Here is a 57,671-nt window from a genome sequence, read left to right as displayed (position 1 = left end):
CTCGGCTTCGGTGCTCCACCGGCCGAGCGACAGGCGCAGCGCGGACAGCGCTCGCCGTTCCGGCAGGCCCATCGCCGTCAGCACGGGGGAGGGGCGGTCGATGCCTTCGTGGCAGGCCGACCCGGTGGAGGCGGCGATCCCGGGCACGGCGGCCAGCAGGTCACGCCCGCGGACGCCCTCGATGCTGACGTTCAGCGTGCCGGGCAGGCGTTCGGCGGGATGGCCGTTGAGCCGCACGCGGCCCGGCAGCAGCCTCTCCAGCTCGCCGTGCAGCAGGTCGCGCAGCCCGGCCAGGCGGGCGGCGCTGCCGGGCAGCTCCCCGGAGGCGAGCTCGGCGGCGTGGCCGAGCGCGGCGATGAAGGCGACGTTCTCCGTGCCGGCGCGCAGGCCGCCCTCCTGGCCGCCGCCGTGGATGATCGGCAGCAGCGGGGTGCCGGTGCGCACGTACAGGGCGCCGACGCCCTTGGGGGCGTACATCTTGTGGCCGACCACGGTCAGCAGGTCCACGTCCAGGGCGGCCACGTCCAGGGGCAGCTTGCCGCAGGCCTGGGCGGCGTCGGTGTGGAACAGCGCCCCGGCGGCGTGCGCGAGCGCGGCCAGCTCGGTGATCGGTTGCAGGGTGCCGGTCTCGCTGTTGCCGCAGGCGATCGACACCAGCGCGGTCGGCTGCTCGGCGAGCGCCTCCCGCAGGTCCGCCGGGCGTACGCGGCCGTGGTGGTCCACCGGCAGCAGCCGGACGGTGAAGCCGTCGCGGCGCAGGCCGCGGCAGGACTCCAGCACGGCGGGATGCTCGGTGGCCAGGCTGACGACCTGGCGCCGACCCGGGTCCGGGACGGCGAGCGCGGCTCCGCGCACGGCGAGCGTGTCGGCCTCCGAGCCGCCGCCGGTGAAGACGATCTCGCCGGGGGAGGCGCCGAGCAGGCCGGCGACCTGGCGGCGGGCCAGGTCGAGGGCCTGGCGGGGTGCGCGGGCGTAGTGGTGGCCGCTGGAGGGGTTGCCGAAATGCGAGCCCAGGTACGGGAGCGCCGCCTGCGCCACGGCGGGATCGACCGGGGTGGTGGCGTTGTAGTCCAGGTAGATCGGGCCGTCGGCGAGGGCGGGATGCGTCATGGGTGTGCTTCTATCAGGGTTTCGCGTACGGCGCGGTGGCGTTCGGAGGCCGGCCCGCGTGCTCGCCCGCCACGCGGGCCGGCCGCTCCCGGCTCAGGCGACGGGGCGGATCTCCACGACCGGGCAGGCCGGCCACGAGCGGGCGATCTTCAGCGCCTCGTCCAGATCGGCCACCTCGACCTCGGCGAACCCGCTCACCACCTCCTTGCCCTCGACGAACGGCCCGTCGGTGACGACCGGCTCGCCCTGCCCCAGGCGCACCGTGGTGGCGGTGTGCACCGGAGCCAGGTGCGTGTGATGGGTGATCCGGTCGGCGTGGTCGGCGAACCACCGCGTCACGGCCGCGTAGGCGGCCTGCTGCTCCAGCTCGCCCATCGCCTCCAGCTTCTGGGCGAACTCCTCGGTCTCGACGAACATCATCACGTATCTCACGTCGTTCTCCCTGCTTGAGGTCGTGGTGGGCGGGGCGTACAGGCCGATGCCGTTCCCGTACGGGCCGGCCACCGTGGCGTAAGGCCTCCCCCGGAACGCGTCGAACGGCCCGGTCGCCGGGGTGCTCCTTATCCCAGAGACGATCGGCCGGGCCTCCGGCACGACATGCGCGCCGAAATCTTCCCTGGTTCGTCCGGCGGGGGGCGATGACCGCTCCGGTCATGAGCTCCCGGTGGCCGTCAGGCCGTTCAGGAGGAGGCCGAGGCCGGCGACGAACCGGTCGCGCAGGCCGGCGGTGACGCGGCTCGTCACGGGTGGGCCGGGAGGCGCGACGGACGAGGCGGCGTCGCGTCCTACGCCTCGCTCGGGATCCCCGCCGGCCGGGACCGCGCGAGGCAGACGATGGCGGGGATCGGGAAGAGCATGAGGTAGAGGTTCGGCAGCCACCAGGCCGGCGAGAAGTCGCCCCGCAACGTCCAGAACGCGATCGCCATCAAGCCGGACGCCATCGTCAGCACCAGCGAGATCAGCATCAGCCCCGGCCCCGACGCCGACCTCCGGCGCAGGAGGTGCAAACTGGCCAGCCCGGTGGCGCTGGCGGCCAGGTCGATCCAGAGGAACGACCAGTTCCAGTCGGCCATCACCGGGTCGGAGTAGCCGTTGAACGCCCATTCGGGCGGGATCAGCCCCAGCCCCGTGACGGTGAAGTAGGCGACGAACGCCACGTCCGTGATCAGCATCAGCACCTTAGTGACGGGCAGCACGGCCGATCTCCTCCATCAGGTAACGCCTGGTCCGTTCGTGCAGCTCCGGGTCCGGCTCGCCGAGCCCGAGGAGCCGGGCCGACCACCAGCCGTCGATGGCCAGCCGTACCGCCGTCGCCACGGCAGGGTCGATGCCGTCGTCGGCCAGCCTGGCCTGCCAGGCGGCGAATCGTTCTCGCAGCGGCGCCAGCCCGGCCGGGTCCACGAGCACCGCGGCCAGCAGGGCGGCGGTCGCCCGGTCGGCGGGAGTCCTGGCCGTGGTGTGACGTTCGGGGATCGTCGCGTTCAGGTAGGCGCGCAGGAAGTCGCCCGGCTCGGCGCCCGTCGCGGCCAGGGCCTGGTCGAAGGCTCCGGTCAGCCGGTCGACCATGGCGGCGACCAGGGCCTGTTTGGTGGGGAAGTGGTAGAACAGGCCGCCCTTCGACACGCCCGCGCGCCGGGCCACCGCTTCCAGAGTGAGGGCTTCGGCCCCGTCGGACAGCAGGACCTCGGCCGCGGCGTCGAGCAGTCGTTCCTTCGAACTGGGTCGTGGCATGAACAAACTGTACCGGCTGACCGGTACAGTTTGCCTTGCCGGACAGGTCAGAGCCTGACCAGCATCTTCCCGACGTTGCCGCCGCGCATCATGTCCAGGAACGCGGCGGGCGCCCGCTCGATCCCCTCGGCGACTGTCACCTCCGTGTGCAGGGAGCCGTCCGCCAGCCAGCCGGCCGCCTTGGCGATCCACTCGGGAAAGAGGTGGAAGTAGGAGTTGACCAGCATGCCGCGCAGCGTGGCGTCCTTGGCGGCCAGAGCGAACAGGTTGCCCGGGCCGGGGACGGGCTCGGTGGCGTTGTAGGAGCTGATCGCGCCCACCATCGCGATCCTGCCGCCGTGACGCAGCGCGTCGATGGCCGCCACCAGGTGGTCGCCGCCGACGTGGTCGACGTAGACGTCGATGCCCTCCGGAGCGGCCGAGGCCAGTTGCCCGGCCACCGAGCCGGCCCGGTAGTCGATCGCGGCGTCGTAGCCGAAGTCCTGCACGAGCTTCTTCGCCTTCAGCGGCCCGCCCGCCGAGCCGATCACGCGGGAGGCGCCGAGCTTGCGGGCGAGCTGCCCGGCGACGGTGCCGACCGCCCCGGCCGCCGCCGAGACGAAGACGACGTCGCCCTCCCGTACGGGCGCGACCTGCGTCAGCGCCGCGTAGGCGGTCAGCCCGGTGGTGCCCAGCACGCCCAGCCACGCCTGCGCGGGCGCCAGGCCGAGATCGGCGACGGTCGCGGCCTCGGCGTCCACGACGGCGTACTCGCGCCAGCCCAGGAAGTGCACGACGGCCGTGCCCACCGGGATCCCGGCCGCCCGCGAGGCCACGACCTCGCCGATCGCCGAGCCGTCCAGGGGCGCGCCGAGCCGGAACGGCGGCAGGTAGGACTCGGCGTCGTGCATCCGCTCACGCATGTAGGGATCGACCGACATCCAGGTGTTGCGCACCAGGACCTGGCCCTCGGCCAGGTCGGGCAGCGCGGTGGTGACCAGCGTGAAGTCGTCCGCGCCGGGCTCGCCGACGGGGCGGGCGGCCAGGTGGATCTCACGGTTCACGGTCATGGTGGTGCTCCTTGCTCGTGGTGTGCTGTCTGCTCGGGCTCCACGGTGGACCGGGGTGCGCATGATCCGCTGGGGGTTCGCTGCGGGTACGGTGACCTGGTGCGATTCGGTGTACTTGGCCCCCTTTCCGTGTGGGCCGGCGACGGGCGGCTCGTACGGGTCCCCGAGGTGAAGGTCCGGGCGCTGCTGGCCGACCTGCTGGCCCACGAGGGACGTCCCGTGTCGCCCGACCGCCTGGCCCAGGACCTGTGGGGGGACGACCCGCCGGGCAACCCCGTCAACACGCTGCAGACCAAGGTGTCCCAGCTGCGCCGCTCCCTGGAGCAGGCGGAGCCGGGAGGCCGCGAGCTGGTGGCCTTCCAGGCGGCGGGCTACGTCCTGCGCGCCGCCGACGTGGACGCCGCGCGTTTCGCCGGGCTGCTCGACCGGGCCCGCGCCGCCGCCGACCCGCGGGCGAAGGCCGGGCTGCTGTCGGACGCCCTGGCGTTGTGGCGCGGCCCGGCCTACGCCGACTTCGCGGACGAGGAGTTCGCCCGCGTCGCGGCCACCCGGCTGGAGGAGCAGCGCCTGACCGCGCTGGAGGAGCAGGCGGAGGTACGGCTGGAGCTGGGCGAGCACAGCCCGATGGCCGACGAGCTGGGCGAGCTGGTGGCCGCGCACCCGCTGCGCGAACGCCTGCGCGCCGCCCACCTGCGCGCGCTCTACCGGTCCGGACGGCAGGCGGAGGCGCTGGCCGGGTACGACGACCTGCGGCGCCGGCTGGCCGACGAGCTGGGCCTCGACCCCGGGCCCGAGCTGGCCGGCCTCCACCGGGCGATGCTGCGCCAGGACCCCTCGCTGGCGCCCCCGCGCCCGCGGACGAACCTGCCCGCCCCCCTCACCGAGCTGATCGGCCGTGAGGAGGCCGTGGCCGAGGTCGGCGCCCTGCTCGGCGCGGCCCGGCTGGTCACGCTGACCGGTCCGGGAGGGGTCGGCAAGACCAGGCTCGCCCTGGCGGTCGCCGGCCTGGCCGCCGACGCCTTCCCCGACGGGGTGTGGCTGGTCGAGCTGGCGGGAGTCTCGGGTGAGACGGCGACCGTGGCCGAGGTGGTGGCCGCGGGGCTGGAGGTGCGCGACGACACGGCGACCGGTGCGCGTCCCGGCGTGCGCCCGGCCGGCCTGGCGCAGCGGCTCGCCGACGCCCTGCGCGGCCGGCGGCTGCTGCTCGTGCTGGACAACTGCGAGCACGTGGTCGGACCGGTCGCCGACCTGGTGGACCTGCTTCTGCGGGCCGCACCCGGCCTGCGCGTGCTGGCCACCAGCCAGGAGTCGCTGGCGATCCCCGGCGAGACGCTGTACGCGGTCCCGCCGCTCGCGCTGCCGGTGCCCGGAGAGGACCCGGCGCGGGCCGCGTCCGTGCGGCTGTTCGTGGCCCGTGCCGCGGCCACCGCGCCCGGGTTCGTGCTGGACGAGGCCGGCGCGCCCTCGGTGGCGGCGATCTGCCGCAGGCTGGACGGCCTGCCGCTGGCGCTGGAACTGGCCGCCGCCCGGGTGCGCACGCTGGGCGTCCGCGGCGTGGCCGACCGGCTGGACGACCGCTTCCACCTGCTCACCGTCTCGGGCCGGGGACGGCCCGCCCGCCAGCAGACGCTGCGCGCGGTGATCGACTGGAGCTGGGAGCAGCTCACCGAGCAGCAGCGGCTGATCCTGCTCCGGCTCGCCGTCCACCCGGGAGGCTGCACGCTGGAGGCGGCCGAGGCGGTGTGCGGGGAGCCCGGTGCGGACGTCGCCGACCTGCTGGACCAGCTGGTGGCCAGGTCGATGGTCGAGTCCTCCGGAGGGATCCGCTTCCGGCTGCTGGAGTCGATCGCCGCGTACTGCCTCGACCGGCTCGCCGGCGACGACCCGGCCTTCCAGCGCCGCGACCTGTACTACACCGAGCTGGCCGAACGGGCCGCGCCTCACCTGCACGGCCCCGCACAGCGCCAGTGGCTGGACCGCCTCGACACCGAGGCGCCCAACCTGCGGGCCACCCTGGAGCACACCACCGACCCCGCGCAGGCCCTGCGCCTGGTCGACGCCCTGGCGTGGTACTGGTACCTGCGCGGCCGGCACCGCGAGGCCCGCGCCTGTCTCGCCGCGGCCCTGGCGCTGCCCGGCGCGGAGTCCTCCAGGACGGCGGCGTGGGAGGCCGGGTTCGCCATGCTGACCGGCGACGGCACCGACCTGCTGCGGCGCAGCCGTACCGCGGCGCGGGCGCTGGAGACCTCCGACGCGCGGTCACGCTGGTTCCTCGCGCTCGCCCACCTGAGCTTCGGGGACGCCGCCACCGCCGAGGGCCTGCTGACGGAGGCGCTGGCCGGGTTCCGCGCCGCCGACGACCGCTGGGGCGAGGCGGCGGCGCTGGCGAGCCGCGCCAAGCAGGCGATGTTCCAGGGCGACCACGCCCTGGCCGAGCGGGCCGGCGCCCGGAGCCTGGCGAGCTTCGACGAGCTGGGCGACGGCTGGGGACGGCTGCAGGCCTCCGACATGCTCGGCTACCTCGCCGAGATCAACGGCGACTACGACCGGGCAGGACGGCTGCACCGGGAGGGCCTGCGCGTCGCGGAGGACCTGAGGTTGTGGACCGACGCGTCCTACCGGCTGTCCAGCCTCGGCCGGCTCGCCCTGCTGACCGGGGATCTGGACGGGTCCCGGGAGCTGCACGAGCGGGGGATGCGCCTGGCGGCCGAGCAGTCCAGCGGCTTCGCCGAGGAGTTCGCCCGGGTCGGCCTCGGCCTCGTGGCCCGCCGCGCCGGCGACCTCGACACCGCGCAGCGGCTTTTCGAGCAGTCGCTGGCCTGGAACCGCCGCCTGGAAGAAGACTACGGCCTGCCCTTCTACGGGGTGACGCTGCTGCTGGCCGAGCTCGGCTTCATCGCCGAGCAGCGCGGCGACCCCGCCGCGGCCAGGTCGCTGCACGAGGAGGGACTGGCCGCGGCCCGCGAGGTCGGCGACCCGCGCGCCATCGCCCTGGCCAGGGAAGGTCTGGCCGGGGTCGCGGCGGCCGAGGGGGCCCACGAGGAGGCGGCGGCCCTGCTGGGGGAGGCCGCCGCGCTCAGGGAGTCGGTCGGCGCGCCCCTGCCGCCCGCCGAACGCGGCGACGTCGACCGGATCGCCGCCGCCGTACGCGCCGCGCTGGGGGAGAAGGCGCCGCCCTTGCCCTGACCTCAGGGGCAGGAAGGACCTGCGGCGACCTCGCCGGCCTGCCGGCGGCCGGGAGCTGGACGCGCATGTCGGCCGGAGACGGCGGCTCCTGCGATTCAACAACCTCAGGACACCGTTTGTTGACAGAATGACGGGCGGGACCGGCGCCCTTCAGCCCGCCGACCCGGCCGACAGCAACCAGAGGTGATCCGATGGCAGGTGCACCACGGGCCCAGCGGCGAGGGCGCCTGGTCATCGTCGCGTTGGGCCCGATGGCCGGCGTGGCGGCCGGAGGGCTCACCAACCTGCTCACCATGACGTGGAACTGGTGGCTGTTCGGAGGGCTGGCGCTGACGACCAGCCTGCTGAGCGCCGGCACGCTGATCGCCCTGCCGCGCGGCCACCCGCCGCACCCCGCGACGCTCCAGGCGGAGGACGCGCAGGCCGGTTCGGTGCTGCGGCCTCCGTCCGGCACCCGGGTCTTCGTCGGCCGCGGCAAGGACCTGCGCCGCCTGACGGCCCCGGCTCCCGAGGGGGACCGGCCCGGACCTCTCGTCATGGTCATCACCGGCATGCCCGGGACCGGCAAGACGGAGCTGGCCATCTGCGCCGCCCGGGCGCTGGCCGCACGCTACCCCGACGGACTGTTCTGGCTGGGCCTGCGCACCTACACCGCGACCGAGTCCCAGATGACCAGCACCGAAGCCCTGCGCACCCTGCTCAACGCCCTCGACGTGCCCTCCGACCCGAACGCCACCGGAGTCACGGCGCTCAGCCGCACCTGGCAGGCCGCCACCACAGGCAAGAAGATGCTGATCGTCCTGGACGACGCCGACACCGCCGGGCAGATCCGCCCGCTGCTGCCCGCGGCCGAAGGATCGGCGATCCTGGTCACCACCCGCCACGTGCTGGTCGGCCTCGACCCCGACCACAGCATCACCCTGCAACCGTTGACGCGCGGCCAGGCCGCCCAGCTGGCCAGAGCCGTCCTGCGCCGTGCCGGGCTGAACGACCCGCAGGCCGTGGCCGCGATCGCCGACGCCTTCCGGCTCCCGCTCGCCATCCGTCAGATGAGCGACCTGAAGGCGGCCAATCCCGCCCACGACCTCCTCGCCGCCCCGGTGGGGACGGCCGGCGACGAGACCTCCGCCGCGTTCGCCCGTTCGCTGGCCGCTCTGGCCAAGCCCGCTCGCCTCGTGCTCCGCCGCGCCGCCCACTACCCCGGCTCGCTGATCACCGCGCCGATCGCGGCCGTACTCGCCGGCCAGCCGGTCGACGAGGCCGCCACCATGCTGGCCACCCTCTACCAGCGCGGTCTGCTCATTCCGGACAACCGCGCCAGCGGCGGCTATCGCATGCACGACGCCGTCCGCACAGCCGCCTTGCTCGAGTCCGACCGGCACGACAGCGCCAGGCACCTGGCCGCCGCCGACGAACGACTCTTCCGGTACACGAACAGCACCATCGACGCCGCGGTTCTCTCGATCGACTCCAGCGCCTCCGTCACCTGCCTGAGCACGGGCGGGGACGACGGCCGGGTGCCGCCTCCCCGGCACGAGTCCGATGTCGCCGCGCTGCGATGGCTCGACCGGCATCACACAGATCTGCTCGCCGTGGCCCGCCGGTGCCTTTCCGCACGCTCGCCCCAGACCTGGCGCCTGGTCCACAACCTGCAGCCCTACCAGCGGATGCGCGGCTTCTACACCGAGATCATCGAGCTGAACAGCCAGGCGCTCGGCTTGGCCCAGAACGCCGGCGACCTGCTCGGCCAGGCCGCCATGCACCAGAACCTCGGCCTGGTCGACATGCGTACGAGCGACCACCTCACCGCGCTCGCCCGCTTCCGGATCTCACTCGAGCTGTACGCCCAGGCCGGCAACCAGGCCGGCCAGCGGATGATCCACCACGAGCTCTGCAACGTCCACAAGTGGCTCGGCGACTTCGCCCGGGCCCGGGCGCACGCCACCTTCTGCTTCGAAGCCGCCTCCTCGGGAGAGGACCTCACCGAACAGGCATTCGCCCATTCCAGCCTCGGCACCCTCGACCGCCTGGAAGGCCGCTACACCGCCGCCCGCGAACACCTCACCCGCTCGATGGAGCTGTTCGAGCAGGCCGGGCAACGCCGTGGCCTCGGCATCTGCCATCGGCAGCTCGGCATGCTGGAGGAGCACCTGGGCCGCCACCACGACGCGCGAGCCCACCTGGACCAGGCCCTCTCCCTGTTCGAGAAGCTGGGAGATCTCATGAACCAGGCCGACACCCACCACAACCTGGCCGTCGTCCATCGCGGGCTGGGCTCTCCCGCCACGGCTCACGAGCACGCCGTCACCGCCCTCACCCTCGCCTGCCAGATCAGCCACTTCCAGGGACAAGCCGACGCGCACGCCGAACTCGCCCGCCTGGCCCGATCCGCCGGCGACCACCCGGCCGCGCACGTCCACCTTCGCCACGCCCACGACCTCAACCGGCGCTTCCGGCACGCACGCGAATCCGGACGGCCCGGCCCCCCGGCGCCGCTGGAACCTCGCTAGCCCGAGCTCCCTCGCGGATCAGCCGGGCAGGGCCGCCGCCGCGCCGCTGCCGTCCGGCCCGGCACGGCGTGCTCACGCCGATCGACATGCCTCTGAGGTATGCGCACATACGCGATCGGTGTTCGCCTCAGCGGAACGGCGTCTCGCAGACTTCAGGTGCCGATCGCCCACCAGCAGGGGAGCGCCCCGTCCATGAGCGCCGCCGGTTTCCCGAACGCCGTCACCCTGCCGTCCACCGGCGACCTCCTCACCGGGTACGACCCGCGCTACTTCCTGCCCGCCGACTGCGCCGGCGAGGTCGCCTCCATGCCCGCCATCGCCACCGGGCTGACGCGGGACACGCCCCTGGCGGCCATGCCGCTGCTCGTCGTGACGGCACGCACGACGCGGCGCTGCTGCCCGAGTTCGCCCAGGCCGGGGAGTCCGGGCTGTGGACGGCGCACCTCGGCGTCATCCTCGTCTGCCTCCTGTGCGCCGCCATCCCCGGACTCCCCGGCCTGGCCGCCCTCTCCGTGGCCGAGGACCTGCGCACCGGCGGGAGGCGTGGCCGCGGCGACGCGAGGCCCGCCGTTCGTCATCCACCCCGGCAAGGCCGGCTTCCAGGCCGACCCGATCTTCCTGGGGGCCGACGAGGAGCACGTCGTGGACGTTCACCGCGGCTGGACCACCCAGGGCGACGGCGAGGTGGACACCCTGTGGGCGCTGGTGTGGCACTTCGACGCCGGCGGCAGGGCCGACCGGGTGGTCAACCTCTCCGCCGACCAGCACCGGATGGACGCCTTCATGTGGGCCGACTACCGCCTGGCCCCGACCCCGGAGGGGCTCGCGTGAGGCAGGGCCGCGCCGCCGATGGGGTTCGCCGAGTTCGTGGCCCGCCCACCATGGGTAGGGCTGAGAGAGCTTGTGACCGTCGGGGGAGGTCACGATGGAGGTCGCAGATCGCGGGGGCGGCAATCTCTCGTTCGAGATGCTGGACCGGGCGCCGGTGGGGATGGCGGCGACGCGGGGGCCGGAGCACCGGCTGATCTACAGCAACGCCATGTACCGGTCGCAGGTGAGCGATCCCCGCGGCGGGATGCCGGTGGAGGAGGCGTTCGCGACCTTCGTGCTGCCGCACTACCGTGCCGGCTTCGACCGGGTGTACGCCACGGGGGAGCCGGTCGTCAGGTCCGCCGAGGAGGCGTTGCCGATTCCCGGCGCCCGGGCGCCGGGGGAGCACTTCTTCACCTTCAGCCTGTCGCGGGTGGCCTTCGGCGGCGGCGAGTACGGCGTGCTCGTGATGGTGATGGACGTGACCGAGCAGTGCACCACCGCGCGCCAGATGACGGCCGTCGCCGAGGAGCGCCGCCGCATCCTGCGGCGCTACGAGAGCCTGATGCGCCTGAGCGTGGACATCTTCTGGGTGACCAGCGGCGACGGGTACGTGTCCGAGCCGAGCCCGAGCTGGGAACGGGTGACCGGGCAGGAGTGGGAGGAGTACCGCGGGCAGCGCTGGCTGCGCACGGTCCACCCCGACGACCGGCCCGCCACGATCACCTCCTGGTCGCACGCCGTCAGCAACGCCGCCACCGAGATGTGGGAGCACGTCTACCGGCTGCGCACCCGTGACGGCTACCGGCACTTCCAGCTCCGCGCGGTGCCGATCTGCCAGGACGGCCAGGTGGTGGAGTGGGTGGGCAGCTCCGTCGACATCGAGCAGCAGTGGCGGGACCAGCGGCGCCAGCGCCTGCTCGACCGCGCCGCCACCGCCACGGCGCAGTTGCGGAGCCTGGAGGAGATGCTCGGCGCGCTGGCCGACGTGATCGTGCCGGAGCTGGCCGACGGCTGCGGCGTCTACCTCGTCACCGACCTGACCGGCGAACGGCACGGCGGCGCCCCCTTCATCATCGAGCGGGTGGCCACCGCCGCACGTCCCGGCGTCAGGCGGCTGCCGCCCTACAGCGAGGAGCAGCTCCCCGCCGGCAACGCCTTCGTACAGGCCGTGCGGTGCCGCCGGCCCCTGCTGATGACGTTCCCCGTCGGCTCGCCCCCGTCGCAGGTCGCCCCCGCGGGCACCCTCCCGTGGTTGCGGGCGAACGACGCCAACAGCGCCCTGATCCTCCCGGTCGTGGTCGACGGCGGCGTTCCCGCGGTGGGCTGCGCGGTGACGTGCGGCGACCGCCCGGCGATCGGCCGGGACGACATCACCCTGCTGACCCGCATGTTCGATCACGCCCACGACGCTCTGAGCAGGGCCATCCGCTTCCAGCGCGCGCAGCAGATCGCGCTGGCCCTGCAGTACAGCCTGCTCGCCGATCCGCCGCGCCTGCCCGACCTGCGGATCGTCGCCCGCTACCGGGCCAGCCCGTCGGCGGCGGACGTGGGCGGCGACTGGTACGACTCCTTCGTCCTGCCCGACGGCGTCCCGGCGCTGGTCATCGGGGACGTGTCCGGCCACGACCTGAGCGCCGCCGTCGCGATGAGCCAGCTGCGCAACATGCTCCGCGCGCTGGCGATGGACCGCCGCGAACCGCCGGGCGACATCCTGACCAGGCTCAACGTGGCGATGGAGTCGCTGTCGGGCGACGTCACCGCCACCTGCGTGTACGCCCGCGTGGAGGAGCTCGACGGCGGCTACCGCCTGCGGTACGCCTCGGCCGGGCATCCGCCGCCCCTGCTGGTCACGCCCGACGGCCGGGGCCGCTTCCTGGAGGGCGGCGTCAGCCCGCTGCTCGGCTTCCCCGACGCCGGGCCGCGCGGCTCGCAGGTCGAGCCGTTGCCGCCGGGCAGCACGCTGCTGCTGTACACCGACGGTCTCGTCGAGCGGCCCGGCGAACATCTCGACGAGGGGCTGGGGCGGCTGCGCCGCCTGGCCGAGTCGGTCGCCGGCGAGCCGGTGGACAGGTTCTGCGACTCGGTGGTCAGCGGGCTTCCGACGAGCGGGCTGGACGACATCGCCGTGATGGCACTCCGACTGCCCGGGAAGCCTTCGTCCTTGTGCACCCATGACTGAACACATAGCGTGTCTTCACCAGTACTCGTAGTAGTGAAGAACGGCGGTGGAGAGATGCGGCACTCCGGCGGCCCGGAGCGGCGGGCGCTGCTCGCGGGAGCACTGTCCGTGGCGGCGGCCTGCCTGGCAGGCTGTTCCTCGTCGGATCCGGCGGACGGCGCGCGCCAGGAGGGCCCGCCGCGCACGCCGGAGGCCGCCTACGATCGGCTGATGGCGGGCAACGGCCGCTGGGTGAGCAACGAGCTGCGGCACCCCGATCGCGACCCCACCCGCCGGCAACTGCTGGCCACCAGCCAGCAGCCGTACGGCGCGGTGCTGTCCTGCATCGATTCGCGGGTGCCGCCCGAGCTCGTCTTCGACACCGGCCTGGGCGACCTGTTCGTCATGCGCAGCGGCGGGGCGGCGCTGGGGCCCGTGATCACCGGCTCCGTCGAGTACGGGCCGATGACCAGCGGGACCCCGCTGATCGTGGTCCTCGGGCACCAGCGGTGCGGCGCGGTCTCGGCCGCCTACCAGGCCCTGCGGGACGGCCGGTCGCTGCCGGGCAACCTCCAGGCGATCACACAGGCCCTGCGCCCGGCGTACGAGCAGGTCGCGGGGGAGCGCCACGCCGACCCCGCCGATGCGATGGCCAGGGCGCAGGTGAAGCTGACGGCCGACGCCCTGCGCGGCAACCAGGACCTCGCGCCGCTGGTGGCCAAGGGGGCGCTGGCCGTGGTCGGCGCGTACTACTCCCTCGACACCGGCGAGGTCGAGACCCTGAACGGCGCGCCCGCGTGAACCGGCCCCCGGCTCATCCGTACAGCCCGGCGATCTCGTCGAGCAGCCGGTCACGCGCCACCTGGGGCTCGACGACGCCGGTGAGAACGTAGGCGGCCAGCCCCTCGGCCAGGGCCACCAGGGCCAGGGCCGTGTCATCGGCCCGCACGTCGCCGCGGACGCGCCCGGCCTCCTGGTCCCTGCGGATGAGCTGCGCCATCTGGTGGTGGAAGCCGGCGTACAGGACGCGCAGCCGGGCCGCGATGCTCTCCTCGGCGAAGCCGAGAGCGTGGAAGGACTGGCGTACGCGCATGTGGGCCTCGGTGGCGGCGTCGTACGGGATGAGCTCGGTCAGCACGGTGGTGAGCACCAGGCGGGGGTCGGCGGAATCGGGGTCGGAGCCGGTCTTCCGCCTGATGCGCACGCCGGACAGCTCGTTGCCGCGCTCGAAGGCGGCCTCGATGAGCTGGCGCTTGGCGGGGAAGTAGTGCTGCACCCGGCCCGGTGAGATGCCGGCCTGGCCGGCGACGGTGGTCAGCGACACGGCGGCCAGGCCGCGCTCGGCGACGATCGCGAGCACGGCGTCGGCGATCTCGTCACGCCGCTGCTCGTGGTGCGCCCCTTGGCCCCGGGTACGTCTGCCGGCCACGTGACCGCCTTCTCGATGTGCTCACACTGGATTGACGCGTTCAGTGTAGCGAGGGTCTGCCCGGGCGACGTCGGCTGAGGGAGTGCCCGAGTCTGTTCTTTCCCAGCGGCTGGCGTGTCCCGCCCGGACGGGCGCCGATCGCGGCGATCATGCTTGCTGTGTTGAGCAGGAGGTCATTCCTGGCGGCGGGGCTCTACTCGGGCGTGCCGTCGCTGATCCCGTCGCTGACGCCGCCGGCGTCCTTCGGCGAGCCGTTCACGCTGGGCGTCGCCAGCGGCGACCCGGACCCGGGCGGGTTCGTGCTGTGGACCCGCCTGGCGCCCGCGCCGCTGGCCGAGGACGGGCTCGGCGGCATGCCGGAGGCTCCCGTGCCGGTGCACTGGCAGGTCTCCACCGACCCCGCGGGCAAGAACGTCGTGCGCCGCGGCACGCAGGAGGCGGTGCGGGAGTGGGCGCACACCGTCCACGTCGAGGTCACGGGGCTGCGGCCGGGCAGGCCGTACTGGTACCGCTTCAAGGCGGGCACGCACCTGTCGCCGACCGGGCGCGCGCTGACCACGCCCGCGCCCGGCACGACGGCGCGCCCGCTGCGCATGGCCGTCTGCTCCTGCGCCAACTACCAGCACGGCTACTTCACCGCCTACGCCGCGATCGCGTCCGAGCGACCGGATCTCGTCCTCAACCTCGGTGACTACATCTACGAGCAGGGCAGCGACCAGCAGCTCGCGCCGGGCGGCAACGTCCGCGACCACCAGGGCGCGCAGGCCGTGACCCTGGCGGACTACCGGCGCAGGCACGCCCTGTACAAGACCGACCCCGACCTGCGGGCCGCCCACGCCGCCGCGCCGTGGGTGGTCGTCCTGGACGACCACGAGGTGCTCAACAACTGGACCAGCCTCATCCCGGCCGAGCGCCGCCGCGCCGCCTTCCGCGCCTACTACGAGCACATGCCGCTGCGGAGCGGCGCCCGGGCCGGCGGCGCGGCCGTCCAGCTCTACCGGCGCCTGCGCTGGGGCGACCTCGCCGCCCTGCACGTGCTCGACACCCGGCAGTACCGCGACCCGCACCTGTGCGGCGCCGGCTTCCGCAGCTGCACGCTCCCGGCGGGGCCGAGCCGTACGATGCTCGGCCTGGACCAGGAGCAGTGGCTGCTCGACGGCCTGTCCCGGTCCCGGGCCCGCTGGGACCTCATCGGCCAGCAGGTCTTCTTCGGGCAGCGCGACCGTGACCCCGGCATCGAGCGGCTGGTCCGGCAGGACGCCTGGGACGGCTACACCGCCGCCCGCCAGCGCGTCACCGAGGGCTGGATCCAGGCCAAGGCCCGCAACGTGGCCGTCCTCACCGGCGACGTGCACGCCCACTGGGCGGGGAACCTCGTCCTCGACTACGACGACCCGGCCTCCCGCCCGATCGGCGCCGAGTTCGCCGTCACCTCCATCACCAGCGGCGGCGACGGCCACGACCTGGATCAGGCGGCGGACCCGCTCCTGGCGGCCAACCCGCACCTGAAGCTGCACCTTCGCCATCGCGGGTATCTCATGTTGCAGGTCACCCCGAGCGCCCTGACCGCCGACTTCAAGATCCTCCGGTACGTCAGCAGGCCGGGCGCGCCCGCGGAGAAGGGGGCCACGCTCGTCCTGCCCGATCGCGGCCAGGGACTGACCTCCTCCACTTGACGTGCCGGGGTCACATATTTGTTGCAGTGTGCAATGTTTTCTTGGCATGTCCGGCATATCTGGATCAAATGGGACGCCTGTCGGGGTGTGCAGGGCGGTGAGCCGTCACCGATCGGGGGCGTTGACATGGGACTTTCGCGTGCGGAGCGCCGGACGCTGGCCGAGCTGGAGAGCCGCCTCGTCCGCGAGGAGCCCGAACTCGACGCCATGCTCTCCGGCGCGCTGGACCCCGGGACGGAGCCGCTTCCTGCCACGGCGGGCAGCCGCTCGCTGCTGCACGTCTGGTGCATGCTCGTGATGCTGACCTGCGCGGTGCTGATGATCGGCATCGTGCTGCTCATCACGGGGGAGCGGAGCTGCACGGGCCTGCAGTCCACCACGTGCCAGCGGCCCGCCGGCACGCAGGCAGGGTAGGCCCCGCGCCGGCGTGACCTCGAACTCCTGGACGGCGGGCCGCGTCTCACTCTTGTGAGCCGGACCCTGCTCGTCGTCGTGCTGCTGCTCCTGACCGGGTGCAGTGCCCCGGCGGAGCTGCCGGGCTTCACCGAGCCCGCCCGCTCGGTCGAGGAGGTGGCGCGCCGGCTGCGCGCGTACGAGCTGCGCGGAGAGGAGCCCTTCCCCGCCGCGGGGGATGTGTTCCAGCTGTGCCCGGGCAGCCTCGACCCCCGGGCGCCCGCCGAGCCGCAGGCGTTCCCCGCCCTGGTGGCCCATCTGAAGACCGATCCGCCCGTCCACGCGCGGTTCATGCTGCTGCCCGATCCGGCGCGGGCGGCCGGCCTGGTGGCCCGGGCCGCGGAGGTGGCCCGGGGCTGCGCGGGCCCGGCGAGCGGCACCCTGGGCGAGGCGATGGAGGCGGAGACGACCGTGTCCGCCTTCGACCGGGGCGGCTGGTCGGGGGTGCAGGTCATCACCAGCGGGCGGCGCGGGAGCGACACCGACGACCCGTTCTTCCACAAGCCGTTCACCACCGGGCAGTCGGTGGTGCACCAGGGCGCGTGGGTCGTCGAGCTGGGATGGGACATCCGCGGCGGCTTCGGCTCGCCCGATGGCGACTGGGCCGCGACCGGGCTGAAGGTCTCCGAGTCCGTGCTGGCCGTGGCCGACGGCGCCGTGACCGCGCCGCGGGCTCAGGACCGGATGACCCGGCTGACCCACGCCCTGCCCGCTCCCGGCGCGTACGGCGAGCAGGTGAGGATCTGGCCGGAGCCCGGCGAGCCGCGCCAGTACCGGGAGGAGGGGGACGGGCCGCCGATGAGCAACGACCTGTCCTGCGGCACCATGTCGTCCAGAGAGCGGCTGCCGGGCTTCCTGCCCTCCGCCGAACGCTCGCTGCTCGGCGAGGTCGCCGTGCACGAGATGGTGTCCGTGGCCCCTGACGAGCAGCAGGCCGAGCGGTTACGGAGGGGCTGGCTGCACGACGGGACGGGCTCCTCGGCGCCCGACCCCTGCGCGTACTCCGGGCCGGGCTTCGTCCACAGCGAGGAGACCGAGGCGAAGGGCGTCGCGCCGTCGGTCACGGCCTTCCGGCACGGGGAGTGGACGGGGGAGATCGAGCGGTTCGCCGCGCGTCATCCGAAGGCGAGCGCCGCCTCCGGCTACCGCGACTCCTACGCTCATGTGGCGGTCGCCGTACGGAAGGGGGCCATCGCCGTCTACCTGCGATGGCAGGGCCCGGCAGGGGTGGATCCGCGGCGGGCGTTCGGACGCGGCGAGCCGGCGCTGAAGCGCACGCTGGACCGGCTGGCGCCGGCCGCCTGACCGCGGCCCGCCGCGTGCGCGGGCTTGGCCGGACCGCCACACCTTGCTTACCTGCGCGACCCGAAGGAGGAACGGTGCCGGGCAAGGGTAGCGCGGAAATGTTGGCGGATATCGCCGCCCCGGCCGGCGGGGGTGGGCAGGGCGGCGCGAGCTTGGGGATGGCCGGCGCCATGACGGACCTCTTCATCGACGTCCGGCACCTGCCGGACTGTCATGTCGTGCAGCTGGACGGAGAGCTCGATCGCACGACCCAGCCACCGCTGGCCCAGACGTTCGACCGGTTGCTGAGGGCGGACACCCCGAAGATCGTGGTGGACGTGACAGGCCTGGCGTTCTGCGATTCCGGCGGCTTGTGGACGCTCATCTCCAGCCAGCGCCAGGCCGAGGCGCGCGGCGGGGGGCTGCGGCTGATCGGCGTGCAGGGCGCGCTGGCACGGCTGCTGACCATCACCCAGCTGGTCCACTTGTTCCCGCCCTACCGCAGCCTGGCCGAGGCCAGGACCTGGGCAGGCTCGGGCGGCGGGCCGGCGTGAGCACGAGGTCAGCGGGGTGGAGCGGGGGCCGGGTCCGGCCCCTGCGGATCGGCCGCGCCCCCCTCGGGACGCAACCGCTGCTCCGGGTCGAGCTGCCAGCTGAGCAGGGTCAGCAGATCGCGTACGGTCGCAGACGCGTTCACCAGGACCAGCGCGCGCGGCGGACGCAGACCGGCGGCCGTCCGGACGACGAGCTGCAGGCCGGCCGCGTCGATGAAGGTAAGCTCGGACAGATCAAGGTGGATGTCGGCCTTGCTGATGCGCACCGCCCAGGCCAGCGAGCGGGCCAGCACCGGCCGGCTGGCACGGTCGATGTCGCCGCGCACGCGCAGGCCGAAGGGGTGCACCATGGGCAGCACGTCAGCAGCGTCGTCGGTTCGGTCAGTCATCGCACTCCACGCCACGAGGGGCTCTCTCAGGGCAGAGCCGAGCCACGCCCCATGCCCGCGCACGGCAGGGCATGGGCGCACACAACGGGCGAAGGCACCGCGAGAAGATCGCCGGAAGCAGGAGCGCCCGGCGCGCCGCGCGAGCGCTCAGCGGCGGCACATCGGGCAGGGAGGACAGCAGATGTCGGGCGATCAGCCTTTCTCGCCAGGCGCCGGCCAGCACACCGCGTCGATCGCGGCTGATCTGCCCGGGGGCACCAGGGGTGTGCCCGGCTCGGTTCGCTTACTCGGTCACCTCACCCTCTGCCCTCACTTGTACGCTTTACGCCATGTCCCCTCTGTTCCAGGGGTGAGGTAGCCATGCACGCGCCCATCCGCCTGCACTGCCCCATCACCTACGACCTGGCGCTCATCCGGGACCTCATCCGGGTCTACGCCCGCCACGCGAAACTGTCCGGAGCCCGGGTGGACCACCTGGTGCTCGCGGTCAACGAGGCCGTCACCAACGTCCTCGACCACGGTGCGGGCGGCGGCACCGTGACGGCTTACACCACCCCCACCAGCATCACCGTGGAGATCTGCGACAACGCCGGCCGGTTGCGGCCCGAGCACCTCGCCACCGTCGAGCGCCTGCCCTCGCCCCCGACCGACGCCGAGCAGCTCAGCCTGTGGCTGATCCACCGCCTGTGCGACGAGGTCACCCTCGACCACCCCGACGGCCGGAGCCGGCTCCGGCTGCGCCTGGACCTGCCCCTCAGCACCTATCTGCGGCCATGGCGGGGCGACGACTCCTCCGCGGCGGCGAGCTGACCCGCCCCGGACCTCACCCTCGGCCCGCGCGACCCCACCTCTCGACCCGCCAGAGCCACCGCTCGGCCCGCGCGACTCCCACCTCGCGACCCGCGAGAGGCCGCCGATCGGAAAGATCACGGCGGCTCTGGCCGTCGTGGCCTCGTCATACCTACACTTGCCTTGCTCTGTAGTAGCACAGATAGGGCCACAGTGGTGAGAAGCAGGCTTCTGATCGTTTGCGTGTGGGTCGTGACGGTGTTACTGGCCGGGTGCGCGAGCGCCCCCTCCTCCGGCGGCCCCGCGACGAGCCCGCCGGCGGACCAGTCCCTGATTCTGGCCACCACGACCAGCACCCAGGACAGCGGCCTGCTCGACGAGCTGTTGCCGGCCTTCACCCGCGACAGCGGCTGGCAGGTCAAGACCCTGGCGGTCGGCAGCGGGCAGGCCATCGAGCTGGGCCGGCGCGGGGAGGCCGACGTGCTGCTGGTGCATTCCCCCGCCGCGGAGGAGAAGTTCGTGGCCGAGGGCAGTGCCGGCCCGCGGCGGCTGGTGATGCACAACGACTTCGTGCTGCTCGGCCCGCCGGCCGATCCGGCCGGGATCCGCGGCACGAAGAGCACGGACGCGATGAAGAAGATCGAGGCGGCGCGGGCGATGTTCGTCTCCCGCGGAGACGAGTCCGGGACCCACGCCAAGGAGAAGACCCTGTGGGCCGGGGCCGCGGTGAAGCCGGGCGGATCGTGGTACCAGTCCACCGGCCAGGGCATGGGCGAGACGCTGCGGGTCGCCGGCGAGAAGGCCGCCTACACGTTGTCGGACCGGGCCACCTTCCTCACCCAGCACGGCAGCCTGGAGCTGGAGGTGCTGAGCGAGGGCGACCCCGCGCTGCTCAACGTCTACCACGTCATCGAGATGACGACGAAGGCGGGCGAACGGGTGCGGCCCGACGGGGCGAAGGCGTTCGCCGACTGGATCGTCGCGCCGCCCGCGCAGCGGCTCATCGGCGAGTTCGGGCGGGCGAAGTACGGCCGGCCGCTGTTCACCCCGGACGCGGGCGTGGACGAGGCGACACTGGGCCAGTGAGCCCGGCCCGGGGAGTCATGTGATGGACGTGCTGTTCGACGGGCTGGCGGACGCGATCGGCCTGCTGGTCACCGGGGATCAGGACAGCTGGTCGATCATGCTGCTGACCATGCGGGTGTCGTTGACCGCGACCGCGATCGCGCTGCTGGTCGGGGTGCCGCTGGGCGCGGCCCTGGCGCTGGCCCGCTTCCCCGGCCGGCGGATCGTCCTGGCGGCGGCCAACACCGGGATGGGCATGCCGCCGGTGGTGGTCGGCCTGTTCGTCACCGTGCTGTTGTGGCGCAGCGGGCCGCTGGGCGGGCTCGGGCTGCTCTACACGCCGGCCGCGATGGTCGTCGCTCAGGCCGCGATCGCCACCCCGATCGTGGTCGCCCTGGTCACGGCCGCGCTGCAGCAGGTCGATCCCGACTTCCGGGTGCAGATGCAGGCCCTGGGGGCGACGGCGGCCCGCGCGTTCGCGGCGCTGCTGAGCGAGGCCAGGCTGCCGCTGCTGGCCGCGGCGATGGCGGCGTTCGGCGCGGTGGTGAGCGAGGTGGGGGCCGCGCAGATGGTGGGCGGCAACCTGGCCGGGCAGACCCGGGTGCTGACCACCGCCGCGGTCCTGGCCACCAGCCGGGGCCAGTTCTCGCTCGCCATCGCGTTCGGCCTGATCCTGCTGCTGATCGCGTTCGGCGTGAACCTGTCGCTGACGCTGATGCAGCAGCAACGGACCGTGCCGCGATGACCCGCCCGGGCGCGGGGATCGGGACGGACGGCGCCGCGGTGCCCGGCCCGGGCGCGGGGGTCGGGACGGGCAGCGCCGCGGTGACCGGCTCGGGTGCGAGGGTTGAGACGGGCCTAGCCGTGGCGACCGGCCCGGGCGGAGGGATCGGGACGGACAGTGCTGCGGTGACCGGCCCTGACGCCGGGATCGGTTGCCGCGACCTGCGTGTGCACGCCGGCGGCAGGGAACTGCTCAGCGTGCCGGAGCTGCACGTCGCCTCGGGACGCACGCTGGCCGTGCTCGGCCCCAACGGCGCCGGCAAGTCCACCCTGTTGCGCGCGCTGGGCCTGCTCAGCAGCCACCGCGTCAGCGGGCAGATCCTGCTCGACGGCCGTCCCGCCACGCCGGCGCTGATGCGCGGGGCGATCGCGGCCGTGCTGCAACGGCCGATCCTGCGCCGCGGCACGGTGGCCGCCAACGTGATCAGCGGGCTGCGTTTCCGGGGCGTGAGCCGCCGCGAGGCCAGGGCCCGGGCATGGCCGTGGATCGAGGCGCTGGGCCTCGCGCCCCTCGCCGGCCGGGACGCCCGCAGCCTGTCCATCGGCGAGGCCCAGCGGGTCAGCATCACCCGCGCGCTCGCCGTCCGGCCCCGGGTGCTGCTGCTCGACGAGCCGTTCACCGGGCTGGACAGCACCACCCGCGCCGACCTGCTCGCCGACCTGCGCGCCGCGCTGAACGGGCAGCCCACCGCGACGATCCTGGTCACCCACGACAGGCAGGAGGCCCTTGCCCTGGCCGAAGAGACCGCGCTGCTGATCGGCGGCCGGATCCGCCAGCACGGCCCGACCGCCGAGGTGCTGGACCATCCGAGTGATCCCGACACGGCCCGGTTGCTCGGCTTCACCAACCTCCTGCCGCCGGCTCTCACCGGACGGGCACACACCCTCGCGGCGCGGCCCGAGCACACCGAGCTCGTCCTCGACCCGTCGGAGGGCCGGGCCGGTGAGGTCCCGGTGGTGACCGGGACGTTGCGCCGGACCGTCGCGCTCGGCATCGCCACCCGCGTCGACGTCGACACCCCCACCGGGCGGCTGACCTGCCTGCACCCAGGCGACGTGCCGGCCACCGAGCTTCCCCCGGCAGGCAGCGACGTCCGCGTCAGGATCCGGCACGCGCGGTCGTTGACCGCCGCTGAGTGACCGCCGTCGACCGACCGCTACCGACCTGAGGCGCCCCGGGCGGTTCGCCGCCGCCATCGTCGCCCACGCCGCGTCGGCGCACCGATCAGTCCGGGCACGTGGCTTCAGAGGCGAGCCCCGCGCGTCTCCAGCCGCTCGCGGAAGAACGCCAGGGTGGACTCGTGCAGCCGGGCGCGGTGGGGCACGCTGGACCAGCCGTGGTCGGCGCCCTCCACGACCACCAGCTCCGCGTTGCCGGTGTAGTGGTCGAGGTAGCGGCGGGCGTAGGAGAGCGGCGCGATGTCGTCGCGGTCGCCGTGGATGATGCGCACCGGCCCGGTGTACGGACGGGAACGGCCGTACACGTCGAGTCCGGCGATGTCGCCGGCCAGCGCCGGGCTCATCCGGTGACCGTCGGCGTCGAAATAGCCCTTCTCCCGGAGCTCGGCGCCGATGTCGCGGCCCTTGAGGAAGCCGGAGCCCACCTCGAAGGGGGCGACGGCGGCCGGCGACCACAGGCACGCGGCCCGGATGCCCGGCTCCTCGGCGGCCACGATGCCGGCGACGACGCCGCCCATGCTCATCCCGATCAGGCCGATCCGGCCGGGATCGGCGAAGCCGAGCTCCCGTACGGCCCGCACGACGGCCCGGGTCTCGGCGATCTCGCCGGTGATGGTGACGCCGGAGAAGTCGCCGTCGCTCTCGCCGTGCCCGGACAGGTCGAACCGGACGGACGCGATGCCGTCCTCCTCCAGCAACCGGGCCATGAGGACGAACGAGCGGTTCTCCATCCGGTTGTTGGAGAACCCGTGCACGAACACCACGGTGGGCCGCCGCGCCGCGCCGGGCGGAACGTGCAGCGTGGCGCGCAGGGTCAGCCCGTCGTGCTCGAAGTCGTGGGATCGGATCATGAGCTCCTCAGCCCTTGATGGCGCCGGCGGTCATGCCGGCGACGATCTTGCGGTTGAAGAAGACGAACAGCAGCAGCGGCGGGATGGTGATCAGGACGATGTCCATGAACAGCAGGTTCCACTGCGTGTTGTACTGGCTCTGGAAGTTGTAGAGGGTGACCTGGACGGTGGCGTTGTCGTCGCCGGGGGTGAAGTAGAGCGGGTTGACGAAGTCGTTGAAGACGGCCACCGAGGTGGTGAGGATGACGGTGATGGTGACCGGCCGCAGCAGCGGGAAGATGACGCGGAAGAACAGCCGCAGGCCGCTGCAGCCGTCGATCTGGGCGGCCTCGTCGAGCTCGCGCGGGACGGCCGCGATGAACGCGCGGAACAGCAGCACCGCGTACGACAGCCCGAAGGCGACCTCGACGAGGATCAGCCCGGGCAGGGTCTTGAACAGGCCGATCGCCTGCAGCAGCCAGATCGTCGGCACGATCGCGGGCGGGATGATCAGCCCGGACAGCACGAGGAAGCCGGCCAGCGAGCCGATCTTCCCGGCCCGGCGTTGCAGGACGAACGCCGCCATCGCGGCGAAGACGACGATCAGCGCCACCGAGGCGACGGTGAGGATCGTGGAGTTGACGAACGCGCGCAGCAGCACGTAGTCACGCGCCTCGACGACGGCGATGAGGTTCTGCACGATCGGCCAGCTCGTCGGCCAGGCGAAGTCGAGGTCGGCCGACTGCGCCCGGTCCTTGACGGCGGTCAGCAGCATGAACGAGAACGGCACCAGGAAGATCACGGTGGCCAGGACCAGCGTGATCGTCTCGGCGCTGAGCTTCTTGAGCGTTCTCATGCGGCGACCTGCCTCTTGCCGAGGAAGTAGTTGAGCGGGAGGACGATGGCGGTGACGACGATGAAGAGGATCACGTTGCCGGCGGTGGACAGGCCGAAGAAGCCGGCCTGGTACTGCTTGTAGATGATGGAGGCGATGGTGTCGCTGGTGAAGCCGGGGCCGCCGCGGGTCATCGTCCAGATGAGGTCGAAGGAGCGCAGGCCGCCGATGAAGGACAGGATGATGACGGAGTAGGTGGCGGGCCACGACAGTGGCAGGGTGACGTGGCGGAAGCGGTGCCAGGCGCCGCCGCCGTCGACGGCGACGGCCTGGTAGTACTCGGTCGGGATGGACATGATGCCGGCGATGTAGATGACGGTGGCCAGGCCGACGCCCTTCCAGACATCTACCAGGGCGACCGACAGCAGGGCTGTGTTCGCGTCGCCGAGCCAGTCCGGCCCGGAAATGCCGGCCAGCGCGAGCACCTTGTCGACCAGCCCGGTGTCCGGGCGCAGGAGCGCGCTGAAGGTGATCCCGACCGCCACCGTGGAGACGAGGACCGGGAAGAAGACCACCGAGCGCAGGAAGCCGCGCAGCCGGAGTCTGCTGGTGAGCAGGACGCCGAGCAGGAGGCCGAGGACGACCTTCAGGCCGCTGGTGAGGACGGCGTAGACGATGGTGTTCTGGAAGCCGATGCGCAGGTTCTGCTCGGCGAGGAAGTCGCGGAAGTTCTGCAGGCCGACGAACTCGCTGTCGAACAGCGTCCAGCGGGTGAGGGCGAAGTAGAACGCCATCGCCGTCGGCACCAGGAAGATCACCACATAGACGACCCCGGCCGGCAGGTAGAGCCAGTAGGGGTAGGCCGACCTGCGCCGGGCCGCCGGCCGGGCGTGCCGATGCCCAGGCGTCGCGCCGGGCCCCGCGTGGGGCCCGGCGTGCTGCTGCGTCACCACCCTGCGAGCCCCAGCTGCTTGGCCTGCTTCTCCACGTCCTTGTCGTACTGGGCGGCGCCCTCGGCTGCCGGGGTCAGGCCGGAGCCGACGGCGACGGTGATCTGCTCCAGCGACGGGCCCTTGATGGGGGACAGGAACTCCAGCGCGGGCGTGGTGGCGCCCTGGTCGATGTAGCCTTGCAGGTCCTTGGCGACCTGGAGGGCGTCCTCGGGCAGCTTGGAGCCCTTGATCCGGTACGGCCCCGACGGTTGCACGGCCGCGGTCACCGCCTCGGTGCCGGCGGGTGAGGCGACGAAGGCCAGGAACTTCTTGGCCGCGTCCAGCTTCTCGGTGGTCCTGGCGATGTAGATGGCCGGGGGCTCCCAGACGGTGGCGCCGTTCTTGGCCGGATCGTCGCCCGGGATGCCGAACAGGCCGACGTCGGTGGCGGTCTGCGGGTAGGTCGCCAGCAGCGGCGGCAGCAGGCCGCTGAGCATCGGATAGTGCGCGCCCTTGCCCTCGACCAGCAGCTTCAGGCCCTGGTCGAGGGTGGCGGAGCCGAAGCCCTTCTGCAGGTGGTCCTTGGCGTGCACGTCGGCCAGGTGCTGGAAGCCGCCCGTCGCGGCCGGGGTGGTGGCGTACTTGGCCTTGCCCGCGGTGTAGTCCTGGGCGAAGGTCGGGACTGCGGCCTGCACGTTGTGGAAGTCGGCGAGGACGAAGAGCTGCGAGGTCCAGGTGTCCTTGAAGGTGCCGATCACCGGGGCGATCCCGGCCGCCTTGATCTTGTCGTTGTTGGCCATGAAGTCGGCCCAGGTCTTCGGCACCTCCAGCTTGAGCTGCTCGTAGACCTTGCGGTTGTAGAGGATGCCGCCGCCGGTGAGCGTGGTGGCGGGGACGCCGTACACCTTGCTCTCCTGGGTCACGACGGGCAGGTACTCGGGCTGCACGTTGGCCAGCACCGGGTCGCCGGTGAGGTCGACCAGGGTCTGGGCCGGGTTGAGCGCCTGGAGCAGCGAGCCCGAGTTGTACCAGAACACATCCGTCATCTCGCCGGTGGACAGCCGGGTCTTGACGACGTTGTCGCCCTCGCTGCCGCCCGGCTGGTGCTCCATCTCGATCTTGATGGTGGGGTTGGCCTTCATGAAGGCGTTCGCCAGGGCCTTGGAGGTGTCCACGGTCGACTGGTCGTTGCCGGTCATGAAGGTCAGGGTCGTGGTGCCGTCGGCGCTGGTCTGCGAGCTGGATCCGCAGGAGGTAAGGGCCGCCGTCGCGAGCACGGCCAGGGCCGTGGCAAGCGTGCGGTGGGAGGTCTTCACACACCCCTCCAGGGTTATTGAATCGTTTTAAGCGGCTCCCCGATGCGGTTAACGTAGGCGTCACATGGAAGGGTGTCAAGGGGCTATTTGTGTAACGGTTCCCAAGGTTTGCGCAGATGAGATAGCTATAGATGCAGTGTCACGCGTAACGGTTCTCATGTCGGGCGGCGCGGGGCGGCCATGTGCCCTGCTCAGGATCGGTGTGGCGTACGGAGCGCGCTCACCGGGAGGGCCTGACAGCGCCGGCTACCCGGATCGTGTCAACCGTCCGTGCCGGGGGACGGGCGGGTGAGGCGGACCATGGCGCGATACAGCGCGGTGGGCGCGGGGGTCTGCTCCAGCGGGGGCAGGTCGGTGCCGGGGGTGGCCCAGGCGCGTAGCATCTGGCCGACCAGGCGGCGCCAGGTGTCGGGGGCGGCGTCGGCGGTGGCGGCGATGACGCCGGCGTTGGCCATCAGCAGGATGACGAGGTCTTCGGCGGCGAAGTCGGCGCGGAGCCGGCCGGTCGCCTTGGCGCGGGCGATGAGTTCGAGGAAGCCGTGGTAGGCCTCGGCGCGGCGCGCTTCCAGGGCCTTGGCGGCGGGGAAGGTCATGGCCAGGACGTCGGCGAAGCCGCGGTCGGCGGCCTGCATGGCGCAGACGGCCTCGACGTAGCCGGTGAAGCCGTGCCAGGGGTCGGGGTCGGCCAGGGCCTGGGCGGTGGCGGCGGCGTAGGCGTCCATGCGGTCGGCGAAGACGGCGTTGATGAGCTCTTCGCGGGTGGCGAAGCGGCGCGACAGGGTGGCCTTGCCGACGCCCGCCTCCCGGGCGACGCAGGCCATGGACACGCCGAGGCCGTGACGGGCGTACAGGCGGCGGGCGGCGGCCAGGATGCGCTCGCGGTTGCGTTCGGCGTCGGCGCGCAGGCTCGGCCCGGGCTGCTGGTCGGCGGGCGGGTCGGGCTCGGCGGCGGAGGTCATGGGCCCCATCCTAGCAAAGTGGAACATGCTACCCACTTCGTGGGAGTGTCCGGGGTCCCTCCCGAGCGCGGGCGCGGCGAGGACCGCTGGACTTTCCGTGATCCGGCTGGGTAGGTGGGCAAGCCCAGACCAGGAAGGAAAGGAGCGTAGCCGTGCATCCCTCCCACGAGCCGGTCATCGGTCAGGTGCGCGCCGGCATGAAGGTCGTCGACCGGGACGGCAAGGAGCTCGGGAAGGTGGAGTTCGTCAGGATGGGCGACCCGCAGGCCGCGACCACCGAGGGACAGGAGTCCGGGGACCGTCCCGGCCTGGTGCCGGCCCTCGCCGCGGTGTTCCACCACGCCGAGCCCGACCTGCCGCCCGCACTGGCGGCGCGGCTGGTGCGGGCCGGCTTCGTCAAGGTGGACGCCAAGGGGCTGTTCTCCCGCGACCTGTACGTGGCCGCCGATCAGCTGGCGGGGGCCGAGGGGGACGTCGTGCGGCTGAGTGTCGACGCGGGCTCGCTGGCCAAGGAGCGCTGAGCGTCGACGCCGGCCCGCCGGCCAAGGAGCGCTGAGAGGGCGCCGGCTCGCCGGCCGGAAGGGCTCAGGCGTAGCCCCAGGCGGTGGCGTACTTGGCGAGCCTGGGCGGCAGGCCGGTGACGCCGTCGAAGGTGCGGGCGGCCTGGATCCGGCCGGACTTGATGGTGTCGCTGCGGTCACCCAGGTTCGGCACGAACTGGCCCTGGTAGTGCCTGCCGTACTCGAGCATGCCCGGCTCCCACTCCACGTCCAGGAACGCGCAGACCTCGCGGGTGGCCTTCTCCGGGTCGGCGGTCAGGTCCTCGTACCGGAGGGTCAGGCCGTCAAGGGCGCGGCGGGCCTCCTCCAGGGGCTTGAAGTACTTCAGCGCGGTCGCCTCCAGGGCGTCCCGGGTGGTGGTGTTGTCCTTGCGGTTCTGCAGCGAGGAGATCACCCCCTCCGGATGGCGCAGCAGGAAGACGAATCTGGCGTCCGGCCAGACGTAGTGCAGCCGCTTCCAGATGAAGACGTTGCCGGGCGTCTTGTCGACGATGCGGTCCTTGCCGCTGCGCAGCAGCTCCAGGTGCAGGATGCGGTCCCACATGACGTGCTCCAGCTCCACCCGGTCCAGCCCGAGCTCCTCCATGGACGTCTCGGAGTAGCCGGGGCTGAGCTCCACCCCGATCGTGCGCAGGTGCAGCTCGTGCGGCGCGCGGATCCGGGAATGGCTGTTGAGCAGCATGCGCAGCAACGTCGAGCCGGAGCGCACCGCGGCGATCACGAAGACGGGGACCGCACCAGGCGCGGCACGGTGGGGAAGGCGTAGTCGACGATCTGCGTGCGTTTCGGAGGCCGCCGTGCCTTGAGCCCCTCGGCGATGCCGGAGCCGGCCGTCTCGGAGGTGATGAGTTGCCGCGGTGGGCGAAGCGCCTCGCGCAGGAGCCGTGCCCTTCGCCTGAACCCTTTGTGTACGACTCCCATGCGCTGACTTCTTGCCCTTTCACCCCCGTGCTCCCTTGTCCCGTAATGGCGAGTGGCAGGAACCACTGCGACATAATTGCACGTGAGGGGATGGGCAGCGTATAAGAGGTAACTGGGAGTTTCCTGGGAGGATGGGATACAGACAGGCGCGTGACCGTTTCTCACCCGGGGTGCGAAGTACGACGGAGGCGCGGCTACCTGATCACTTGCGTCCCTTGCCGTGGCCCTTGCCGGGTGAGCGGAGCTTGTGCACGTGCTTGGCGTCGCGGCTCTTGCCGGTGACCTTCTTCGCCTGGCCGGGCGGCAGGGCGTTCGTCGTGGCGGCGGGGGCGGGCCGTTCGGTCCGGGGCCGGGTGGCCGGAGCGTCGCGCTTGATGGCCACGGGCTGGGCCTGCACGACCGACGTCGGCTGGACCGGGGCGGGCATGGACGTCGTGGCCGGTCTGTCGGCGGAAGGCCGCTCGTCGGCGGGCCCGCCCGCCCAGGACGTGGCCGTCAGCACGCCGGCGATCAGAACGCTCACCGCTGCGGCGGGCCGCGCCAGCCTGCCCCCGGACCGGCCGCCGACCGGCTCGGCCTCGACGGGGGGCTCGGACGAGGGATCAGACGTGTGGCCTTCCGAAGGAGAGGGGGCCGGGAACAGCGGCGCCGCCAGGGACCTCGCGGACGCGGGCAGAAGCACGGCGCCGGTGACCGGCGGCGGCCCGCTGACCGGAAGCACGACGCCGGCGGCCGGCGGCTGTCCGGCGGGTGCGAGCACGTCGCCGGTGACCGGGAAAGGCGCTGGGCGGGCGGCCGGCTGCTGTGCGGTGGGTGAGGGCGGGGGATCGGCTACCGGCGGGAGTGCGGGGTCGGTGGCGGGTGGTTGTGCGGCCGGTGGCCGCATGGCGCCGGTGGGTGGCGGATGCGCGGCGGGCGGGAGCGTGCCGGCCCTGGCCGGCGGTCGCCTGGTGGGCAGGGTGATGATGCGGTGCAGATGGCGGCGGGCGTCGGCGATGCCGGTGCGGCGGGCGGGGTCCTTGGCCAGCAGGCCGGTGAGGAGGGGCGCCAGCGGGCCGGCGTGCTCGAACGGGGCCGGGTCGGCGGTGAGGACGGCGCTGATGGTGGCCAGGGCGCTGCCCTGCTCGAACGGGCAGTGGCCCTCGACCGCGGTGAACAGCGTGACGCCCAGCGACCACAGGTCGCCTTCCGGGCTCGCCGCCGCGCCGTGGGCGCGTTCCGGGGCGATGTAGGCGGGGGTGCCGACCACGACGCCCGTCTGGGTGAGCCCGACCTGGACCGGCTGCTCCAGGTCGGTGGCCAGCCCGAAGTCCGTCAGCACGGCGTGCCGGCCGCCGGTGTCCAGGAGGATGTTGGCGGGCTTGACGTCGCGGTGCACGATGCCGGCGGAGTGCGCCGCCTGCAGCGCGTCCAGCACCTGGAGGCCGATCCTGGCCACGTCGGCGGGAGGCAGGGGTCCTCGTTCGGCCAGGACGTCGGCCAGGGTCGGAGCGCGTACCAGTTGGAGCACGATCCAGGGGCGACCGTCGTCCACCACCACGTCGTAGACGGCGGCGATGTGCGGGTGGGACAGCCGCGCGGCCAGGCGCGCCTCGCTCATCGTGCGGCCCAGCAAGGCCTCACGCTCGGGCTGCGGCCGCTCGTCCAGGGTGACCTCCTTGATGGCCACCGGACGGTCGAGCAGCTCGTCGTGGCCGCGCCAGACCCTGCCCATGCCGCCCCGGCCGAGCTCGACCAGCAGCCGGTAGCGGCCGGCCAGTACCGAGCCCTGAAATTCCTCCGAAACGGACATGGGGCGCCGACTACCCGACCTTTGCCCTTCCATGCGTTCTGATCTGGGCGGCGTCGATGCCGGTCCCTGTCAGCGGGGTGCCGCCCTGATCGATTTCTTACGCGGCGGGGAGGCTCCCCGCCACCTGGCCGGCCTGCTCGCCGATGACGCCCGGCGGCGGGCCGGGCCGCGCCTGGGCTGCGCTCACCCTCGCCGACCTGATCGTCGCAGGGGCGCACGACGCGGTGTGGCAGGTCCTCGCCCGCTGAAGCCATGGGTCCCCGGCTGAGAGTGTGGCTCGTCACCATGTCCAGGGCGGCTCGCGGCATCTAGCGTGCGCTGCAACACCCCCAGCGGAGTCGTGCCAGAAGCAAGGAGTCCGCCATGGCCACCACTGTCCTCAGCCGCACCCTCACCTTCCTCCTGCTGGCCGTCCTCGCCTGGGCGGCGGCGCCGCCCGCGCAGCCGGCGCGGGCGGCGTCACTGACCCAGGTCACCTCGTTCGGCGCGAATCCCGGCAACCTCACCATGTACGCCTACCGCCCCGACGGGCTGGGCAGCGGCCGTCCGCTGGTCGTCCTGCTGCACGGCTGCACCCAGAACGCCGACGGCTACTTCGCCGCCTCCGGCTGGCGCAGGTACGCCGACCAGTGGGGCTTCGCCCTGGTCCTGGCGCAGACCGGCAGCGCGAACAACTCCTCCGGCTGCTTCAACTGGTTCCAGACCGGCGACACCACGCGGGGCCAGGGCGAGGCGGCCTCCATCCGCAACATGGTCGCCCACGCCGTGACCGCCTACGGCTCCGATCCCGCGCGCGTCCACGTCAGCGGGCTCTCGGCGGGCGGGGCCATGGCGGCGGTCATGCTGGCGGCCTACCCGGACGTGTTCGCGGCCGGGTCGATCGGCGCCGGCCTGGCCTACCGGTGCGCCGCCAGCCTCGTACAGGCGTCGAGCTGCCAGTACGGCCCCACCAGCCGCACCCCGCGGCAGTGGGGTGACCTGGTACGCGGCGCCCACCCCGGCCACGCCGGCGCGTACCCGCGGGTGGCGATCTGGCAGGGCCAGTCCGACTACACCGTCGTTCCCGCCAACGGCAGGCAACTGCGCGACCAGTGGACCGACGTGCGCGGCGTGTCCCAGACCCCGGCGGCCACGCGCTCCCTCACCGGCGGCACCACCCTGACGGTGTACGGCAACGACGACGTGCGGCTGTACGAGATCGCCGGGATGGGCCACGGCCTGCCGGTGGACCCGGGCAGCGGCGCCGACCAGTGCGGCGCCACGGCCGCCTACTTCCTGGACACGATCTGCTCGGCCTACCACGACGCCCGCTTCTTCGGCCTGGACGGCGGCGCCCCGCCCACCCCGACGCCCACTCCTACCCCGACCTCCACCCCCACCCCGACGGTGCCGGGAACCTGCGTGCGGGCCAGCAACTACACCCACACCACCGCCGGCCGTGCCTACCAGTCGAGCGGCTACACCTACGCCAACGGCTCCGGCCAGCCGATGGGGCTGTGGAACACCTACGTCGTCCACAGCCTGCGGCAGACCGGCCCGGACCACTGGGTGCTCGCGGACGGCGAGTGCTGAGCCCCCGCACCGGCCCAAAGCGTCACAGATCGCCGAAGGCCTCCCGCGCCCAGCCGCGCACCAGCGGCCGGGCCGGGACGAGATACCGGTCGAGGTGCTCCCTGACGCGGGAGCGGAACTCGGGTGACAGGCGGTCCCGGTCGGCGGCGAGCTGCCGCAGGAACCGCGACAGGTAGGCGGTCCTGGCCGGCGAATCCTCATCCGGACGGCTGTTGACCACCACGGTCAGGCATTCCTCGTAGGCCCGCTGCAGATCGCTCTCACCCGTCGGATCGCTGGAGGCCAGCCAGACGCGGGTGAGGGCGTTCGTGGTGGACAGCGCCAGCTCGGTGTCCACCACGCCGATGGCGGTCAGGGACTCGCCGTCCTCCAGATCCTCCGAGTCGCCGTAGTCCAGGGCCGTGACCAGCGGGGTGAGCGCGTGCCAGGCGAGGTCCTCGGCGTAGTCGCAGGTGAAGTGGCTCTCCCTGAACAGGTGGTGCGTGCGCGTGTGCTGCCAGCCGAGGGACTGGCGGAACTCATGACCGGGATGGGCGAAATGCATCCAGTAGACGTCCGGCTCCGGCGGGCTCCACGGCTCCTCCCCGCGTACGCCGATCCTCACCTCGCGATCCTCCGCGTACCAGGTGCGCTCCAGCGAGAGGAACGCGGCGAGGTACTCCCACGCCTCCGCCGTGAACTGCGATCTCCACAGCAGCGCGTGCCGGCGCCACTCCGCCGCCGGGAACCGCGCCCGCGGGAACAGCTCCCGGCCGTGGACCGGACCCCCGATCAGGACGATCAGCAGCAGCAGGTTCGCCGCGTACGCGCCGTGACGGGCGGGATCCCCGAGCTGCTCGGGCCGGTACGACGCGTAGGCCGCGCTGCCGCTCGCCCGGAGCGAGCCGTGGAACGCGGTGAGCAGCAGCTCGCGTAACAACGGCCGCCGCTCCTCCTCCACCTGCCCGGCGAGCTGCTGGAGGAAGGTGATGATCTGGCCGCGGGTGGTCAGCGGAAGGAAGGAGAGCAACGTCCGCACGAAGCCGTCGTCCACCGCGTGCCTGCTGCGCGCCGCCGCGGCCGCCGCCAGATCCACGAGCTCCCGCAGGATCAGGCGGGCGACGAGGAACTCGCCGAACGTCGCGTGCAGGAACTCGCACGTGGTGAGCCTGGCGTCCTTGCGCAGCGCCTGAGCCTGGTGGATGAAGAAGAACCGGCCGATGACCTGCTGCGCCGGGGTCGGCGGGGCGTGGAAGCCGCGGGCGGCGCGGTCTGCGGCCGGCGCGATGGACAGGGCGGTCAGGTCGGCCGACAGCTCCTCCTCGGTGACCCACTGGCGGCCCCGGTTGAACATCGCGAACCCCGCGATCGACAGCCGCAGCAGCTCGTTCTCGATCTCGGCCCGCAGCGGCGCGCCCGCCAGCTCCGGCCGGGTCTTCTGCAGCTCGCGCTCGGCGAAGCGGCGCAGGATGCGCTCGTACAGGTCGGCCTGGTCGAGCGTCCGGGTGTGCCGTTGCAGCGCGTTGTCGGCGGCGTCGTACAGGGCGAGCATCAGCAGCAGCAGCGGCTGAACGGCGAGCTCCGGCTGGCGCAGCGCCGCCTCGGCGGGCAGCGCGCGCAGGCCCCGGCCCGCCAGGTGCGCCGCGTTGTGCCGGCCCCAGACGGCCAGCCACTGCTCGACCTGCTCGCCGGTGAACGGCTCCAGCCGCAGGGCGGTCGCGCCGCCGACCGCGACGCGCGCCCGGTCGGCGACGGCGATGCGGCTCGTGACCAGGACGGCGACCGGGCGCCCCTGGTCGGCTTCGCGCTCCTGGAACCGTACGACCTGCTCCAGGTAGTCGGTCTGCCCGATCCCGGTGGCCTGCAGCAGCTCGTCGAACCCGTCGAGCAGGACGACCGGCAGCGCGCCGCCCGCCTGCCCGGCCAGCGCGGGCCAGGTCACGCTCTCGCCGGTCGAGTCCCTGATCGCGTGTTCGATCTGCGACTGCAGGTCGGTGTCGGCGGGGACGTCGCGCAGCGCCACCCGTACCGCCAGGAAGTCGGCCGCGGGCAGCCGCGCCGCCAGGATCTGGGTGAGCACCGACTTGCCCGAGCCCGGCTGGCCCAGCACGATCAGCGGGGAACGGGTGGCGGCGATCGAGGTCAGGTGGCCGATGAGGAACTCCTGGAGGTCGTCGCGCACGGGGTGGTCCGACCACCACTGCTCCTGGTCGAACCGGGAGGCGTGGGTGACGTCGGCGGCGCGGAAGCGCGGGTTCACGTACGCGGTGGCCAGCGAGGGGATGGTGAGCCCTTCGGGGACGTCCCCGGTGGCCACGATCGGCCGTTCGAGGACGCGGCGGTAGCGCCTGGCCAGGGCCGCGCGCCGATCCCCCATGGGGGCGGCGCTCGAAGCGATCTCCTCCAGGACGCGCCCGAGCCCTTCCATCCCGGCGTGCAGCCGCAGCAGCCGGTCGTGCGTGGTGAGGTGGTCCAGCCGGTTCGCCCAGAACGCCACCTCGGGGAAGTCGCTCGCCAGGACCCGCAGATGGTGCTCGTAGCGGCGCATCGCCGCTTGCGGCACCTCGTCGGCCAGCACCCGGGCGATCCGGTCCGCTGAGTCGTGGGCGCCCGCCTCGTTCAGGAAGGCGACGAGGCGCTCGGTGAGCGAGCCGTAGAACGCCCGCAGGGCGGACGGCATGGGCGCGGCGCCCGGGGGCACCGGCTCCCCGGGGACGTCGCCGTCGTTGAGCACGCCGACGAGGTCTCTGAGCCGGGTCGAACGCGGTCGCGCGCCGGTCGCCAGGCCGACCTGCTCGGACCTGGTCAGCAGCGGTCCGGCGTCGAAGGGGGCCGCCACCGCGCTGACGGCCTCGAAGTAGCCGGTCAGCACGATCACCTTGTGCGCGGCGGTGAGGCGTTCGGTCCTGTCGTAACGGCCGAGGCCGCGCAGCCGGTCCGCCAGGCCCCCGACCAGCTCGCCGCTGAGGCGGGCGAGCTCGCCCTTGGCGTCGAAGAGGCTGAGGGCGAACTCGGCGCCGCCGCCGGTGGCCGCCAGCAGCACGCCGCCGGTCAGCCTGTCCAGGGCGGTGACCAGCGCGCTGTCGGCGCCGCCCAGGAGTTTGACGGCATCGGCGTAGCAGAGTCTGTCCGCCACCGGAGCCTCCTCGCGTGTACCCGCTGTCCATGCTGGCCGATGGGCGCGCCCGCGTACAGGCGCTTGGCGGCCGGGCGAGAGCCTGTTCCGCCGTCGCGCCGGGACTTTCTGCGGCCGTAGGTCCCCGGAGGCCGGGACCTTGGTCCATGGGCCGCCACCGGATCCGTGCGCTGGGATGGCAGAGGAGCGGCGACTTCGCCGGGGCGCGCTGCCGCCTCGCTCCGGCCACGATGGGAGGCGATCGAAGTGGGCGCGGTCGAGATCCGCCTGGATGCGGGCCCGCGGCCCGGCGAGCCGCCGCCTGGCCGGCCGCGCGCCTCCTGGCACCTGCGGGCGAACGCGATCGTGGTCGGCTGGCTGGCCCTGACCGTGGTGGCGGTGCCGGCGGGTGAGGTGCTGCCGGCGCCGCGCTGGCTGCTGATCCACGTGCTCCTCCTCGGCGCGGTCAGCACCGCGATCCTGATCTGGAGCGAGCACTTCACGGTGGCGTTGCTGCGCGTGCGCACCCCGCCGCGGCGCGGCAGCCTGGCGCGGCTGGCGCTGCTCAACGCGGGCACGATCGCGGTGCTGGCGGGCGTTCCGGCGGCGTCGTGGCAGGTGGCGGCGGCGGGGGCGGCGCTGGTCGTGGGGGTGGTGCTGGGGCACGCCGCCGTGCTGGTGCGGCTGGTGCGGCAGGCGCTGCCCGGCCGGTTCGGGCACGTCATCGGCTGGTACGTGTCCGCCGCCGTCGCTCTCGCCGCCGGAGGCGTGCTGGGCGGGCTGCTGGCCGCGCCCGCCGGGCAGGGGGCGCCGCACGAGCGGCTGCTCGCCGCGCACGCCGAGGTGAACCTGCTGGGGTGGGTCGGGCTGACCGTGCTGGGCACGCTGTTCACGTTGTGGCCGACCGTCCTGCGCACGCGCATGTCGGACAGGACGCGGCGGGCGTCGCACGTGGGGCTGTGGCTGGCCGCGCCCGGGCTCGCGGTGGCCGTCGGCGGGCTGCTGACCGGCTCGCGGTGGGCTGCTCTGGCCGGGCTGGCGGCGTACGCGGGCGGAGGGGCGGCGGCGCTCGTGCCGCTCGCCGACGCGCTGCGGCGCAGGCGCCCGCACACCGGGGCCTCGTGGATGCTGGCGGCGGCGGTCGGCTGGTTCGAGGTGGCGCTGGCCGCCGCCCTGGTGATCGTCGCCATCCGCCCGCCCGATGAGGTCGCCGCGGCGGATCCGGTGCTGCCGCTGGTGGTCGCCGGGTTCGCCGCGCAGGTGCTGCTGGGCTCGCTGCTGCATCTGCTGCCCGCGGTGCTGGGCGGGGGCCCGGCCCGGTTCAAGGAGAACGCGGCGCTGCTGGAGCGCGGGTGGCGGGGGCGGTCTGGCGGCGTTCAACCTGGGGGTGCCGCTGCCGGCGCCGGGCGTGGGGAGCGGCGGCGCGGAAGCCGCTGCCGGCCGTCGCCGGAGTGGTGGCCGGTTGCCTGCTGACCGCCGCCGCTGTCGTCGTCGCGACGAACGGCGTGCCCGCCGGGCCGTCGGCGGTGACCGCGACCGGTTCGCGGACGGTCGAGGTGACGTTGTCGGGGATGCGCGTCCGGCCCGCCGTCATCGAGGCGCCGGCGGGCACCGTCCTGACGTTGCGCGTGACCAACGCCGACGCGCAGCGGCACGACCTGCGCCTGGCGAGCGGCGAGCGGACCCCGATGTTGTCCTCCGGCCAGAGCGCCACGCTGACGCTGCCGCCGCTGGGCGAGAGCGTGGACGGCTGGTGCACCGTGGCCGGCCACCGTGCGGCGGGCATGACCATGCGCATCGTCCCGGCCGGCGGGCACGACGGACACGGCACGCGGGCGGCGCAGGCCGGTCCCCTGGACCTGGGCGAGCCCGGATCCGATGGACAGGTCGCCAAGATCCGGCAGGGCGCCCCTGACGGCTGGATGTTCAACGGAGCCGCCGCCGGCTACGACCACGCCCCGCTCCGGGCCAGGGCGGGGGAGCGGGTGCGCATCTGGGCCGTGGCCGCCGACCCGAGCTCCGGCACCGCGCTGCACGTTGTCGGAGCGCCGTTCGACACGATCTACAAGGAGGGCGCCTACCTGCTGCGGGCCGGCGATCCGGGAGGCGCGCAGGTGCTCGACCTGGCTCCGGCGCAGGGCGGCTTCGCCGAGCTGGTCTTCCCCGAGGCGGGCCGGTATCCCGTGGTGGACCACGCGCTGCGCCGGGCCGAGGCGGGCGCGCACGGCCTGTTCGAGGTGAGCGCGCCATGACGCGCCCGTGCGGTACGAGGCGCGGTCAGGATCGGCGGCTCACCCGGGCGGCCCCAGGTCGATGCCCGCCAGCTCGGCCCGCGAGGAGACGCCCAGCTTGGGATAGGCCTTGTACAGGTGGAACCCCACGGTCCGCGGGCTGAGGAAGAGCTGCGCGCCGATCTGCCGGTTCGTCGCCCCCGTGGCGGCCAGCCTGACCACCTGGAGCTCCTGGGAGGTCAGCGTGCCGAGCGCCGCACCGGCGGCCGACTGGCCCGGCTCGGCGGCGTGGACGCCGGTCGCGGCCAGTTCGGTACGGGCCCGCTCGGCCCAGGGCTCGGCGCCCAGCTCGACGAAGCCGTGCAAGGCGGCGCGAAGCTGCGTTCCGGCGTCGGCCCGGCGGCGGGCGCGCCGCAGCCATTCGCCGTAGAGGAGGCGGGTCCGGGCCTGCTCGAAGGGGCGGCCGGCCTGGGGAGCCAGGGCGGCCTCGAAGTGGGCCTCGGCCCGCTGGCGCGGCGCGAGCAGCGCCCGGCAGCGGTGGGCGACGGCCGCCGCCCAGGGGCGGCCGCTGGCCTGGGCCCACGCGTCGTACCTGGCGAAGGCGGCGGCGGCCCGGGCGGGCTGGTCGAGGCGGGCGCAGGCCTCGACGTAGTCGGCGATGGCGAAGGTGACGATCACCGTGTGGCCGAGGGGGCCGTCGAGGATGCCCGCCATCCGCTCGGCAGCGGCGTCGTAGCGGGCTCGTACCAGGTCGAGGAGGGTCAGCGCGCAGCCGCCCCAGCCGGATCCGTTGCGTTCGCGGGCCGAGCCCTCGGCCTGGTGGGCCAGACGCCGGCATTCGTCGTCCTCGCCGCGGATGGCGGCCAGGCGGGCGAGGATGCCGTGCAGGTGGCGCAGCCGTCCCTCCTGGCCGGTGTCGCGGGCGATCTGCCAGGCCTCCGCTCCCGACGCGGCCGCCTCGGCGTGCCGGCCGCTCAGGATCTGCGCCTGGGTGAGCAGTTGCAGGGCGTGCGGCAACGCGCCGACGAGACCGTGGGCGCGGCAGGCGGCCACCCGGGCGGCGGCCAGCTCGCAGGCGGCGTCGTCGTCGCCGGTCATGAGCGCGCCGAACACGGCATAGGTCCCCGCGACCCGATCGCTCCCGCCACCGCTCACCACCACAAGCGCCCCATCCGCCGCCGGTGGCGCACCGCTTGGCGCTGCCTGACGTGCGTCACCCGCCGCCGGACGCTCACCGCCTGGCGCAGCTGGGAGGGTGTCGGCTGCGGGCGGGCCCTCGGCCGTCATCGGGCGCGCACCGCTGTCCGCGGGCAGGCGCGGGTCTCCGCTGCCGGTGCCCCTGGGCAGGTCGGTGAGGAGGGTCGTGTCCCCCGGGGGAAGGGCGGCGCGCAGGAGGGGCAGCCCCGTGGCCGGGTCGCCGGCGGCGACGCGTTCCATGCCGCGCACGGCCGCGATCACGCCGCCCAGGCGCGCCTCCACGTCGGCGGCGAGCGACTCCAGGAGATCGGCGATCCGCCGGAGCGCGCCGCGGTCGCCCGCGAACCAGGCCTCGCCCGCCGCCGTGGCGAGCAGGGACGCGGCCTGCGCGGGCGCGATCCGTACGATGCCCTCGGCGGCGGCGATCAGCAGGTGCGCGGCCGGCGCGGGGTCGCCCTGCTCGGCCTCGACCGCGGCCCGCACGCTGGCCAGCCGGGCCAGCAGCAGCGGATCCGCGGCCAGGCGGCGGCCCCGGTCGGCGGCGGCCGCCGCGCGGGGAAGCTGCCCGGCGCCGAGCGCCGACTCCGCGGCGGCGGCCAGCCACCGGGCGCGCCGCTCCCGGTCGACGGTGAGCTGCGCCGCCCGCTCGTACGCGGTGGCGGCCGAGGCGTTGCTGCCGCGCCCCGCCGCGCGCTCGCCGGCCGCCGCGAGGACGGCCGAGGTGTGCTCGTCGGGTTCGAGCGTGGCCGCCGACAACTGCCAGGCCCGCCGGTCGGCGTGCTCCTCCCCGACGAGGACGCCGGCCAGCGCCCGGTGGGCCGCCGTACGCCGGGCGAGCGGCGCCTCGTGGTAGGCCGCGGCCTTGACGAGCGGATGGCGGAAGCGCAGCCGGTCGCCGGAGACGTCGATGAGCGCGGCGTGCTCGGCCGGCTCCAGGTCCTCCGGCCCCGCGCCGAAGGCCTGCGCGGCCCGCAGCACGAGCCGCAGGCTGCCGGACCCGTCGGCGGCGGCGACCAGGAGCAGCAGCCGGGCGCGTTCGGGCAGCCGCCGGATCGTGGCGCGCAGCGACTGCTCCAGCCGCCCGGCCATGGACGGCTCCGGCGGCAGCAGGGGAAGCGGAGCCAGGTGCCCGGCCCGCTGCTCGGGTGTCAGGATCCCGGCGAAGTGCAGCAGCGCCAGCGGATTGCCCTCGGCCTCCTCGATCACCCGGTCACGGGCCTCGGGGGTGAGCCCGCCGGCGCTCCCCGCGAGCAGCCGCTCGCAGTCGCTCCTGGCCAGGCCGGAGATCCGCAGGTCCGCGATGCCGCCGATCGCCGGCTCGGCCCCGTCGCGGCCGGCGAAGATCATGGTGATCCGCTCGGCCGCCAGGCGGCGCGCGGCGAACGTCAGCGCGTCCAGGGAGGCCCGGTCCAGCCAGTGCGCGTCGTCGACGAGGCAGAGCAGCGGGCGCTCCTCGGCGAGGTCGGCGAGCAGGGTCAGCACCGCGAGCCCGACGAGAAACCGGTCGGGAACGCCCGCGTGCCCCTCGCCGAACGCGCCGCGCAGCGCCGCCCGCTGCCCGTCGGGCAGCCGGTCGATCAGGTGCCGTGCCGGGCGCAGCAGGAGATGCAGCGCGGCGTAGGGCAGCTCGGCCTCGGCCTCGACGCCGGTGGCGCGCAGGACGAGCGCGTGCTCCCCGGCCCTGCCGGCGGCCTCCTCCAGCAGGGCCGACTTGCCGATCCCCGCCACGCCGTACAGCGCGACGGCGTTGCCCTGACCAGCCCGTGACTCGGCGATCATCCGGCTGAGCACGGCGATCTCCGCATTTCGCCCGATCATGATGGGCCGACCCTACCTAACCCGCCCGCCGGAGCCTCACGAGGCTCAGGTCATCGTGACTGATCCGGCCGGAAGCCGCGCGCCCTACTGTCAGGAAGCGCAGCTCAGGAGACACGGAGGATCACCATGGAGCCGATCATCGTCGAGGCCGTGGGAACGGTCGTCGGCGGGCGGACGGAAGCGTTCGACGACGACTGGAACACCGAGGAGGCGCTCATCCGCCTCGACGGCACCCGCTTCGGGCCCGGCAGCGTCGCCGGGCTGGACGCGTTCTCGCATCTGGAGGTGCTGTTCCAGTTCCATCGGGTGGATCCGTCCGAGGTGCACACCTCCGCCCGCCGTCCCCGGGGGAACCCGGACTGGCCGGAGGTCGGCATCTTCGCTCAACGGGGCAAGAACCGCCCGAACCGGCTGGGCGTCTCGCGCTGCCGGCTGCTCGCCGTGGAAGGGCTCGACCTGCGCGTACGCGGGCTGGACGCCATCGACGGCACCCCGGTCCTGGACGTCAAGCCCTACATGGCCGAGTTCGGCCCGCAGGGCGAGACCGTCCAGCCGGCCTGGGCGACCGAACTCATGCGCGCCTACTACTGAGGAGACAGGACATGTCCGAGGTGATCGTGGTCGGGGCGGGGCCGACCGGGTTGTTGCTGGCCGGGGATCTGGCGGAGTCGGGGGTGGCGGTCACGGTGCTGGAGCGCCGTGAGGGCGGGGTGTCGAATCTGTCGCGGGCGTTCGGGGTGCACGCGCGGACGCTGGAGCAGCTGGACGCGCGGGGGCTGGCCGATCGGCTGGTGCCGATGGGGGCGGTGTTGCGGAAGGTGCGGTTGTTCGAGCGGGTGGAGGTGGATCTGGGGGCGTTGCCGAGCCGGTTTCCGTTCCTGCTGATCACGCCGCAGTACAACGTGGAGCGGCTGCTGCTGGAGCGGGCGCTGGCGGCGGGGGTGGAGATCGTGTACGGGGCCGGGGTGCGGGCGGTGGCCCAGGACGCGGCCGGGGTGAGCGTCGCCACCGGGGCGGGGGAGTTCCGGGCCGGGTTCGTGGTGGGCTGTGACGGCTACCACAGCGTGGTGCGGCAGGCGCTGGGGCTGCCGTTCCCGGGCAAGTCGGTGCTGAAGTCGATCATGCTAGGGGATGTGCGGGTGGCCGAGCCGCCGGCCGGGCTGCTGACCGTCAACGGGGTGGGGGACGCCTTCGCGTTCATCGCGCCGTTCGGTGACGGCTTCTACCGCGTCTTCGCCTGGGACCGGCGCCGCTCGGTGCCCGATGACGTGCCGCTGGAGCTGGCGGAGCTGCGGGAGGTGACCCGGCGGGCGCTGGGCAGCGACTTCGGCATGCACGAGCCGCGCTGGCTGTCGCGTTTCCACAGCGACGAGCGGCAGGTGCCGCACTACCGGATCGGGCGGGTGTTCCTGGCCGGGGACGCCGCGCACGTGCACTCCCCGGCCGGTGGGCAGGGCATGAACACCGGCCTGCAGGACGCGGCGAACCTGAGCTGGCGGCTGGCCGCCGTGGTGCGCGGCGGCGCGCCACAGCAACTGCTGGACGGCTACCACCGCGAACGCCACCCCATCGGCCGGTCGGTGCTGCGCAGCAGCGGCGCCATCATCCGCGCCGCGATGATCGAATCAGCCGCCGGGCGGGCCCTGCGCGGCTTCGCCGCCCGCCGCGCGCTGTCCCTGCCCGCCATCCGCGAGAAGATCACCGGGCAGCTCAGCGGCATCGGCTACCACTACCCCGCCCCGCACGGCGCCCCCGGCCAGACCGGCACCCGCGCCGCCGACCAGCCCCTGACCGGCGGCAGCCGCCTGTACGAAGCACTCCGCCACCGCCGCTTCGTCCTCATCACCGACCCGACCGGCCACCCCCACCCGACCGGCCACCCCGACCCGACCGGCCACCCCGACCCGACCGGCCACCCCGACCTGAGCGGCTGGCACGACCGCGTCCACACCGCCACCCCCGCCACCCCCGCCACCCACGGCAGCCCGCTGACGCTCATCCGCCCCGACGGCTACATCGCCTGGACCGGCACCGACACCACCGGCCTGCACCAGGTCCTCCCCACGCTGGTGGGGGCCGCGGGCTCGCGCACACTGTAGGGCGGCAGGGCGCCCGCCTCGGAGCGCCCTGCCGGCTCAGGCCCTTCAGCCGGCGACCTCGAAGGTGTGACTTCCGGCCCCCACCTCCTGCGTGGTGGCGCCGGGCAGGTCCACCTCCGCGGTCGTGCCCGGGGGAACGGTCGCGGTGACGGTCAGGGCGCCGTCCTTCCTGCTCCAGGAGACCGAGGCGGGCCCGTAGGGCGTGTCGAGGGAGGCGGCGGCGTGGGTGAGGCCGCCGCCGGGACGGGGGGCGATGCGCAGGCGGCGGTAGCCGGGCTCGGCCGGGGCGAGGCCGGCGACGGTGCGATGCAGGAAGTCGGCCACGGCGCCGAGGGCGTAGTGGTTGAAGGAGGTCATCTCGCCGGGGTTGACGGTGCCGTCGGGCAGGAGGCTGTCCCAGCGCTCCCAGATGGTGGTGGCGCCCATGGTGACCGGATACAGCCACGACGGGCATTCGCGCTGCAGCAGCAGGGTGTAGGCGGTGTCGTACGCGCCGACGGAGCAGAGGGCGTCGCAGATGAGCGGGGTGCCGACGAAGCCGGTGCCGATGCGGTGGTCGTCGGCGGCGACGAGCTGCACCAGCCGCCGCCCGGCGCGTTCGCGCTGTTCGGGGCCGTCCAGGAGGTCGAGGGTGAGGGCCAGGGCGTAGGCCGTCTGGGTGTCGCAGGCCAGCCGTCCCGACGGGGTGACGAACTCGCGGCGGAAGGCCGCGCGCACGCGCGAGGCCAGTTCGGCGTAGCGGGCCGCGTCCGCGGAGCGGCCGAGCAGGGCCGCCGTGTCCGCCACGACCCGCGCGGTCCAGGCGTGGCAGGCGGTGGCGACGAGCGCGTGGTCGGTGCGGGCCTTGCCGGGCTGGTCCGGGGGAGCGGCGGGGTCGAGCCAGTCGCCGAACTGGAAGCCCTCGTCCCACAGGTGGTCCCGGGTGAGCGAGGCGACCTCGTCCACCCACGCGCTCATGCTGGGGTACTGGCGCTCCAGCAGGCCGAGGTCGCCGGTGCGCTGGTACAACGTCCAGGGGACGAGCACGGCGGCGTCACCCCAGGCGGCGGTGGGCGAGACGCCGAACGCCAGCGGCACCCAGGGCACGTAGTGCGGCACGGTGCCGTGCTCGGCCTGCTCGGCGGCCAGATCGGCGAGCCACGAGGTCAGCGGGCCCGCGCAGTCGTAGAGGAAGGCGGCGGTGGGGGCGAAGACCTGGAGGTCGCCGGTCCAGCCGAGGCGTTCGTCGCGTTGCGGGCAGTCGGTGGGCAGGTCGACGTAGTTGCCGCGCATGCTCCAGCGGACGTTGTCGTGCAGGCGGTTGAGCAGCGGGTCGGAGCACTCGAAGGTGCCGATGGCCCGCATGTCGGTGTGGCAGACGACCGCCTGGACGTCGGCCGGGTCGAAGTCGCCGGGCCAGCCGTCGAGCTGGACGTAGCGGAAGCCGTGCGTGGTGAAGCGCGGCTCGAACGTCTCGGGCCCGGCGTCGCCGCGCAGCGTGTACCGGTCGAGCGCGGCGGCGTCACGCAGCGGACGCAGGGCGAGGGCGCCGTGTTCCAGGACCTCGGCGTGGCGCAGGGTGACGGTGTGCCCGGCCGGGCCCTGGACGCGGATGCGCAGCCGCCCGGCGATGTTCTGGCCGAAGTCGAGGATCGTCTCACCGGACGGGCCGGTCAGCACCTCGATCGGGGCCAGCGTCTGGGTGCGGCGCACGGGCGGGCCGGTCGGGGCGACGAGCAGGGCGGGGTCGTGGGGGAGGGCGTCGGCGGGCAGCCAGGCCGAGTCGTCGAAGCCGGGCTCGGACCAGCCCGCAGGCTCCAGGCGGGCGTCGTGCTTCTCGCCGTCGTACAGGCTGGCGGCGGTGACCGGGCCGGTGGCGCAGCGCCAGGACCCGTCGGTGACCACGACGTCCGTGGTGCCGTCGGCGTAGGTGATCTCCAGTTGGGCGATGAGGGCGGTGCGGTCGCCGTAGAGGTCGGTCTTGCCGCCGAGGAAGCCGATCCTGCCGCGCCACCAGCCGTCGGCGAGGGTGGCGCCGATGGCGTTGCGGCCCTCCTGGAGCAGGCCGGTGACGTCGTGGGTGCGGTAGCGCAGGCGGTGGCCGTAGCTGGTCCAGCCGGGGGCCAGCACGTCGTCGCCGACCACGCGGCCGTTGAGCTCGGCCTCGAAGACGCCCTGCGCGGTGATGTAGAGGCGGGCGCGCTCGACCGGTCCGCGCAGGGTGAAGTCGCGGCGCAGCAGCAGCGCGGGCCCGTCGGGCACGCCCAGCAGCTCCAGCGGCGGGGCGGCGGCCGAGGCCTGCCAGTCGGCCGGCTCCAGCAGCCCCGCCTCCACGTACGACCAGGGGCTCCAGTCGCAGGCCGAGCCGTCGGCGCCGAACACCCGCACCCGGGCGCCGCGCCGCTCGCGCGAGCCCAGCGGCGTGCCCGGCCAGGGCACCAGCACCGACTCCGCGGACTCGACGCGGCCGGTGCCGGTGCCGTCGCCGAGCTCGATCTCGTAGGCGGCCTGCGTCCAGCCGGGAGTGTCGGTGGTGACGGTCCAGGACAGGCGGGGCCCGCTCTCGCCGATGCCGAGCGGCTCGGAGTGGTGTTCGAAAGCAGGCGCGGTGATGTTCAGCAAGGCGCTCCTTAGCCCTTGATGGCGCCGGCGGTCATGCCGGCGACGATCTTGCGGTTGAAGAAGACGAACAGCAGCAGCGGCGGGATGGTGATCAGGACGATGTCCATGAACAGCAGGTTCCACTGCGTGTTGTACTGGCTCTGGAAGTTGTAGAGGGTGACCTGCACGGTGGCGTTCTCGTCGCCGGGCAGCAGGTAGAGCGGGTTGACGAAGTCGTTGAAGATGTTCACGGAGCTGACCAGGATGACCGTGATGGTCACCGGCCGCAGCAGCGGGAAGATCACCCGGAAGAACAGCCGGAAGCCGCTGCACCCGTCGATCTGGGCGGCCTCGTCGAGCTCGCGCGGGATCGCCGCGATGAACGCGCGGAACAGCAGCATCGCGAACGACAGGTGGAAGGCCACCTCGGCCAGGATCATCCCGGGCAGCGTCTTGAACAGGCCGATCGCCTGCAGCAGCCAGATGGTCGGCACCACCGCGGGCGGGATGATCAGCCCGGACAGCACCAGGAAGTCCGCCAGCCTGGCCACCCTGCCGGGCCGGCGCTGCAACACGAACGCGGCCATGGCGCCGAAGACGACCAGCAGGGCGACCGAGGCGACGGTGATGATCGTGCTGTTGACGTAGGCGCGCAACAGCACGTAGTCGCGGGCCTCGATCACGGCCATGAAGTTCTCGACGACCGGCCAGCTCGTCGGCCAGGCGAAGTCGAGGTCGATGGCCTGCGTCTGGTCCTTGACGGCGGTCAGCAGCATGAGCGCGAACGGCACCAGGAAGATCACGGTGGCCAGGAGCAGCACGACGGCTTCCCCGCTCAGCCTGCGCAGTGCCTTCATGCGGCCACCTGCCTCTTGCCCAGGTAGTAGTTGAGCGGCACGGCGATGACCGTGACGACGATGAAGAGGATCACGTTGCCGGCGGTGGACAGGCCGAAGAAGCCGGCCTGGTACTGCTTGTAGATGATGGAGGCGATGGTGTCGCTGGTGAAGCCGGGGCCGCCGCGGGTCATCGTCCAGATGAGGTCGAAGGAGCGCAGGCCGCCGATGAAGGACAGGATGATCACCGAGTAGGTCGCCGGCCACGACAGCGGCAGGGTGACGTGGCGGAAGCGGTGCCAGGCGCCGCCGCCGTCGACGGCGACGGCCTGGTAGTACTCGGTCGGGATGGACATGATGCCGGCGATGTAGATGACGGTGGCCAGGCCGACGCCCTTCCACACGTCCACGAGCGCGACCGACAGCAACGCGGTGGTGGCGTCGCCGAGCCAGTCGCGGCCGTCGACGCCGACCAGCGCGAGAGCCTGGTTGACCAGGCCGGTCTGCGGCTTGAGCAGCATGGCGAAGGTGATGCCGACGGCCACGGTGGAGACGAGCGTCGGGAAGAAGACCACCGAGCGCAGGAAGCCGCGCAGCCGGAGTCTGCTGGTGAGCAGGACGCCGAGCAGGAGGCCGAGGACGACCTTCAGGCCGCTGGTGAGGACGGCGTAGACGATGGTGTTCTGGAAGCCGATGCGCAGGTTCTGCTCGGCGAGGAAGTCGCGGAAGTTCTGCAGGCCGACGAACTCGCTGTCGAACAGCGTCCAGCGGGTGAGGGCGAAGTAGAACGCCATCGCCGTCGGCACCAGGAAGATGACCACGAACACGACGGCGGCCGGCAGGTACAGCGCGTACGGGTAGGCCGAGTCGCGCCTGCGGCGGGAGACGCGGGCATGGCCCGGCCCCGGTGCCGGGCCGGGCCCCGTGCGGGGCCCGGCGTCCTGCCTGGTCACCACCCTGCCAGCCCCAGCTGCTTGGCCTGCTTCTCCACGTCCTTGTCGTACTGGGCGGCGCCCTCGGCGGGCGGCGTCAGGCCGGAGCCGACGGCGACGGTGATCTGCTCCAGCGACGGGCCCTTGACCGGGGAGACGAACTCCAGCGCCGGCGCCGTGCGGCCCTCGTCCACGTACACCTGAAGGTCCTTGGCCACCTGAATGGCGTCTTCGGGCAGCTTGGCCCCCTGGATCCGGAACGGACCGGCCGGCTGGACGGCCTTGTTGGTCGCCTCGGCTCCCGCCGGTGAGGCGACGAAGGCCAGGAACTTCTTGGCCGCGTCCACGTTCTCCGACGTTTTGGGGATGTAGATGCCGGCCGGTTCCCAGATCGTGGCTCCGTTCTTGGCCGCGTCGGCGCCGGGGATGCCGAAGAAGCCCACGTCGGTGGCGGCCTGCGGCATGGTGGCCACCAGCGGCGGGAGCTGGGCGCTCAGCATCGGGTAGTGCGCGCCCTTGCCCTCGACCAGCATCTTCATGCCCTGGTCGTTGGTGGCCGAGCCGAAGCCCTCCTGCATGTGACCCTTGGCGTGCACCTCGGCCAGGTGGTCGAACCCGGCCATGGCCGCGGGGGTGGTCGAGAACTTCGCCTGGTTGGCCGTGTAGTCCTGCGCGAAGCTCGGCACCGCGGCCTGCACGTTGTAGTAGTCGCCGAGGACGAAGAGCTGCGAGGTCCAGGTGTCCTTGAAGGTGCCGATCACCGGGGCGATCCCGGCCGCCTTGATCTTGTCGTTGTTGGCCATGAAGTCGGCCCAGGTCTTCGGCACCTCCAGCTTGAGCTGCTCGTAGACCTTGCGGTTGTAGAGGATGCCGCCGCCCATGGCCGTGCCGGCGGGCACACCGTAGGCCTTGCCGGCCTGGCTCACCACGGGCAGGAAGTCCTTCTGCACGTTCTGCAGCACCGGGTCGCCGGTCAGGTCCACCATGGTCTGGGCCGGATTGAGCGCCTGGAGCAGCGACCCGGAGTTGTACCAGAACACATCTGACATGTCGCCCGTGGACAACCGGGTCTTGACGATATTGTCGCCCTCGCTGCCGCCCGGCCGTGTCTCCGTCTCCACCTTGATGGTCGGATTGGCCTTCATGAAGGCGTCCGTGAGCGCCTTGGCGGTGTCCACCGTGGCCTGGCTGTTGTCGATGAGGAACTTCAGTGTGGTCGTGCCGTCGGCCGCCGGCTCGGCGCCGGTGCCGGAGCCGCACGAGGTCAGAGCCGCCATCGCGAGAACGGCCAGGGCCGTTCCTGTCATGCGGTGCGAGGTCTTCACAACGCCCCTCCGGGTTCGTTGAAACGTTTTAAGCGCCCCCCGATGCGAGTTAACGTAGGCGTAACCCCGCCGACCGTCAAGAGGTTCGATGGGTAACGGTTTCCCATCGTTACTGGCGTCGGAGGGGATGCTGCTTCGGAGGTTGTTCGGCAGGGCTGGGTAACGTTACCCATCGCGCCGGGAGCGGCGGATCCGTACAATCTGGCGTCGTCGGGACGAGGAGAGGCGGCACATGGTCACACGAGACCGGCAGCGCAGGGTGACGATCACGGACGTGGCCCGGCACGCCCAGGTGTCCACCACCGCGGTGTCGAAAGTGCTGCGCAACGCCTACGGCGTCAGCGAGGCGATGCGGGCCAAGGTGCAGGCCGCCATCGACGAGCTCGGCTACCGCCCGCACCACGCCGCCCGGGCCATGCGCGGGCGCACCTTCACCATCGGCGTGCTGCTGCCGCACATCCGCAACCCGTTCTTCGCCGACATCATCGACGGCCTGACCGAGGAGATCTCCGCCAGCGGCTACCAGGCCATCATGGTCCAGAGCGGCGGACGCGACCCCGCCGACGAGCGCCGGGCGAGCGACGCGCTGGTGGACCGGCAGGTGGACGGCGTGCTCTGGGTCGCCCCGGTCTGCACGAGGGCACAGCTGGAGAAGCTGGCCAGGGACACCCCCCTCGTGGTGCTCGGCCGCCACGACCGCTCCGCCCTGTACGACTGCGTGCTCGACGACGACGAGGTCGGCGCCGAGCTGGTGGTGGAGCACCTCATCGGGCTCGGCCACCGCCGCATCGCGCACATCACCCAGAAGGACGCCCTCGGCGGCCGCACCGCGACCCTGCTGCACACGATCAGGGCCACGACCTACGAGCGGGTCATGACCGAGCACGGCCTGGCCGGGCACATCGCCATCGCCGCCACCTCCTACACCGAGGAGGGCGGCTACGAGGGCACCCGCGAGCTGCTGGCCCGCGACCCCCGCCCCACCGCCGTCTTCGCCGGCGCCGACCAGGCCGCCTTCGGCGCGCTCGCCGCCATCCACGAGGCGGGCCTGAGCGTGCCCGGCGACGTCTCGGTGGCCGGCTACGACAACGCCCGCATCACCGGCCTCGCCCACGTCGCGCTCACCAGCATCGACCAGGACGGCGCCATCATGGGCAAGACCGCCGGGCGGCTCCTGCTCGAACGCATCGCCGGCCGCACCGCCGCGGTGCGCTTCTCCGTCACGCCGACCCTCGTGGCCCGCCGCTCCACGGCGCCTCCGGCGGAAGCGTAGCCGCCCGCCGCGCGAGGGGTGCATTTCGTGCTAGCTCTGGCGCACCTCGGCCTAGCTGGCCGCCGGGAGGGGACGCAGGATGTGGCTTGGCCGAACCCTCACAGCCTGGAAGGCCCCACGTGAAAGCACCTCACTTACCGCGTGCCGCCCTGGTCGTGGCGCTGCTGGCGGTCCTGGCGCCGGCAGTGCACCTGACCTCCGCCGGCGCGGCTGCCGTCCGCGACGACTGCGCCGGCGTGCCGTGGATGGACCGGACCAAGTCACCGGAGCGGCGGGCCCGCGCGCTGCTCGCCGCCTCCACCCTGGACCAGAAGCTCCGCTGGCTCGACGAGCACTCGGCCAACGACCCGGCGCGCACCACGTTCACCACCGCCGCCCCGCGCGAGCTGCCGCCCGGCGAGTTCGTCCCCGTCACCTTCACCATGCCGCCGCAGGTGCCGTGCACCCCTGTGATCCAGTACACCGACGCGCCCTCCGCGATCGCCGGCGCGGGCGCCGGGGTGACCGTCTTCCCGGCCAACGTGTCCCTGTCGTCCTCCTGGGACCGGGCGCTGGCGCACGAGAAGGGCGCCGCGATCGCGCACGAGGCCTGGCGCAAACAGCGCAACGTGCTGCTCGGCCCCGGCATCGCCTCCGGCCGCGACCCGCGCAGCGGGCGCACGTCGGAGTACCTGGGCGAGGATCCGGTGCTGTCCGGGCTGATGGCCGGAGCGTACAGCGAGGGCGTCGGCGCCAACCCCGCCGAGCCGGTGCAGGCCCAGCTCAAGCACTTCGTCGCCAACGAGCAGGAGATCGACAGGAACAACAGCTCCTCCAACGTGGACGCCCGCACGCTGCGCGAGATCTACACCCTCCCGTACGAGATCGCCATCGACCGCGGCGACGTCGGCTCCGTCATGTGCTCCTTCAACCAGGTCGACCACGACTGGGCGTGCGGCTCCGACCAGCTCCTCGGGCGGATACTCAAGCGGGAGATCGGCTTCGACGGCTGGGTGGTGACCGACTTCGGCGCGCGCCACTACCTTACGCAGGACCCGCCGTCGCTCAGGGCCGGCCTGGACCAGGAGCTCAACGCCTGGCGCTACTGGACCCCGATGGCGATCAAGGAACAGATCGCCCAGGGCCGGCTCAGCGAGGCCGACGTGGACGAGGCCGCGTACCGGATCGTGCGCGCCCACCTCGCCTCCGGCCTGTTCGACGTGCCGCGGCTGAGCGCTCCCGACCCCGACGTCTCGACCCCGCGGAGCCAGGCGCTGGCCCGCGAGCTGGCCGAGCGGGGATCGGTCCTGCTGAAGAACGACGGCGTGCTGCCGCTCACCCGGTCGGCCAGGAAGATCGCCGTCATCGGCCCGACGGCGGCCAACACCCCGGCCACCGGCGACATCGACGCCTCCAGCGTCTGCCTGCACACCGCGCCCGGCATCCCCTGCACCGCCAAGGCCCCGCTCGACGCCATCACCGCCCGCGCCCAGGCCGCCGGCGCCACCGTCACCTACGCCGACGGCGGCGACCTCACCGCCGCGGCGGCCACCGCGGCCGCCGCCGACGTGGCCATCGTGTTCGGCCACTACCGCGAGGGCGAGTTCGCCGACCGGCCGGACATCTCCCTGGACGCCGGCGGAGACGCCCTCGTCTCGGCCGTCGCCGCGGCCAACCCCGACACCGTGGTCGTGCTGCAGACCGGCGGCCCCGTCCTCATGCCCTGGCTGGACGCGGTCAAGGGCGTGCTGGAGGTCTGGTACGCCGGCGAGGAGATGGGCCCGGCGATCGCCGCGCTGCTGTGGGGCGACACCGCGCCGTCCGGCAAGCTGACGCACACCTTCCCCCGCTCCGAGGCGGACCTGCCGACGGCCGGCGACCCCCGACGCTACCCCGGCACGTTCTCCGACGGCTCGGTCGTGCGCCCGCCGGGCAACACCGAGCCGCGGCAGGTCGCCTACGACGAGGGACTGCAGGTCGGCTACCGCTGGTACGCCGCCCAGGGCATCGAGCCGCTGTTCCCGTTCGGGCACGGCCTCACCTACACCACCTTCGCCTACGACAGGCTCGACGTGACGCCCGCGCGGGGCGGGCTGCGGGTGAGCTTCCGCCTCACGAACACCGGCGGACGGGCCGGCACCGAGACGGCGCAGGCCTACGTCGAGCTGCCGGCCGCCGCGGACGAGCCGTCCAAGCGGCTGCTGGGCTGGCAGAAGGTCACCCTGCGGCCGGGCGAGTCGCGTACCGTGCGGATCGACCTCAGCCCGGCGGACCTCGCGGACCTGCACCTGCTGCAGTACTGGAACGCCGCCACCGGCAGGTGGACCACGGCCAGGGGCGCCTACCACGTCAGCGTCGGCACGTCGTTCGACACCACCCTCCGGGACCGGTTCGTGCTGCGCTGACCTCAGCCCGCCTCCTCCGCGACCCACGAGTTCAGCCGCACCGCGGTGCGGCTGAACTTCGCCCGGTACGCCGACGCGCTCATCCCGTAGTGCGCCCTGAACCGGCGGGCGAAGTTGTTGGCGTCCGGCCAGCCGACGGCCTCGGCGATCTGCGTGATGGACTGATCGCTGTGGAGCAGCAGGGCCGCCGCCCGCTCCACCCGGAACCGCGACAGGTACGCCATCGGCGGCAGCCCGGTCTCCGCCTTGAACCGGCGCACCAGATAGCCGCGGCTCAGGTGCAGCCGCTCGGCCAGCTCCGCGAGCGTCCAGGGATGCGTCGGCTCGGCCTCCAGCAGTCGCATGGCGCGCACGACCATCGGATGGCAGTGCCCCGCGGACGCCCCGCCGGCGTCGCCGTCCACGAGCCGGGCCAGACGGGCGAGGAACTGGATGAGCCGCCCGATGATCTCGCTCCGGTACGGGCCCGGCGGCCGGAACCGTAACCGGTCCAGCGCATCCAGCGGCTCGGCGCACTCGGCCACGGCGGCCGGGCCCAGCCGGGCCGTCAGCATCCCGCGGCGCTGCAGCGAGTAGGGCCCGGTCCAGAGCAGGTGGTTGAGCAGGGGATCCTCACGGGCCCAGGCCAGCTCGTGCCGCAACAGCTCGCTGGAGAAGCAGCAGTTGTACACGTCGAGCCGCCGGCAGTCCTCGTAGCCGTGCCAGACCCCCGGCCGGAGCAGGATGACGTCGCCGACGGCCAGCGGGCGGCGACCGGCCAGCGACACGTGCACGCCCTCGCCGCCGGTCACCATGACCACCTCGATGAAGCTGTGCGTGTGCACGGGGTGCCGCCGCTCGTGCAGGAAGTGCCCGGCGTAGGCCACCGTGCCCTCGGTGAAGTGCAACTGCGCGCCGACACGATCGACTGGGGGCTCGTCCATGTCCTGAGCTTTCCCCACTTGCCCGCCGCGTCCGGGCGGCGCCCCGCGACCGGTCAGGAATCGAGAAGCACGGGCCGCGCGCCCGCACGTACCGTCAGCCGCATGTGCCATCCCTCGTGGAGCCGCGCCCTGGCCACGGCTCACCACCTGAACGACCTCGCGCGGCTGCGCCGCGTACGGGACCGGATCGACCGGGAGTACGCGCGGCCGCTGGACGTCGAGGCGCTGGCCCGCGGCGTGCACATGTCGGCCGGCCATCTCAGCCGCGAGTTCCGGCGCGCCTACGGCGAGTCGCCGTACGCGTACCTGATGACCCGCCGCATCGAGCGCGCGATGGCGCTGCTGCGCCGGGCCGACCTCACCGTCACCGAGGTCTGCTTCGCGGTCGGCTGCTCGTCGCTGGGCACCTTCAGCACCCGTTTCACCGAGCTGGTCGGCGTGCCGCCGACCGTCTACCGGCGGGAGGCGGCCCGCGCGACCGCGGGCATGCCGTCGTGCGTCGCCAAGCAGGTGACGCGGCCGATCAGGCGGAGAGCGGCGCAGGCCGCGGCGCCCCGGCTAACGTGACGTCATGGACATCACCATTCACACGACGTCTCTTCCGCACGACGACCCGGACGCGTCCCTGGCCTTCTACCGCGACGCCCTCGGCTTCGAGGTCCGCAGCGACGTCGGCCGCGGCAGGATGCGCTGGATCACCGTCGGCCCCGCCGGCCAGCCCGGCACGTCCATCCTGCTGTCGCCGCCGGCCGCCGATCCCGGCATCACCGACGACGAGCGGCGCATGGTCGCGGAGATGATGGCCAAGGGCACCTTCGGCTGGATCCTGCTGGCCACCGGCGATCTCAAGAGCACGTTCGAGCAGGTCCAGGCCGCCGGCGCGGAGGTCGTCCAGGAGCCGATGGATCAGCCGTACGGGGTGCGCGACTGCGCCTTCCGCGATCCCGCGGGCAACCTGGTCCGCATCCAGGAGGTGCGCTGAGCCGCGCCTGTCACCTGACCTCGTCCCAGGGCATGCCCTCGATGCGCTCGATGTGCTCCTCGCCCCACTCGCCCAGCGGCGCCATCGCCCTGTTGAGCGACCGGCCGAAGCCAGTGAGCGAGTACTCCACCTTGGGCGGGACCTGGTGGTACACCTCGCGGTGCAGCAGCCCGGTGGTCTCCATCTCGCGCAGCTGCGAGATCAGCACCCGCTCGCTGATGCCGGCGACCGCGCGCCGCAGCTCACCGAAGCGCAGGGGGCCGTCCTGCAGCGCGAAGAGGATCAGCCCCTTCCACTTGCCGCCCATGACGGCGATGGCGGCGTCGAGCCCGCACGTGAACGTGCGCTTCCTCGTCTCCTTCACCGTCCCATACTTACATTCTTGTCAGTACCCGGGGAAATAGTAGGTACTTGATCGAATGCGAGTGCTCCGGCCAGCATGGACGCGGGCCGCCGCGCCGATGCCGGCGGCTCCTCTCCCCGATCTCTGTGGCTGGAGTACGCACATGACCGCGACACCCGTGACCGTCATCGGCCTGGGCTCGATGGGCACGGCACTGGCCGGGGCCTTCACCCGGGCCGGGCACCCGACCACCGTCTGGAACAGGACGGCCGCCAAGGCCGCGCCCCTCGTCGCCGTGGGGGCCGCGCACGCGCGGTCCGTCGGGGACGCGGTGGCGGCGAGCCCGCTGATCGTCACCTGCCTGACCACGTTCGACGACACCCGGTCGGCCCTGGGGCCGGCCGCCGCGCGACTCCGGGGGCGGGCGCTGGTCACGCTCAACAGCGGTTCCCCGGCCGGCGCGCGTGAGACGGCCGCCTGGGCGGGCGGCCTCGGCGCCCGGTTCCTGGCCGGAGCGGTCAAGAACGTGCCCTCCGCCGTGGGCGCGCCGGACACCCTGCTCTACTACAGCGGCGACAGGTCCGTCTTCGAGGAGTTCGAGACGACGCTGAGGGTGCTGGGCGGCGACACCGTGCACCTCGGCGGCGACAGCGACCTCGCCGCGCTGTACGAGATGGCGGTGGGCGCCATGCTGCTGCCCGCCCTGACCGGCTTCTTCCAGGGCGCCGCCGCCGTCCAGGCGCGCGGGCTGGAGGTGAGCTCGATGGTCCGGTTCGCCGGCAAGTGGCTGGACATGATCAAGGACCTGCTGCCGGTCTACGCCCGCGAGATCGACGGCGGCGACTACACCGACGCCGCCTCCTCCGTGAACCTCTTCCTCACCGGCGCGGCCCACGACGCGGAGCTGACCGAGGAGACGAACGTCGACACGGCCTGGCTCGCCCCGCTGCACGACCTGGTGCGGCGGGCGGCCGAGGCGGGCCACGGCGACCACAGCATCTCGGCCCTCACCGAGGTGCTCAGGAAGCCGGCGTGAGGGCCCGGCTCATCGGAAGGAGCCGATGAGCCGGGCGAGGTGCCTGCCGGCGATCTCCAGCGGCGCCTCGCTCCGCGACACCTGCGCCGACAGCTCCGCGCCCTCCAGCAGATTGATCACGCTGTGGGCGAGGTCGCGCGCCACGTCCTCGGCGAAGCCGGACCGCGTGAGCTTGTCGCGGACCAGCGAGCGCCACTGCTCGTAGGCCTCCTCGGCGGCCTGCTGGAGCTCGGGCACCCGGCCCGCGCTCTCCAGCGCCGTGGTGGTGACGGGGCAGCCGTCGAGCCAGCCGGACTCGCGCAGGTCACGCGCCAGGTCGCGGGCGCAGGCGGCGATCGCCTCGGCCGGATCGTCCTCCCGGTCGAAGGCCGCGCGCAGGAACTCGGCGAACTCCGCGCCGCCGTGGCGGACCGCCTCGACCGCCAGCTCCCGCTTCCCGCCGGGGAAGAAATGGTAGACCGAGCCCAGGGTGGCCCGCGCCTCCTGGGAGATCTGCTTGAGGCCCGTCGCCTCGTACCCCTGCCGCTGCATCAGGAGTGAGGTCGTCCGGACGATCCGCTCCCGGGTGCCGATCTCTCGCATGACCGTCATCCTACTGGATAGAGCGTTCGTTCTAATCGTGTGCTACGGTCCCTTTCTAGATAGAGCGTTCGTTCTAGCGACGAGGAGAACCCTGATGAAATCGGTGACCGTGATCGGGCTCGGCCCCATGGGCAGCGCCATGGCTGCCGCCTACCTGCGCGGCGGTTACGACGTGACCGTGTGGAACCGCACGCCCGCCAGGGCCGGCGAGCTGGTGGCGCAGGGCGCGCGGCGGGCGGAGTCGGTGCAGGCGGCGCTCACCGCGAACGAGCTGGTGGTGCTGAGCCTGACCGACTACGACGCGATGGACGCCATCCTGGCGCAGGCGCCGGAGTCCGCGCTGGCCGGGCGCACCCTGGTCAACCTCACCTCCGACACCCCCGACAGGGCCCGCCGGGCCGCCGCGTGGCTGGCGGAGCGCGGGGCCGTGCAGATCACCGGCGGCGTCCAGGTGCCGCCTCCGGGCATCGGCACGCCGGACGCCATGACGTACTACAGCGGCCCCGAGGACGCCGTCGAGGCGCACCGGGCCGCCCTCGAGGTGCTCACCGGGATCGACTACCTCGGGGCGGACCACGGGCTGGCGGCGCTGTACTACCAGATCGGGATCGACATGTTCTGGACGGCGCTGCTCGGCTACCTGCACGGCCAGGCGGTGGCGCAGGCCAACGGGATCTCGGCGGAGGACTTCCTGCCGCACGCGGTGAAGACCATGGACATGCGCTACTTCCTGGAGTTCTACGCGCCGCGCATCGCCGCCGGCCACCACGAGGGCGACGTCGACCGGATCTCCATGGGCGTGGCGAGCCTGGAGCACGTCCTGCACACCACGCGGGCGTCCGGCGTGGACGACACGCTGCCCGCCGCCGCCCTGGAGCTCTTCCGCCGGGGCGTCACCGCCGGCCACGGCCAGGACAGCCTCACCAGTCTGGTGGACGTGCTGCGGCGGCGATGACCGGGCGCCGGGTCTCAGGAGGTCGTGGGCGTGAGCGTGAAGTAGGGGGAGACCTCTAGCTCGCCCGCGGCCTCCAGCAGCTTGTGCGTGAGCCTGCCGTCGAAGGCGACGACGCGGACCTCGTCGTCGCTGCCGTTGTCGTGCTCCCAGCAGTACAGGTGCGACTCGTCGTACCAGCCGAGCACCTTGTCGCAGTCGGAGGAGAACCTGCGCACCTGCTCGCCGGTGGCCGTGTCCCAAAGGCAGTGATCGTCGCTGCCCGGGCAGTCCGTCACGAACGCCCTGCCCGAGGGGGAGAAGATGCCGAGGGTGCCGGACGCCAGCGGGCCGATGCCCGGGACGTCGCGGGTGCGCCTGCCGGCGGCGTCGAAGAAGCGCAGCCCCTCGTTCCCGCCGTAGACGGCGACCACGCCCCGCTCGGCGCCGTCCCAGCCGAAGTTGCCGCCGCGGACGGCGTCGTCGGCCACGCGCACCACGTCGGCCTCGCGCCGGGCCACGTCGACGACGGCGAAGCCCAGGGTGGTCCAGACGTCCTCGCCCCGCTCGTCCTCGGTCTTCCTGTCGAGGTTGAGCAGGATCCTGGAACCGTCCCTCGACCAGGCGCGCAGGCTGGTGTCCAGCGGTTTCCTGACGGTCTTGACCCGGAAGCTGGAGCCGTCCCGCCTGTCGGTGATGAGCAGGGAGTCGTAGCCGTCGGAGGTGTAGTCGTCCGGCCGTCCCGCGAGGAAGCGGCCGTCGGGGGAGACCAGCGACTCCAGGTTGTCCGGGTACGGGTCGAACGTGCCCCGCAGCGATCGCCGGGCGTAGTCGACGTCCTCGTCGAGCTTCTTGTCGTGGACCTCGTACGCCGTCAGGGTGATCGGGTCGGACGGGCGCTCGTGGAGGGTGATCGCGCCGCCGGGCAGCGCGATCTCGGAGGGGGCGGCCGGAGGGGAGGAGGCCACCGCGTTGCTCGGCGGCGAGGGGGCCGGCCGGCGCAGCCAGCCGGGCACGGCAGCCAGCCCGGCCACCAGGACGGCCGTGACCGCCAGGGCCGCCGTGGCGGCGAGGACCGCGGCGACCGGCGGCCTGGAGCGACCGGCGCGCCGGACCTCATCGCCCGGCCCTCCGGCGAGGGAGCCGGCGGGAGCGGCGGCGAGGGGACCGTCCGGCCCCGCGGCGAGAGGGCCGGCCGGCGCGGCGGCGCTCCGCTCGCCGGGAACGGCC

General features: G+C 73.2%; 49 protein-coding genes (2 of these 49 only partly in view). 25 read left to right on the top strand and 24 right to left on the bottom strand.

Annotated features, from left to right (window positions below):
• The 5 genes from HD597_RS24580 to HD597_RS24560 form a co-directional block, all read right to left on the bottom strand.
• Positions 1-1,110: the 5' portion of a cysteine desulfurase family protein gene (locus tag HD597_RS24580; protein WP_253745057.1), read on the bottom strand. Its footprint begins 45 nt before the window's first position; only the first 1,110 of its 1,155 coding nucleotides appear in the window; the start codon lies at positions 1,108-1,110; its stop codon lies beyond the left edge, outside the window.
• Between the two features lie 93 nt (positions 1,111-1,203).
• Entirely contained in the window at positions 1,204-1,542 is a 339-nt protein-coding gene (locus HD597_RS24575; RefSeq protein ID WP_253745056.1) for a YciI family protein, read from the bottom strand.
• Between the two features lie 353 nt (positions 1,543-1,895).
• Positions 1,896-2,306 carry a DUF5360 family protein gene (locus HD597_RS24570; protein ID WP_253745055.1) on the bottom strand — a complete coding sequence of 137 codons (411 nt, stop codon included), beginning with the start codon at positions 2,304-2,306 and terminating at the stop codon, positions 1,896-1,898.
• Entirely contained in the window at positions 2,290-2,841 is a 552-nt protein-coding gene (locus HD597_RS24565; protein WP_253745054.1) for a TetR/AcrR family transcriptional regulator, read from the bottom strand. The genes HD597_RS24570 and HD597_RS24565 overlap by 17 nt, the downstream gene beginning before the upstream one ends.
• Positions 2,842-2,888: 47 nt before the next feature.
• Positions 2,889-3,890, bottom strand: a complete 1,002-nt coding sequence (locus tag HD597_RS24560; protein WP_253745053.1) for an NADP-dependent oxidoreductase — start codon at positions 3,888-3,890, stop codon at positions 2,889-2,891.
• A gap of 99 nt (positions 3,891-3,989) precedes the next feature.
• On the opposite strand from HD597_RS24560, the gene HD597_RS24555 reads away from it, so the two are divergent.
• From HD597_RS24555 to HD597_RS24535, 5 genes are all read left to right on the top strand, one after another.
• Positions 3,990-7,076 (top strand): AfsR/SARP family transcriptional regulator, encoded by a 3,087-nt coding sequence (locus tag HD597_RS24555; protein WP_253745052.1) that lies wholly within the window; start codon positions 3,990-3,992, stop codon positions 7,074-7,076.
• A 191-nt stretch (positions 7,077-7,267) separates the two neighbouring features.
• Positions 7,268-9,586: a tetratricopeptide repeat protein gene (locus HD597_RS24550; protein WP_253745051.1), complete on the top strand. Its 2,319-nt coding sequence runs from the start codon at positions 7,268-7,270 to the stop codon at positions 9,584-9,586.
• A gap of 192 nt (positions 9,587-9,778) precedes the next feature.
• Positions 9,779-10,417, top strand: coding sequence for a hypothetical protein (locus HD597_RS24545; RefSeq protein ID WP_253745050.1), 639 nt, complete (start codon positions 9,779-9,781; stop codon positions 10,415-10,417).
• 94 nt (positions 10,418-10,511) lie between these two features.
• Positions 10,512-12,578: a SpoIIE family protein phosphatase gene (locus tag HD597_RS24540; RefSeq protein ID WP_253745049.1), complete on the top strand. Its 2,067-nt coding sequence runs from the start codon at positions 10,512-10,514 to the stop codon at positions 12,576-12,578.
• A 54-nt stretch (positions 12,579-12,632) separates the two neighbouring features.
• On the top strand, positions 12,633-13,358 hold the full coding sequence (locus tag HD597_RS24535; RefSeq protein WP_253745048.1) for a carbonic anhydrase: 726 nt from the start codon (positions 12,633-12,635) through the stop codon (positions 13,356-13,358).
• 13 nt (positions 13,359-13,371) lie between these two features.
• On the opposite strand, the gene HD597_RS24530 is transcribed toward HD597_RS24535, so the two are convergent.
• Entirely contained in the window at positions 13,372-13,986 is a 615-nt protein-coding gene (locus HD597_RS24530; RefSeq protein ID WP_253745047.1) for a TetR/AcrR family transcriptional regulator, read from the bottom strand.
• Between the two features lie 161 nt (positions 13,987-14,147).
• Here HD597_RS24530 and HD597_RS24525 point away from each other — a divergent pair, with 161 nt between their 5' ends.
• The 4 genes from HD597_RS24525 (at position 14,148) to HD597_RS24510 (ending at position 17,953) form a co-directional block, all read left to right on the top strand.
• Positions 14,148-15,662: an alkaline phosphatase D family protein gene (locus tag HD597_RS24525; RefSeq protein ID WP_253745046.1), complete on the top strand. Its 1,515-nt coding sequence runs from the start codon at positions 14,148-14,150 to the stop codon at positions 15,660-15,662.
• Between the two features lie 126 nt (positions 15,663-15,788).
• Positions 15,789-16,076: a DUF3040 domain-containing protein gene (locus HD597_RS24520; protein WP_253745045.1), complete on the top strand. Its 288-nt coding sequence runs from the start codon at positions 15,789-15,791 to the stop codon at positions 16,074-16,076.
• 54 nt (positions 16,077-16,130) lie between these two features.
• Entirely contained in the window at positions 16,131-17,420 is a 1,290-nt protein-coding gene (locus tag HD597_RS24515) for a hypothetical protein (RefSeq protein ID WP_253745044.1), read from the top strand.
• Between the two features lie 170 nt (positions 17,421-17,590).
• Positions 17,591-17,953, top strand: a complete 363-nt coding sequence (locus HD597_RS24510; RefSeq protein ID WP_253745043.1) for an STAS domain-containing protein — start codon at positions 17,591-17,593, stop codon at positions 17,951-17,953.
• Positions 17,954-17,961: 8 nt separating this feature from the next.
• Here HD597_RS24510 and HD597_RS24505 read toward each other — a convergent pair whose 3' ends face one another.
• Positions 17,962-18,342, bottom strand: a complete 381-nt coding sequence (locus tag HD597_RS24505; protein ID WP_253745042.1) for an STAS domain-containing protein — start codon at positions 18,340-18,342, stop codon at positions 17,962-17,964.
• A gap of 360 nt (positions 18,343-18,702) precedes the next feature.
• On the opposite strand from HD597_RS24505, the gene HD597_RS24500 reads away from it, so the two are divergent.
• The 4 genes from HD597_RS24500 to HD597_RS24485 all read left to right on the top strand — a co-directional run bounded on the left by HD597_RS24500 (position 18,703) and on the right by HD597_RS24485 (position 22,119).
• Complete coding sequence (locus tag HD597_RS24500; protein ID WP_253745041.1) at positions 18,703-19,152, top strand: ATP-binding protein; 450 nt, start codon at positions 18,703-18,705, stop codon at positions 19,150-19,152.
• Between the two features lie 231 nt (positions 19,153-19,383).
• On the top strand, positions 19,384-20,217 hold the full coding sequence (locus tag HD597_RS24495) for an ABC transporter substrate-binding protein (protein ID WP_253745040.1): 834 nt from the start codon (positions 19,384-19,386) through the stop codon (positions 20,215-20,217).
• Positions 20,218-20,239: 22 nt separating this feature from the next.
• Positions 20,240-20,941, top strand: a complete 702-nt coding sequence (locus HD597_RS24490) for an ABC transporter permease (protein WP_253745039.1) — start codon at positions 20,240-20,242, stop codon at positions 20,939-20,941.
• Between the two features lie 164 nt (positions 20,942-21,105).
• On the top strand, positions 21,106-22,119 hold the full coding sequence (locus HD597_RS24485) for an ABC transporter ATP-binding protein (RefSeq protein WP_253745038.1): 1,014 nt from the start codon (positions 21,106-21,108) through the stop codon (positions 22,117-22,119).
• Between the two features lie 104 nt (positions 22,120-22,223).
• Here HD597_RS24485 and HD597_RS24480 read toward each other — a convergent pair whose 3' ends face one another.
• The 5 genes from HD597_RS24480 to HD597_RS24460 form a co-directional block, all read right to left on the bottom strand.
• Positions 22,224-23,009: an alpha/beta hydrolase family protein gene (locus HD597_RS24480; RefSeq protein ID WP_253745037.1), complete on the bottom strand. Its 786-nt coding sequence runs from the start codon at positions 23,007-23,009 to the stop codon at positions 22,224-22,226.
• Between the two features lie 7 nt (positions 23,010-23,016).
• Positions 23,017-23,844, bottom strand: a complete 828-nt coding sequence (locus HD597_RS24475) for a carbohydrate ABC transporter permease (RefSeq protein ID WP_253745036.1) — start codon at positions 23,842-23,844, stop codon at positions 23,017-23,019.
• Entirely contained in the window at positions 23,841-24,773 is a 933-nt protein-coding gene (locus tag HD597_RS24470; protein ID WP_253745035.1) for a carbohydrate ABC transporter permease, read from the bottom strand. The genes HD597_RS24475 and HD597_RS24470 overlap by 4 nt, the downstream gene beginning before the upstream one ends.
• Positions 24,770-26,071 (bottom strand): ABC transporter substrate-binding protein, encoded by a 1,302-nt coding sequence (locus HD597_RS24465; protein ID WP_253745034.1) that lies wholly within the window; start codon positions 26,069-26,071, stop codon positions 24,770-24,772. The genes HD597_RS24470 and HD597_RS24465 overlap by 4 nt, the downstream gene beginning before the upstream one ends.
• 260 nt (positions 26,072-26,331) lie before the next feature.
• On the bottom strand, positions 26,332-27,030 hold the full coding sequence (locus HD597_RS24460; RefSeq protein ID WP_253745033.1) for a TetR/AcrR family transcriptional regulator: 699 nt from the start codon (positions 27,028-27,030) through the stop codon (positions 26,332-26,334).
• Positions 27,031-27,182: 152 nt separating this feature from the next.
• Between HD597_RS24460 and HD597_RS24455 the strand changes: the two genes are divergently transcribed.
• Positions 27,183-27,551, top strand: coding sequence for a hypothetical protein (locus tag HD597_RS24455; protein ID WP_253745032.1), 369 nt, complete (start codon positions 27,183-27,185; stop codon positions 27,549-27,551).
• A gap of 64 nt (positions 27,552-27,615) precedes the next feature.
• Here HD597_RS24455 and HD597_RS24450 read toward each other — a convergent pair whose 3' ends face one another.
• Both HD597_RS24450 and HD597_RS24445 read right to left on the bottom strand, forming a co-directional pair.
• Positions 27,616-28,311, bottom strand: a complete 696-nt coding sequence (locus HD597_RS24450; RefSeq protein WP_253745031.1) for a sulfotransferase family protein — start codon at positions 28,309-28,311, stop codon at positions 27,616-27,618.
• 402 nt (positions 28,312-28,713) lie between these two features.
• A complete protein-coding gene (locus HD597_RS24445) occupies positions 28,714-30,303 on the bottom strand; it encodes a serine/threonine-protein kinase (protein ID WP_253745030.1) in 1,590 nt (529 codons plus the stop codon).
• A 363-nt stretch (positions 30,304-30,666) separates the two neighbouring features.
• On the opposite strand from HD597_RS24445, the gene HD597_RS24440 reads away from it, so the two are divergent.
• Positions 30,667-31,875 (top strand): extracellular catalytic domain type 1 short-chain-length polyhydroxyalkanoate depolymerase, encoded by a 1,209-nt coding sequence (locus tag HD597_RS24440; RefSeq protein ID WP_253745029.1) that lies wholly within the window; start codon positions 30,667-30,669, stop codon positions 31,873-31,875.
• Positions 31,876-31,897: 22 nt separating this feature from the next.
• Here HD597_RS24440 and HD597_RS24435 read toward each other — a convergent pair whose 3' ends face one another.
• The gene (locus HD597_RS24435) at positions 31,898-34,990 is read right to left on the bottom strand and encodes an NACHT domain-containing protein (protein WP_253745028.1); all 3,093 of its coding nucleotides are present in this window, start codon (positions 34,988-34,990) and stop codon (positions 31,898-31,900) included.
• A 246-nt stretch (positions 34,991-35,236) separates the two neighbouring features.
• On the opposite strand from HD597_RS24435, the gene HD597_RS24430 reads away from it, so the two are divergent.
• Together HD597_RS24430 and HD597_RS24425 are read left to right on the top strand one after the other, a co-directional pair.
• Positions 35,237-36,442, top strand: a complete 1,206-nt coding sequence (locus HD597_RS24430; RefSeq protein ID WP_253745027.1) for a hypothetical protein — start codon at positions 35,237-35,239, stop codon at positions 36,440-36,442.
• Positions 36,424-37,221: a cupredoxin domain-containing protein gene (locus tag HD597_RS24425; protein WP_253745026.1), complete on the top strand. Its 798-nt coding sequence runs from the start codon at positions 36,424-36,426 to the stop codon at positions 37,219-37,221. The genes HD597_RS24430 and HD597_RS24425 overlap by 19 nt, the downstream gene beginning before the upstream one ends.
• Positions 37,222-37,260: 39 nt before the next feature.
• On the opposite strand, the gene HD597_RS24420 is transcribed toward HD597_RS24425, so the two are convergent.
• A complete protein-coding gene (locus tag HD597_RS24420; RefSeq protein WP_253745025.1) occupies positions 37,261-40,215 on the bottom strand; it encodes a helix-turn-helix transcriptional regulator in 2,955 nt (984 codons plus the stop codon).
• Positions 40,216-40,341: 126 nt separating this feature from the next.
• On the opposite strand from HD597_RS24420, the gene HD597_RS24415 reads away from it, so the two are divergent.
• Both HD597_RS24415 and HD597_RS24410 read left to right on the top strand, forming a co-directional pair.
• Positions 40,342-40,806: an SAM-dependent methyltransferase gene (locus HD597_RS24415; RefSeq protein WP_253745024.1), complete on the top strand. Its 465-nt coding sequence runs from the start codon at positions 40,342-40,344 to the stop codon at positions 40,804-40,806.
• A gap of 11 nt (positions 40,807-40,817) precedes the next feature.
• Positions 40,818-42,314, top strand: a complete 1,497-nt coding sequence (locus tag HD597_RS24410; protein WP_253745023.1) for an FAD-dependent monooxygenase — start codon at positions 40,818-40,820, stop codon at positions 42,312-42,314.
• A 45-nt stretch (positions 42,315-42,359) separates the two neighbouring features.
• Here the strand turns inward: HD597_RS24410 and HD597_RS24405 are convergent, their stop codons facing one another.
• Genes HD597_RS24405 through HD597_RS24390 form a run of 4 tightly spaced genes read right to left on the bottom strand, consistent with a single transcriptional unit; the run spans position 42,360 to position 47,969 of the window.
• Positions 42,360-44,915: a glycoside hydrolase family 78 protein gene (locus HD597_RS24405; protein ID WP_253745022.1), complete on the bottom strand. Its 2,556-nt coding sequence runs from the start codon at positions 44,913-44,915 to the stop codon at positions 42,360-42,362.
• An 8-nt stretch (positions 44,916-44,923) separates the two neighbouring features.
• Positions 44,924-45,751, bottom strand: a complete 828-nt coding sequence (locus HD597_RS24400) for a carbohydrate ABC transporter permease (protein ID WP_253745021.1) — start codon at positions 45,749-45,751, stop codon at positions 44,924-44,926.
• Positions 45,748-46,683 carry a carbohydrate ABC transporter permease gene (locus tag HD597_RS24395; RefSeq protein ID WP_253745020.1) on the bottom strand — a complete coding sequence of 312 codons (936 nt, stop codon included), beginning with the start codon at positions 46,681-46,683 and terminating at the stop codon, positions 45,748-45,750. Before HD597_RS24395 ends, HD597_RS24400 begins: the two co-directional genes overlap by 4 nt.
• Positions 46,680-47,969 carry an ABC transporter substrate-binding protein gene (locus HD597_RS24390; RefSeq protein ID WP_253745019.1) on the bottom strand — a complete coding sequence of 430 codons (1,290 nt, stop codon included), beginning with the start codon at positions 47,967-47,969 and terminating at the stop codon, positions 46,680-46,682. Before HD597_RS24390 ends, HD597_RS24395 begins: the two co-directional genes overlap by 4 nt.
• A 250-nt stretch (positions 47,970-48,219) precedes the next feature.
• Between HD597_RS24390 and HD597_RS24385 the strand changes: the two genes are divergently transcribed.
• Positions 48,220-49,260 carry a LacI family DNA-binding transcriptional regulator gene (locus tag HD597_RS24385; RefSeq protein ID WP_253745018.1) on the top strand — a complete coding sequence of 347 codons (1,041 nt, stop codon included), beginning with the start codon at positions 48,220-48,222 and terminating at the stop codon, positions 49,258-49,260.
• Positions 49,261-49,379: 119 nt separating this feature from the next.
• Positions 49,380-51,644 (top strand): beta-glucosidase, encoded by a 2,265-nt coding sequence (locus HD597_RS24380; protein ID WP_253745017.1) that lies wholly within the window; start codon positions 49,380-49,382, stop codon positions 51,642-51,644.
• Between the two features lie 2 nt (positions 51,645-51,646).
• Here the strand turns inward: HD597_RS24380 and HD597_RS24375 are convergent, their stop codons facing one another.
• Complete coding sequence (locus HD597_RS24375; protein WP_253745016.1) at positions 51,647-52,567, bottom strand: helix-turn-helix domain-containing protein; 921 nt, start codon at positions 52,565-52,567, stop codon at positions 51,647-51,649.
• Positions 52,568-52,669: 102 nt separating this feature from the next.
• On the opposite strand from HD597_RS24375, the gene HD597_RS24370 reads away from it, so the two are divergent.
• Together HD597_RS24370 and HD597_RS24365 are read left to right on the top strand one after the other, a co-directional pair.
• On the top strand, positions 52,670-53,134 hold the full coding sequence (locus tag HD597_RS24370) for a helix-turn-helix transcriptional regulator (protein WP_253745015.1): 465 nt from the start codon (positions 52,670-52,672) through the stop codon (positions 53,132-53,134).
• Between the two features lie 4 nt (positions 53,135-53,138).
• A complete protein-coding gene (locus tag HD597_RS24365) occupies positions 53,139-53,549 on the top strand; it encodes a VOC family protein (protein WP_253745014.1) in 411 nt (136 codons plus the stop codon).
• A gap of 10 nt (positions 53,550-53,559) precedes the next feature.
• On the opposite strand, the gene HD597_RS24360 is transcribed toward HD597_RS24365, so the two are convergent.
• Positions 53,560-53,913: a winged helix-turn-helix transcriptional regulator gene (locus HD597_RS24360; RefSeq protein WP_308210688.1), complete on the bottom strand. Its 354-nt coding sequence runs from the start codon at positions 53,911-53,913 to the stop codon at positions 53,560-53,562.
• A gap of 142 nt (positions 53,914-54,055) precedes the next feature.
• Here HD597_RS24360 and HD597_RS24355 point away from each other — a divergent pair, with 142 nt between their 5' ends.
• Complete coding sequence (locus HD597_RS24355) at positions 54,056-54,928, top strand: NAD(P)-dependent oxidoreductase (RefSeq protein ID WP_253745013.1); 873 nt, start codon at positions 54,056-54,058, stop codon at positions 54,926-54,928.
• 9 nt (positions 54,929-54,937) lie between these two features.
• Here the strand turns inward: HD597_RS24355 and HD597_RS24350 are convergent, their stop codons facing one another.
• On the bottom strand, positions 54,938-55,510 hold the full coding sequence (locus HD597_RS24350; protein WP_253745012.1) for a TetR/AcrR family transcriptional regulator: 573 nt from the start codon (positions 55,508-55,510) through the stop codon (positions 54,938-54,940).
• A gap of 94 nt (positions 55,511-55,604) precedes the next feature.
• Here HD597_RS24350 and HD597_RS24345 point away from each other — a divergent pair, with 94 nt between their 5' ends.
• Positions 55,605-56,465: an NAD(P)-dependent oxidoreductase gene (locus HD597_RS24345; RefSeq protein ID WP_253745011.1), complete on the top strand. Its 861-nt coding sequence runs from the start codon at positions 55,605-55,607 to the stop codon at positions 56,463-56,465.
• A gap of 14 nt (positions 56,466-56,479) precedes the next feature.
• Here HD597_RS24345 and HD597_RS24340 read toward each other — a convergent pair whose 3' ends face one another.
• Positions 56,480-57,671 carry the 3' portion of a serine/threonine protein kinase gene (locus HD597_RS24340; protein ID WP_253745010.1) on the bottom strand. Its footprint extends 836 nt past the window's final position, so only the last 1,192 of its 2,028 coding nucleotides appear in the window; the start codon falls outside the window, past its right edge — the gene reads right to left on this strand; it ends in the stop codon at positions 56,480-56,482.

The sequence above is a fragment of the Nonomuraea thailandensis genome, from assembly GCF_024172165.1.
Classification (GTDB): Bacteria; Actinomycetota; Actinomycetes; order Streptosporangiales; family Streptosporangiaceae; genus Nonomuraea; species Nonomuraea thailandensis.
This window is presented reverse-complemented; position numbering and strand designations above follow the sequence as displayed.

Bases quoted from the DNA above. Each gene is read 5' to 3' on its own strand.
- HD597_RS24565 (WP_253745054.1), bottom strand. From the start codon at position 2,841: ATGCCACGACCCAGTTCGAAGGAACGACTGCTCGACGCCGCGGCCGAG.
- HD597_RS24560 (WP_253745053.1), bottom strand. From the start codon at position 3,890: ATGACCGTGAACCGTGAGATCCACCTGGCCGCCCGCCCCGTCGGCGAG.
- HD597_RS24550 (WP_253745051.1), top strand. From the start codon at position 7,268: ATGGCAGGTGCACCACGGGCCCAGCGGCGAGGGCGCCTGGTCATCGTC.
- HD597_RS24545 (WP_253745050.1), top strand. From the start codon at position 9,779: ATGAGCGCCGCCGGTTTCCCGAACGCCGTCACCCTGCCGTCCACCGGC.
- HD597_RS24540 (WP_253745049.1), top strand. From the start codon at position 10,512: ATGGAGGTCGCAGATCGCGGGGGCGGCAATCTCTCGTTCGAGATGCTG.
- HD597_RS24535 (WP_253745048.1), top strand. From the start codon at position 12,633: ATGCGGCACTCCGGCGGCCCGGAGCGGCGGGCGCTGCTCGCGGGAGCA.
- HD597_RS24520 (WP_253745045.1), top strand. From the start codon at position 15,789: ATGGGACTTTCGCGTGCGGAGCGCCGGACGCTGGCCGAGCTGGAGAGC.
- HD597_RS24510 (WP_253745043.1), top strand. From the start codon at position 17,591: ATGACGGACCTCTTCATCGACGTCCGGCACCTGCCGGACTGTCATGTC.
- HD597_RS24505 (WP_253745042.1), bottom strand. From the start codon at position 18,342: ATGACTGACCGAACCGACGACGCTGCTGACGTGCTGCCCATGGTGCAC.
- HD597_RS24500 (WP_253745041.1), top strand. From the start codon at position 18,703: ATGCACGCGCCCATCCGCCTGCACTGCCCCATCACCTACGACCTGGCG.
- HD597_RS24490 (WP_253745039.1), top strand. From the start codon at position 20,240: ATGGACGTGCTGTTCGACGGGCTGGCGGACGCGATCGGCCTGCTGGTC.
- HD597_RS24480 (WP_253745037.1), bottom strand. From the start codon at position 23,009: ATGATCCGATCCCACGACTTCGAGCACGACGGGCTGACCCTGCGCGCC.
- HD597_RS24475 (WP_253745036.1), bottom strand. From the start codon at position 23,844: ATGAGAACGCTCAAGAAGCTCAGCGCCGAGACGATCACGCTGGTCCTG.
- HD597_RS24460 (WP_253745033.1), bottom strand. From the start codon at position 27,030: ATGACCTCCGCCGCCGAGCCCGACCCGCCCGCCGACCAGCAGCCCGGG.
- HD597_RS24445 (WP_253745030.1), bottom strand. From the start codon at position 30,303: ATGTCCGTTTCGGAGGAATTTCAGGGCTCGGTACTGGCCGGCCGCTAC.
- HD597_RS24440 (WP_253745029.1), top strand. From the start codon at position 30,667: ATGGCCACCACTGTCCTCAGCCGCACCCTCACCTTCCTCCTGCTGGCC.
- HD597_RS24420 (WP_253745025.1), bottom strand. From the start codon at position 40,215: ATGATCGGGCGAAATGCGGAGATCGCCGTGCTCAGCCGGATGATCGCC.
- HD597_RS24415 (WP_253745024.1), top strand. From the start codon at position 40,342: ATGGAGCCGATCATCGTCGAGGCCGTGGGAACGGTCGTCGGCGGGCGG.
- HD597_RS24410 (WP_253745023.1), top strand. From the start codon at position 40,818: ATGTCCGAGGTGATCGTGGTCGGGGCGGGGCCGACCGGGTTGTTGCTG.
- HD597_RS24400 (WP_253745021.1), bottom strand. From the start codon at position 45,751: ATGAAGGCACTGCGCAGGCTGAGCGGGGAAGCCGTCGTGCTGCTCCTG.
- HD597_RS24390 (WP_253745019.1), bottom strand. From the start codon at position 47,969: ATGACAGGAACGGCCCTGGCCGTTCTCGCGATGGCGGCTCTGACCTCG.
- HD597_RS24385 (WP_253745018.1), top strand. From the start codon at position 48,220: ATGGTCACACGAGACCGGCAGCGCAGGGTGACGATCACGGACGTGGCC.
- HD597_RS24375 (WP_253745016.1), bottom strand. From the start codon at position 52,567: ATGGACGAGCCCCCAGTCGATCGTGTCGGCGCGCAGTTGCACTTCACC.
- HD597_RS24370 (WP_253745015.1), top strand. From the start codon at position 52,670: ATGTGCCATCCCTCGTGGAGCCGCGCCCTGGCCACGGCTCACCACCTG.
- HD597_RS24365 (WP_253745014.1), top strand. From the start codon at position 53,139: ATGGACATCACCATTCACACGACGTCTCTTCCGCACGACGACCCGGAC.
- HD597_RS24355 (WP_253745013.1), top strand. From the start codon at position 54,056: ATGACCGCGACACCCGTGACCGTCATCGGCCTGGGCTCGATGGGCACG.
- HD597_RS24350 (WP_253745012.1), bottom strand. From the start codon at position 55,510: ATGCGAGAGATCGGCACCCGGGAGCGGATCGTCCGGACGACCTCACTC.
- HD597_RS24345 (WP_253745011.1), top strand. From the start codon at position 55,605: ATGAAATCGGTGACCGTGATCGGGCTCGGCCCCATGGGCAGCGCCATG.